55 protein-coding genes (1 of these 55 cut by a window edge) are annotated in these 57,082 nt (G+C 66.3%); 27 read left to right on the top strand and 28 right to left on the bottom strand.

Going from position 1 to position 57,082, the window contains the following annotated elements:
• Nucleotides 1–231, top strand: the 3' portion of a protein-coding gene (locus tag ACFWB0_RS14480; protein ID WP_378491140.1) for a YihY/virulence factor BrkB family protein. The gene continues 1,071 nt to the left of window position 1, outside the view; 231 of the gene's 1,302 nt are visible here — the last part of the coding sequence; the start codon falls outside the window, past its left edge; it ends in the stop codon at nt 229–231.
• On the opposite strand, the gene ACFWB0_RS14475 is transcribed toward ACFWB0_RS14480, so the two are convergent.
• Nucleotides 204–440, bottom strand: coding sequence for a DUF3039 domain-containing protein (locus ACFWB0_RS14475; protein WP_378491139.1), 237 nt, complete (start codon nt 438–440; stop codon nt 204–206). The two genes, ACFWB0_RS14480 and ACFWB0_RS14475, sit on opposite strands and share 28 nt — an antisense overlap.
• A 73-nt stretch (nt 441–513) precedes the next feature.
• Here ACFWB0_RS14475 and ACFWB0_RS14470 point away from each other — a divergent pair, with 73 nt between their 5' ends.
• The 3 genes from ACFWB0_RS14470 to ACFWB0_RS14460 all read left to right on the top strand — a co-directional run bounded on the left by ACFWB0_RS14470 (nt 514) and on the right by ACFWB0_RS14460 (nt 3,544).
• Complete coding sequence (locus ACFWB0_RS14470) at nt 514–873, top strand: DUF3099 domain-containing protein (protein WP_378491138.1); 360 nt, start codon at nt 514–516, stop codon at nt 871–873.
• Between the two features lie 51 nt (nt 874–924).
• A complete protein-coding gene (locus tag ACFWB0_RS14465; RefSeq protein WP_378491137.1) occupies nt 925–2,403 on the top strand; it encodes a methyltransferase in 1,479 nt (492 codons plus the stop codon).
• Nucleotides 2,404–2,581: 178 nt separating this feature from the next.
• A complete protein-coding gene (locus ACFWB0_RS14460; protein ID WP_378491136.1) occupies nt 2,582–3,544 on the top strand; it encodes a sigma-70 family RNA polymerase sigma factor in 963 nt (320 codons plus the stop codon).
• 82 nt (nt 3,545–3,626) lie between these two features.
• On the opposite strand, the gene ACFWB0_RS14455 is transcribed toward ACFWB0_RS14460, so the two are convergent.
• Together ACFWB0_RS14455 and ACFWB0_RS14450 are read right to left on the bottom strand one after the other, a co-directional pair.
• Nucleotides 3,627–6,374 carry a GNAT family N-acetyltransferase gene (locus ACFWB0_RS14455; RefSeq protein ID WP_378491135.1) on the bottom strand — a complete coding sequence of 916 codons (2,748 nt, stop codon included), beginning with the start codon at nt 6,372–6,374 and terminating at the stop codon, nt 3,627–3,629.
• The gene (locus ACFWB0_RS14450; protein ID WP_378491134.1) at nt 6,367–7,638 is read right to left on the bottom strand and encodes an acetoin utilization protein AcuC; all 1,272 of its coding nucleotides are present in this window, start codon (nt 7,636–7,638) and stop codon (nt 6,367–6,369) included. The genes ACFWB0_RS14455 and ACFWB0_RS14450 overlap by 8 nt, the downstream gene beginning before the upstream one ends.
• A gap of 103 nt (nt 7,639–7,741) precedes the next feature.
• Here ACFWB0_RS14450 and ACFWB0_RS14445 point away from each other — a divergent pair, with 103 nt between their 5' ends.
• Both ACFWB0_RS14445 and galE read left to right on the top strand, forming a co-directional pair.
• Nucleotides 7,742–8,428: an iron dependent repressor, metal binding and dimerization domain protein gene (locus ACFWB0_RS14445; RefSeq protein ID WP_378491133.1), complete on the top strand. Its 687-nt coding sequence runs from the start codon at nt 7,742–7,744 to the stop codon at nt 8,426–8,428.
• Nucleotides 8,429–8,481: 53 nt separating this feature from the next.
• The gene (gene galE, locus ACFWB0_RS14440) at nt 8,482–9,477 is read left to right on the top strand and encodes a UDP-glucose 4-epimerase GalE (RefSeq protein ID WP_378491132.1); all 996 of its coding nucleotides are present in this window, start codon (nt 8,482–8,484) and stop codon (nt 9,475–9,477) included.
• Here galE and ACFWB0_RS14435 read toward each other — a convergent pair whose 3' ends face one another.
• Both ACFWB0_RS14435 and ACFWB0_RS14430 read right to left on the bottom strand, forming a co-directional pair.
• On the bottom strand, nt 9,478–10,608 hold the full coding sequence (locus tag ACFWB0_RS14435) for a DUF4192 domain-containing protein (protein WP_378491131.1): 1,131 nt from the start codon (nt 10,606–10,608) through the stop codon (nt 9,478–9,480).
• A gap of 193 nt (nt 10,609–10,801) precedes the next feature.
• Complete coding sequence (locus ACFWB0_RS14430) at nt 10,802–11,404, bottom strand: DUF5642 family protein (RefSeq protein WP_378491130.1); 603 nt, start codon at nt 11,402–11,404, stop codon at nt 10,802–10,804.
• 287 nt (nt 11,405–11,691) lie between these two features.
• Between ACFWB0_RS14430 and ACFWB0_RS14425 the strand changes: the two genes are divergently transcribed.
• From ACFWB0_RS14425 to ACFWB0_RS14410, 4 genes are all read left to right on the top strand, one after another.
• A complete protein-coding gene (locus ACFWB0_RS14425) occupies nt 11,692–12,636 on the top strand; it encodes a proteasome assembly chaperone family protein (RefSeq protein ID WP_378491129.1) in 945 nt (314 codons plus the stop codon).
• Between the two features lie 239 nt (nt 12,637–12,875).
• Nucleotides 12,876–13,913 carry an alpha/beta fold hydrolase gene (locus tag ACFWB0_RS14420; protein ID WP_378491128.1) on the top strand — a complete coding sequence of 346 codons (1,038 nt, stop codon included), beginning with the start codon at nt 12,876–12,878 and terminating at the stop codon, nt 13,911–13,913.
• Between the two features lie 31 nt (nt 13,914–13,944).
• Complete coding sequence (locus ACFWB0_RS14415) at nt 13,945–16,449, top strand: DEAD/DEAH box helicase (protein WP_378491127.1); 2,505 nt, start codon at nt 13,945–13,947, stop codon at nt 16,447–16,449.
• Between the two features lie 30 nt (nt 16,450–16,479).
• Entirely contained in the window at nt 16,480–17,253 is a 774-nt protein-coding gene (locus ACFWB0_RS14410) for a LysR family substrate-binding domain-containing protein (RefSeq protein ID WP_378491126.1), read from the top strand.
• Here the strand turns inward: ACFWB0_RS14410 and ACFWB0_RS14405 are convergent, their stop codons facing one another.
• Nucleotides 17,254–18,183: a LysR substrate-binding domain-containing protein gene (locus ACFWB0_RS14405; RefSeq protein ID WP_378491125.1), complete on the bottom strand. Its 930-nt coding sequence runs from the start codon at nt 18,181–18,183 to the stop codon at nt 17,254–17,256.
• 176 nt (nt 18,184–18,359) lie between these two features.
• Here ACFWB0_RS14405 and ACFWB0_RS14400 point away from each other — a divergent pair, with 176 nt between their 5' ends.
• Together ACFWB0_RS14400 and ACFWB0_RS14395 are read left to right on the top strand one after the other, a co-directional pair.
• Nucleotides 18,360–18,950, top strand: a complete 591-nt coding sequence (locus ACFWB0_RS14400; protein ID WP_378491124.1) for a peroxiredoxin — start codon at nt 18,360–18,362, stop codon at nt 18,948–18,950.
• A complete protein-coding gene (locus ACFWB0_RS14395; RefSeq protein WP_378491123.1) occupies nt 18,947–19,486 on the top strand; it encodes a carboxymuconolactone decarboxylase family protein in 540 nt (179 codons plus the stop codon). Before ACFWB0_RS14400 ends, ACFWB0_RS14395 begins: the two co-directional genes overlap by 4 nt.
• A gap of 63 nt (nt 19,487–19,549) precedes the next feature.
• On the opposite strand, the gene ACFWB0_RS14390 is transcribed toward ACFWB0_RS14395, so the two are convergent.
• Nucleotides 19,550–20,275, bottom strand: coding sequence for a hypothetical protein (locus ACFWB0_RS14390; RefSeq protein WP_378491122.1), 726 nt, complete (start codon nt 20,273–20,275; stop codon nt 19,550–19,552).
• Between the two features lie 56 nt (nt 20,276–20,331).
• On the opposite strand from ACFWB0_RS14390, the gene ACFWB0_RS14385 reads away from it, so the two are divergent.
• A complete protein-coding gene (locus ACFWB0_RS14385) occupies nt 20,332–20,595 on the top strand; it encodes a hypothetical protein (RefSeq protein WP_378491121.1) in 264 nt (87 codons plus the stop codon).
• A gap of 24 nt (nt 20,596–20,619) precedes the next feature.
• Here the strand turns inward: ACFWB0_RS14385 and ACFWB0_RS14380 are convergent, their stop codons facing one another.
• Nucleotides 20,620–21,813, bottom strand: coding sequence for an aspartate aminotransferase family protein (locus ACFWB0_RS14380; protein ID WP_378491166.1), 1,194 nt, complete (start codon nt 21,811–21,813; stop codon nt 20,620–20,622).
• Nucleotides 21,814–22,063: 250 nt separating this feature from the next.
• Here ACFWB0_RS14380 and hrpA point away from each other — a divergent pair, with 250 nt between their 5' ends.
• On the top strand, nt 22,064–25,957 hold the full coding sequence (gene hrpA, locus ACFWB0_RS14375; protein ID WP_378491120.1) for an ATP-dependent RNA helicase HrpA: 3,894 nt from the start codon (nt 22,064–22,066) through the stop codon (nt 25,955–25,957).
• 56 nt (nt 25,958–26,013) lie between these two features.
• On the opposite strand, the gene nrdR is transcribed toward hrpA, so the two are convergent.
• Both nrdR and ACFWB0_RS14365 read right to left on the bottom strand, forming a co-directional pair.
• The gene (gene nrdR, locus ACFWB0_RS14370) at nt 26,014–26,490 is read right to left on the bottom strand and encodes a transcriptional regulator NrdR (protein WP_378491119.1); all 477 of its coding nucleotides are present in this window, start codon (nt 26,488–26,490) and stop codon (nt 26,014–26,016) included.
• Between the two features lie 190 nt (nt 26,491–26,680).
• Complete coding sequence (locus ACFWB0_RS14365; protein WP_378491118.1) at nt 26,681–27,022, bottom strand: hypothetical protein; 342 nt, start codon at nt 27,020–27,022, stop codon at nt 26,681–26,683.
• 206 nt (nt 27,023–27,228) lie between these two features.
• Between ACFWB0_RS14365 and lexA the strand changes: the two genes are divergently transcribed.
• A complete protein-coding gene (gene lexA, locus ACFWB0_RS14360; RefSeq protein ID WP_378491117.1) occupies nt 27,229–27,939 on the top strand; it encodes a transcriptional repressor LexA in 711 nt (236 codons plus the stop codon).
• A gap of 122 nt (nt 27,940–28,061) precedes the next feature.
• Here the strand turns inward: lexA and ACFWB0_RS14355 are convergent, their stop codons facing one another.
• The 3 genes from ACFWB0_RS14355 to ptsP form a co-directional block, all read right to left on the bottom strand.
• Nucleotides 28,062–29,204 carry an acyl-CoA dehydrogenase family protein gene (locus ACFWB0_RS14355; RefSeq protein WP_378491116.1) on the bottom strand — a complete coding sequence of 381 codons (1,143 nt, stop codon included), beginning with the start codon at nt 29,202–29,204 and terminating at the stop codon, nt 28,062–28,064.
• A 105-nt stretch (nt 29,205–29,309) separates the two neighbouring features.
• Nucleotides 29,310–30,599 carry a uracil-xanthine permease family protein gene (locus tag ACFWB0_RS14350; protein ID WP_378491115.1) on the bottom strand — a complete coding sequence of 430 codons (1,290 nt, stop codon included), beginning with the start codon at nt 30,597–30,599 and terminating at the stop codon, nt 29,310–29,312.
• A gap of 71 nt (nt 30,600–30,670) precedes the next feature.
• Nucleotides 30,671–32,338 carry a phosphoenolpyruvate--protein phosphotransferase gene (gene ptsP / locus ACFWB0_RS14345; protein WP_378491114.1) on the bottom strand — a complete coding sequence of 556 codons (1,668 nt, stop codon included), beginning with the start codon at nt 32,336–32,338 and terminating at the stop codon, nt 30,671–30,673.
• 111 nt (nt 32,339–32,449) lie between these two features.
• Here ptsP and ACFWB0_RS14340 point away from each other — a divergent pair, with 111 nt between their 5' ends.
• Genes ACFWB0_RS14340 through ACFWB0_RS14325 form a run of 4 tightly spaced genes read left to right on the top strand, consistent with a single transcriptional unit; the run spans nt 32,450 to nt 36,592 of the window.
• A complete protein-coding gene (locus tag ACFWB0_RS14340) occupies nt 32,450–33,217 on the top strand; it encodes a DeoR/GlpR family DNA-binding transcription regulator (RefSeq protein ID WP_378491113.1) in 768 nt (255 codons plus the stop codon).
• Nucleotides 33,214–34,224 (top strand): 1-phosphofructokinase, encoded by a 1,011-nt coding sequence (pfkB, locus tag ACFWB0_RS14335; RefSeq protein ID WP_378491112.1) that lies wholly within the window; start codon nt 33,214–33,216, stop codon nt 34,222–34,224. Before ACFWB0_RS14340 ends, pfkB begins: the two co-directional genes overlap by 4 nt.
• Nucleotides 34,224–36,308: a fructose-specific PTS transporter subunit EIIC gene (locus ACFWB0_RS14330; RefSeq protein ID WP_378491111.1), complete on the top strand. Its 2,085-nt coding sequence runs from the start codon at nt 34,224–34,226 to the stop codon at nt 36,306–36,308. The genes pfkB and ACFWB0_RS14330 overlap by 1 nt, the downstream gene beginning before the upstream one ends.
• 26 nt (nt 36,309–36,334) lie before the next feature.
• Complete coding sequence (locus ACFWB0_RS14325; protein ID WP_378491110.1) at nt 36,335–36,592, top strand: HPr family phosphocarrier protein; 258 nt, start codon at nt 36,335–36,337, stop codon at nt 36,590–36,592.
• Between the two features lie 34 nt (nt 36,593–36,626).
• On the opposite strand, the gene ACFWB0_RS14320 is transcribed toward ACFWB0_RS14325, so the two are convergent.
• From ACFWB0_RS14320 to ACFWB0_RS14300, 5 genes are all read right to left on the bottom strand, one after another.
• Nucleotides 36,627–37,679, bottom strand: a complete 1,053-nt coding sequence (locus tag ACFWB0_RS14320) for a hypothetical protein (protein WP_378491109.1) — start codon at nt 37,677–37,679, stop codon at nt 36,627–36,629.
• The gene (hflX, locus tag ACFWB0_RS14315; protein ID WP_378491108.1) at nt 37,679–39,142 is read right to left on the bottom strand and encodes a GTPase HflX; all 1,464 of its coding nucleotides are present in this window, start codon (nt 39,140–39,142) and stop codon (nt 37,679–37,681) included. Before hflX ends, ACFWB0_RS14320 begins: the two co-directional genes overlap by 1 nt.
• A 73-nt stretch (nt 39,143–39,215) precedes the next feature.
• Nucleotides 39,216–40,082 (bottom strand): diaminopimelate epimerase, encoded by an 867-nt coding sequence (gene dapF, locus ACFWB0_RS14310; RefSeq protein WP_378491107.1) that lies wholly within the window; start codon nt 40,080–40,082, stop codon nt 39,216–39,218.
• 10 nt (nt 40,083–40,092) lie between these two features.
• Complete coding sequence (miaA, locus tag ACFWB0_RS14305) at nt 40,093–41,037, bottom strand: tRNA (adenosine(37)-N6)-dimethylallyltransferase MiaA (protein ID WP_378491106.1); 945 nt, start codon at nt 41,035–41,037, stop codon at nt 40,093–40,095.
• Nucleotides 41,034–41,756 (bottom strand): hypothetical protein, encoded by a 723-nt coding sequence (locus ACFWB0_RS14300; RefSeq protein ID WP_378491165.1) that lies wholly within the window; start codon nt 41,754–41,756, stop codon nt 41,034–41,036. Before ACFWB0_RS14300 ends, miaA begins: the two co-directional genes overlap by 4 nt.
• A 149-nt stretch (nt 41,757–41,905) precedes the next feature.
• Between ACFWB0_RS14300 and ACFWB0_RS14295 the strand changes: the two genes are divergently transcribed.
• Nucleotides 41,906–43,339, top strand: coding sequence for a DUF349 domain-containing protein (locus ACFWB0_RS14295; RefSeq protein WP_378491105.1), 1,434 nt, complete (start codon nt 41,906–41,908; stop codon nt 43,337–43,339).
• An 81-nt stretch (nt 43,340–43,420) separates the two neighbouring features.
• Here the strand turns inward: ACFWB0_RS14295 and ACFWB0_RS14290 are convergent, their stop codons facing one another.
• Complete coding sequence (locus tag ACFWB0_RS14290; RefSeq protein ID WP_378491104.1) at nt 43,421–44,020, bottom strand: hypothetical protein; 600 nt, start codon at nt 44,018–44,020, stop codon at nt 43,421–43,423.
• A complete protein-coding gene (gene miaB, locus ACFWB0_RS14285; protein ID WP_378491103.1) occupies nt 44,008–45,537 on the bottom strand; it encodes a tRNA (N6-isopentenyl adenosine(37)-C2)-methylthiotransferase MiaB in 1,530 nt (509 codons plus the stop codon). Before miaB ends, ACFWB0_RS14290 begins: the two co-directional genes overlap by 13 nt.
• 252 nt (nt 45,538–45,789) lie before the next feature.
• Between miaB and ACFWB0_RS14280 the strand changes: the two genes are divergently transcribed.
• From ACFWB0_RS14280 to ACFWB0_RS14265, 4 genes are all read left to right on the top strand, one after another.
• On the top strand, nt 45,790–46,518 hold the full coding sequence (locus ACFWB0_RS14280) for an amino acid ABC transporter ATP-binding protein (protein ID WP_378491164.1): 729 nt from the start codon (nt 45,790–45,792) through the stop codon (nt 46,516–46,518).
• Between the two features lie 67 nt (nt 46,519–46,585).
• A complete protein-coding gene (locus tag ACFWB0_RS14275) occupies nt 46,586–47,419 on the top strand; it encodes a glutamate ABC transporter substrate-binding protein (RefSeq protein ID WP_378491102.1) in 834 nt (277 codons plus the stop codon).
• Nucleotides 47,420–47,523: 104 nt separating this feature from the next.
• On the top strand, nt 47,524–48,204 hold the full coding sequence (locus tag ACFWB0_RS14270) for an amino acid ABC transporter permease (protein ID WP_378491101.1): 681 nt from the start codon (nt 47,524–47,526) through the stop codon (nt 48,202–48,204).
• On the top strand, nt 48,201–49,103 hold the full coding sequence (locus ACFWB0_RS14265) for an amino acid ABC transporter permease (protein ID WP_378491100.1): 903 nt from the start codon (nt 48,201–48,203) through the stop codon (nt 49,101–49,103). The genes ACFWB0_RS14270 and ACFWB0_RS14265 overlap by 4 nt, the downstream gene beginning before the upstream one ends.
• Nucleotides 49,104–49,134: 31 nt before the next feature.
• Here ACFWB0_RS14265 and recX read toward each other — a convergent pair whose 3' ends face one another.
• The 7 genes from recX to ACFWB0_RS14230 all read right to left on the bottom strand — a co-directional run bounded on the left by recX (nt 49,135) and on the right by ACFWB0_RS14230 (nt 54,130).
• Nucleotides 49,135–49,773: a recombination regulator RecX gene (gene recX, locus ACFWB0_RS14260; protein WP_378491099.1), complete on the bottom strand. Its 639-nt coding sequence runs from the start codon at nt 49,771–49,773 to the stop codon at nt 49,135–49,137.
• Nucleotides 49,760–50,392, bottom strand: coding sequence for a GDSL-type esterase/lipase family protein (locus ACFWB0_RS14255; protein ID WP_378491098.1), 633 nt, complete (start codon nt 50,390–50,392; stop codon nt 49,760–49,762). Before ACFWB0_RS14255 ends, recX begins: the two co-directional genes overlap by 14 nt.
• Nucleotides 50,393–50,521: 129 nt before the next feature.
• Nucleotides 50,522–51,562 carry a recombinase RecA gene (gene recA / locus ACFWB0_RS14250; RefSeq protein ID WP_378491163.1) on the bottom strand — a complete coding sequence of 347 codons (1,041 nt, stop codon included), beginning with the start codon at nt 51,560–51,562 and terminating at the stop codon, nt 50,522–50,524.
• 191 nt (nt 51,563–51,753) lie between these two features.
• Entirely contained in the window at nt 51,754–51,948 is a 195-nt protein-coding gene (locus ACFWB0_RS14245; RefSeq protein WP_378491097.1) for a DUF3046 domain-containing protein, read from the bottom strand.
• Nucleotides 51,949–51,997: 49 nt separating this feature from the next.
• Nucleotides 51,998–53,143 (bottom strand): glycosyltransferase, encoded by a 1,146-nt coding sequence (locus ACFWB0_RS14240; RefSeq protein ID WP_378491162.1) that lies wholly within the window; start codon nt 53,141–53,143, stop codon nt 51,998–52,000.
• Nucleotides 53,144–53,209: 66 nt separating this feature from the next.
• A complete protein-coding gene (locus tag ACFWB0_RS14235; RefSeq protein WP_378491096.1) occupies nt 53,210–53,932 on the bottom strand; it encodes a PIG-L deacetylase family protein in 723 nt (240 codons plus the stop codon).
• A 21-nt stretch (nt 53,933–53,953) separates the two neighbouring features.
• Nucleotides 53,954–54,130 (bottom strand): hypothetical protein, encoded by a 177-nt coding sequence (locus ACFWB0_RS14230; protein WP_169688772.1) that lies wholly within the window; start codon nt 54,128–54,130, stop codon nt 53,954–53,956.
• Between the two features lie 235 nt (nt 54,131–54,365).
• Between ACFWB0_RS14230 and ACFWB0_RS14225 the strand changes: the two genes are divergently transcribed.
• The 3 genes from ACFWB0_RS14225 to ACFWB0_RS14215 are packed head-to-tail and all read left to right on the top strand — an operon-like array spanning nt 54,366 to nt 56,261.
• Nucleotides 54,366–54,962, top strand: coding sequence for a biotin transporter BioY (locus ACFWB0_RS14225; protein ID WP_378491161.1), 597 nt, complete (start codon nt 54,366–54,368; stop codon nt 54,960–54,962).
• Nucleotides 54,963–54,978: 16 nt separating this feature from the next.
• On the top strand, nt 54,979–55,659 hold the full coding sequence (locus ACFWB0_RS14220; protein ID WP_378491095.1) for an energy-coupling factor ABC transporter ATP-binding protein: 681 nt from the start codon (nt 54,979–54,981) through the stop codon (nt 55,657–55,659).
• Entirely contained in the window at nt 55,656–56,261 is a 606-nt protein-coding gene (locus ACFWB0_RS14215) for an energy-coupling factor transporter transmembrane component T family protein (RefSeq protein WP_378491094.1), read from the top strand. The genes ACFWB0_RS14220 and ACFWB0_RS14215 overlap by 4 nt, the downstream gene beginning before the upstream one ends.
• Nucleotides 56,262–56,300: 39 nt before the next feature.
• On the opposite strand, the gene ACFWB0_RS14210 is transcribed toward ACFWB0_RS14215, so the two are convergent.
• The gene (locus ACFWB0_RS14210) at nt 56,301–57,080 is read right to left on the bottom strand and encodes a hypothetical protein (protein ID WP_378491093.1); all 780 of its coding nucleotides are present in this window, start codon (nt 57,078–57,080) and stop codon (nt 56,301–56,303) included.
• Between the last annotated feature and the right edge of the window lie 2 nt (nt 57,081–57,082).

The raw sequence follows: 57,082 nt of genomic DNA, 5'->3' as shown, positions 1-57,082 counted from the left end.
CCTCCCGACGAGCGTGAGGCCGACACATGCCCGATCGACCGTCCGGACCGCTCGACCGCGCCCAGTGATCCATCGTCCCGGAATCCATCGGTGTCCGGACACGACGAAACGGCCGAGGAGGATTCGATCACCTCGGCCGACAACGGTCCGGTTTCGCCGCGAGACTCCGGATCGGAGGAGAACGCTCCTCTGACCCGACTACCTCAGTCGCCCTTGCGCAGGCCTTCGTAGACCTTCTTGCACTCGGGGCACACCGGCGAGCCCGGTTTCGGCGACATGGTCACCGGAAAGACCTCACCGCACAACGCAACAACATGGGTTCCCATAACGGCGCTCTCCGCGATCTTCTTCTTCTTCACGTAGTGGAAGAACTTGGGAGTGTCGTCGCTGGTGGTTTCGTCGGTGGTGGTATCCGGCCGTTCCTTGGTATCCGTACTCACATGTCCATAATGCCGCACCGCTGCCCCGAACCGGTATGTGCATTCGATCTACGGGCGTGGGAAAGTAGTAGATATGGCGAGAACACCTGGTTTCGGCGGATCCCACGAGAGCGGATCGCCCGATAACCCGGTCCTGATCACGGAGGCGGAGTCGTCTCTCGAAGACCAGCACCGAGCGCGGGTCCGCAAATACATGACACTGATGGCATTCCGTATCCCTGCGTTGATCCTGGCCGCCGCCTCGTACGGAATATGGGCGAACCCGTGGATCGCGATGGCGATCATCGGGCTCTCGATACCCCTCCCGTGGATCGCGGTGCTCATCGCGAACGACCGGCCACCACGCCGCAAGGACGAACCGAGTCGCTGGGACGGACGGAGCGAAGAACACGCCGCCCTCGAGGCGCACGAATACCGCGTGATCGACGGCTGACCCGACACGGGCGATGCGTCGGGTGGTGCACGGTGCTGCGAGAATAGCTTCGTGGACCGCGACCTGCTCTTGTCGATCTGCCCGCCCCTACGTAGTGCGTTGATCCGGTGTCGTTACGACATCGATACCGTGCGCGATCTTCTGGGTCCCGAAGCGCACGCCGCGCTGGGACGCAGCGAGCCCGTTCCGGCGCGACGCGCCACGCGCGACGCAGGCGATCTGGGTGTGCTCGTACGACTCTTCCTTCTGCAGGACACCTGCCCCGCCGACGAGGTCACCGTGGCACTCACACCTCTCGCCCTCGACGACGCGATCGCCGCAGGTCTGCTCGAACGCGACACGAACGGTGTACGGACCTCGCTGGATCTGCGGCCGTTGGACGCAGGCGTCGGCAACCGCTGGGTTCTGTCCGACCTCGACGGGGCCCTTCGCGCCGCATCCACCCGTCCCGACCATGTCCTGGGGGTCGGGCAGGCATCCCTGTCGCTGCTGCAGGCCACTCCCACCGATCCGGTGGGCTCCGTGCTCGATCTCGGCACTGGATGCGGCGTCCAGGCGATCCATGCGGCCGAGTACGCCGACACCGTGACCGCAACCGACATCACACCGCGGTGCCTCACACTCGCCGCCGCGTCGGCCGCGCTCAACGAACTCGACCTCGAACTGCTCGAGGGCTCGTGGTTCGAGCCCGTGGCAGGCCGCTGTTTCGACCGGATCGTCGCGAATCCCCCGTTCGTGGTGAGCAGCGGCCAGGTGGAGCACAGTTACCGTGATTCGGGTCTGGATCTCGACGGCGCGAGCAAGCTGATGATCTCGCAGGCCGTCGACCACCTGAACCCCGGAGGAACCGCGTCGATCCTCGCCTCATGGGTCCATGTCGAGGGTGAGGACTGGCGAGCACGCGTCGCGTCGTGGTTACCCGCGCACGGCGTGGACGCGTGGGTCGTGCAGCGTGATGTCGCCGATCCGTCGCTGTACATCGGGACATGGCTCAGAGACGGTGACGCAGACCAACGCGACCCGGCGGTCGCGGCGCGCGCCGAAGACTGGTTCGACCACTTCGCACGCAATGGCGTCGAGGGCGTCGGTTTCGGGTTCGTCTATCTGCGCCGCACCGACCTGCCGTCGGATGTGCTGGCCGAAGACCTCCGCCATTCGTTCACCGATGCGCTCGGTCCGGAATCGATCGACTACTTCGCACGGCTCGAGTGGCTCCGCGATCACGACGTCCTCGACTCACGATTCCGGGTGCGCACCGACACGGCGCTCGAGCGTGTCTTCCTGCCCGGCGACGACGGCTGGGCCCAGGTCGTCACCCGGGTGCATCGCGGGGGCGGGCCCGCATGGCAGCACGAAGTCGACGACCTGGCGGCGAATCTGCTCGGTGGGCTCCGTGCCGACGGCCTCCCCCTGGGCGATCTGGTCTCTCTCCTCGCCGCGGCCCACGGAGAAGACGAAGCCGAACTCACGGCCATGGCGGTGTCGCTGATGCAGGGGCTCGTCCGCCACGGCCTCGTCCAACCCGCCTGATCCGACGAGGCGGGGCGCAGTTCCCGCAGCGACGTCCTCCGCTGATCTCTCAGCAACTTCTCAGACGAGCCTCCTGGTTTGCGCAGGTCGCAGCGTTGGGGCTCAGGAACCGGTGGGAACTTTCCCGGGCCACTCGAGCGTTGAACCCTGTGAGACACCACCGATGAGGAGGCACGTCATGGCACGCCCCGCAACAACCGCTCGAGTCAATTCCGACCTCGACAACCAAAGTCCCGCCGCCGATCTTGTGCGCGTTTATCTGAACGGCATCGGAAAGACGGCTCTGCTGACCGCAGCGGACGAGGTCGAACTGGCAAAGCGGATCGAGGCCGGCCTGTACGCCAAGCAGGTGCTCGAGACGAAGAAGCGTCTCTCACCTGCCAAGAAGCGCGATCTTGCGATTGTCGTACGCGAAGGACAGGCGGCTCGTAACCACCTGCTCGAAGCGAACCTGCGCCTCGTGGTGTCGCTCGCAAAGCGCTACACCGGACGCGGCATGCCCCTGCTCGATCTGATCCAGGAAGGCAACCTCGGCCTCATCCGTGCCATGGAGAAGTTCGACTACGCCAAAGGCTTCAAGTTCTCGACCTATGCCACGTGGTGGATCCGTCAGGCCATCACCCGCGGCATGGCCGATCAGAGCCGTACCATCCGGCTCCCCGTCCATCTCGTCGAGCAGGTCAACAAGCTCGCCAGGATCAAGCGGGAACTGCACCAGCAGCTCGGTCGCGAAGCCACCGACGACGAACTGGCGGAAGAGTCCGGAATTCCGGTCGGCAAGATCGCCGATCTGCTCGACCACAGCCGCGACCCGGTGAGCCTGGATATGCCGGTCGGCAGCGATGAGGAAGCCCCGCTGGGCGACTTCATCGAGGACGCCGAGGCGACCTCTGCCGAAACCGTCGTGATCGCCGGACTCCTGCACAGCGATGTCCGTAGCGTCCTCTCGACCCTCGACGAGCGAGAACAGCAGGTCATTCGTCTCCGGTACGGGCTCGACGACGGCCAGCCGCGCACTCTCGACCAGATCGGCAAGCTGTTCGGCCTCTCTCGCGAGCGCGTGCGGCAGATCGAACGTGAAGTGATGGGCAAACTCCGCGAAGGCGAGCGTGCAAACCGCCTCCGCGCATATGCAAGCTGACCGGGCGCGTCAGCTGTAGCGATCCCCGAGAACCGGGCTGGGTTCTCGGGGATCGCGCCGTTCGGAGCCTGTTCTGTCTCGGTCACCGCAGGCGGCGAGGCCCCAGGTCGAGCGGATGTGGCGCTTCCGGACCGATCCGCAGATGTGCGTCGGTGAGCTCGGCGCCGATCGGAGAGGCCAGCACCGGTTCGCACACGAGTTCGCGAACCTCGGGCAGATCGTCGGCGAGCGCCGAGATGCGCTGCACGATATCGACGAGCGCCGCGCGATTGGCCGGCGCGGCATTACGGTAGCCCGTCAGGAGCGGCGCTGCCTTGGGCGCATCGATCAGTTCGACGGCCTCGTCTTCGGTCAGCGGCAGCACCTGATAGGCGCGGTCACCGAGCAGATCGGAGATGACGCCGGCGACACCGAAGGAGATCAACGATCCGAAGGAGGGGTCGTCCTGCACCCGGATCGCGCATCCGATCCCTTTGGTCGCCATCTTCTGCACGTGCAGCAGCGGCTCCCCCGACACCGCGGCGAGGTCGCGGTAGGCGATGCGGACCGAATCGTCGTCGACGAGGTCGAGTCGGACACCGGTCAGATCCGGCCGGTGCCGCCACTGTGCTCCGGTCGCCTTGACCGCAACGGGGAAGCCGATCTCGTGAGCTGCAGCGACCGCCTCCTCCTCGGTGGTGACCGACCGGAATGTGGCGATGTGCACGCCGTAGCACGCGAGCAGCAAGGCGGTTTCGGTGTCGGACAGGTAGCGACCGTTCGGCGTGGTGTCGAGCCAGCCGTCGACCAGGGCACGGGCACGCTCCGGGTCGATCCCGGCCGGACGCACGACCTGGGACTGCGGGCGAGACCGCCACTTGGCATACCGCCAGGCTCGGGCCAGCGCGGTCGCCGCCCGCTCCGGCCCGGGATACGAGGGCACCGATCCCCTGACCGGATTGCCGTCCTCGTCGCGGACCGCAAGAACGTCGGGGATTCCCTCCGTCGCAAGGAATGTGGTGACCACCGGCTTCTCCGCGCCCGCCACCGCATCGCGCAATGCCTGTGCGTAGGGCTCGACCGTCACCGCGACCGGAGGCACGAACACCGCGATGACCGAATCGATCTCGGCCGAACCGAGCGCCCGGGTGACGGCGTCGGCGAATTCCTCGGGTGTTGCCTGTGCACCGAGGTCCACCGCGTCGGCGGGTTTGAGACCTTGCCCTCGCGCCGCATCCACCGCCAGCACACCGAGCGCTGTGGAGTTGCCCACCACCGCGACCCGCGGCCCCGCGGGTAGCGGCTGGTAGCTGAACAGCAACGCCGAGTCGAACAGCTGCGCAATGGATTCGACCTGCACGACGCCGGCCTGCTCGAACAGATGACGCACGATCGCGTCGTCCATCTCACCGGTACGGGCCTCGAGCACCGGGGGTACCGCGTGTCGACCGGACTTGACCGCCACGATCGGTTTGCTTCGTGCGACCCGGCGTGCGATGCGGGAGAACTTTCGTGGGTTGCCGAAACTCTCGAGGTAGAGGAGCACTACCTCGGTCGCCGGGTCGGTGTCCCAGTACTGCAGTAGGTCGTTGCCCGACAGATCGGCGCGGTTGCCCGCCGAGACGAACGAGGACAGGCCCACTCCGGTCTTGGCAGCTTCGTCGAGAATAGCGATGCCCAACGCACCCGACTGGCAGAAGAACCCGACATTGCCCGCGGGCGGCAGGATCGGAGCGAGTGTGGCGTTGAGCCGGAATGCCGGATCGTTGTTGGCGACTCCGAGCGCGTTCGGCCCGATGAGCCGCATCCCGTGTGCACGTGCGGCGTGTGCGAGACGCCGCTCCGCGTCGCGCCCTTCGGGCCCGGTTTCACCGAATCCGGACGACACGACGAGCAGTGCCTTGACACCTTTCGCGAGGCAGTCGTCGAGGACCGAGTCGATCGATTCGGCAGGGACTGCGGCGATCGCGAGGTCGACCTCGTCGGGGATGTCGCGCACCGTCGGGTAGGCCCGCACGCCCCGCACCGAGCGGTGCTCGGCATTGACCGGGTATACCGGTCCGGTGAACCCGCTGCGCAGCATGTTCACCAGGACCGCGTTGCCGACCTTGCGACTGTCGGTGGACGCACCGATCACCGCGACGCTTCCCGGGCTCAGGATGTTACGGACGCTGCGGGCCTCGGCGGCGCGTTCGCGCGCGTTACGCACGGATACGAGTGCCTCGGTGGGGTCGATGTCGAACTCCAACCGCACCACACCGCCCTCGAAGCTACGGCTGACCTGATATCCGGCCTCCCGGAACACCGAGATCATGTGACGGTTTTCTGCGAGGACCTCCGCAACGAAGCGACGGAGCCCGTTCTCCGCGGCAGCTCCTGCGAGATGCTCGAGCAGGATGGGACCCAACCCGCGCCCCTGATGCGAGTCCGACACAGTGAATGCGACTTCCGCCGACAGGCCGTCTCCCTCCGCAGTCAGCCCTTCGTAGCGGCCGACCGCGATGATCTCGTCGCCGAGCATCGCCACGAACGCCACCCGTGTGTGATGGTCGACGACAGTGAAGTTGAACAGGTCGCGCTTCGAGATGGTCGGATAGGGACCGAAGTAGCGGAGATACCGCGTCCGTTCGGACAACTTTCCGTGGAATTCGACGATCTTGTCGGCATCCTCCGGCACGATCGGCCGCAGATGGACGACACCACCGTCGGAGGCAAGTACATCGGCGACCCAGTGCCGGGGATAGCCACGCGCGACGACGAGTGCGCGCTCGCGAGCTGGGTCGGCAGCCGGATCGAGCGCTCGGGTCGATGCTCCACCCGCCGGTGCCTGCGTGCTCTCCGAGTCAGTCACGTGGATCCTCCGGGTCGAGTCCGAGAAGTGGGAAGCATGCTCGGCGAGTGGCGATGATCGCGGAATCGATTCGGGTCAGCGCGCGATCCAGCGACGCAACACCGGTTTCCGGTGTGCCACCGGGGCCGTCCCACGGCAGATACGACAGGTCGGCTCCCTCCCCCATTTCGGTGGGAAGGTCGACCCCCGGCGCCATGGCCCCGACTCGCTCGCGCCAGTCGTCGGGAACCGTTGTCGTGAGGTCGATCTCGCGGTCGAGCGCCGCGGCGATCAAGTGTGTCCATGAGCGCGGCACAACCCGGACCAGACCGTATCCTCCCCCGCCCAAGGCAAGCCAGCGTCCTTCGCAGTGCCGGTCGGCGAGATCACGCATCGCGAGATACGACGCCCGCTGTCCGTCGACTGTGAGCGACAGATCGGCCAACGGATCCTCGCGGTGGCTGTCGGCGCCGCACTGGCTGATGAGAATCTGCGGACGGAACGCGGCGATCGCGCCGGGCACGACGGCGTGGAACGCACGTAACCACAACGAGTCGACGGTGCCGGGAAGCACGGGCAGATTGACGGCGGTGCCTTCGGCCGCCCCCGCCCCGACCTCACTCGACCAACCGGTGTTCGGCCACAGAGTTGCCGGATGTTGGTGAAGGGACACTGTGAGCACACGCGGGTCGTCCAGGAATGCGTGCTGCACCCCGTCGCCGTGGTGTGCGTCGACGTCGACGTATGCGATTCGGTCGTAGCCCTGATCGAGGAGCCACGAAATGGCGATCGCCGCGTCGTTGTACACACAGAATCCGGCGGCCCAGTCGGCCATCGCGTGATGCATGCCACCGCCGATGCTCACCGCCCTGCGGGTACGGCCGGACGCGATCTCGCGAGCAGCGGCCAGCGTGCCACCCGCCAGTGTGGCGCTCGCCTCATGCATCTTCGGAAAGATCGGATTGTCCTCGGTGCCCAGACCGTGCGGGGTATCGGACGACGGCTCGGACCCGACGGGCGTCGAACCCGCCCTCTTGACGGCGTCGACATACCCCGAGGTATGGATACGAAGTAGATCTGCGTCACCGGCGGGATCCGGACGCACCGTTTCGACACCCTCGAGCAGCCCGAGACTGCGCGACAGAGCCATCGTCAGGTCGAGCCGGGTCGGGTTCATCGGGTGGCTCGGCCCCCACCGATAGTCGAGGTAGTCGGGGCTCCAGACCACCACACGGTCGCCGCCCAGATGTGTCGAACCGCCTGCCGCGGTGGAGCTCGTGGTCATGAACACAGACGCTACTTGCCCGCCTCGGGTCGCGCGAGCATCGGACCTCACCCACCACCTGAACGCCACGGTTAGAATCGGGCGCAGACGAAGGGGTGTGAGAGTGAAGGACCTGGTCGATACAACGGAGATGTATCTCCGGACGATCTACGACTTGGAGGAGGAAGGTGTGGTGCCCCTGCGGGCACGCATTGCCGAACGCCTCGAACAGAGCGGTCCGACGGTCAGCCAGACCGTCGCCCGCATGGAACGCGACGGATTGCTGCGGGTCGCAGGTGATCGCCATCTGCAGCTGACGGAGAAAGGCCGGGATCTTGCCGTGTCCGTCATGCGTAAGCACCGCCTCGCAGAGCGGTTGCTCGTCGACGTGATCGGGCTCGACTGGGAGAACGTGCACGCCGAGGCGTGCCGGTGGGAACATGTGATGAGTGAGGAGGTGGAGCGTCGTCTCGTCGAGGTCCTCAACAATCCGACCACCTCGCCGTACGGCAACCCCATCCCCGGCCTCGCGGAATTGGGTCTCGAGAAGGCCACCGTGTCGGACGAGAAGCTGATTCGACTGACCGAGATCCCGAGCGGGCAACCGACCGCCGTGGTGGTCCGCAGGCTCGCCGAGTACGTCCAGTCGGATCCCGACGTGATCGCTCGGCTACGTGAGGCAGGCGTCGTTCCCGACGCACGCGTTACAGTCGAGACGCGACCGGGTTCGGTGATGATCACCGTGACCGGTCACAGCACATTCGAGCTTTCCGACGAGATGGCCCATGCCGTGCAGGTGAAGCAGGTCTGACGCCGGGCCTCTTCCACCGGCCCTGGGTGGGCCGGTGGAAGAGGAGACCCAGCGTGAAACTTCTGGTGACCGGCGGCGCCGGCTACGTGGGCAGCGTGTGCAGCACTGTGCTGCTCGAAAACGGCCACGAGGTGGTCGTCGTCGACGATCTGTCCACCGGCAACGCCGACGCCGTCCCCCCTGGCGCCGAGTTCATCCACGGTGACATCGCCGATGTTGCCGCAGACGTGCTGGGCGTCGGGGGTACGTCATCTCGATTCGACGGTGTTCTCCACTTCGGCGCGCAATCACTGGTCGGCGAGTCGGTGGAGTTCCCCGAGAAGTACTGGCAGGGCAACGTCGTCACCACGCTCGCACTCCTCGAGGCAATGCGCTTGTCGGGAACGCCACGACTGGTCTTCTCGTCCACCGCGGCCACCTACGGTGAGCCCGAGCAGGTGCCGATCACCGAGGACGCACCCACCCGTCCGACCAACCCGTACGGTGCATCCAAACTGGCGATCGATCATGCGATCTCGTCGTATGCCCATGCCCACGGACTGGCCGCGACGAGCCTGCGCTATTTCAACGTGGCCGGAGCGTACGGGGGCGCAGGCGAGAATCGCCTCGTCGAAACACACCTGATTCCACTCGTCCTGCAGGTCGCCCTGGGGCAACGCGAGCGCATTTCTGTGTTCGGGACGGATTGGCCGACCAAGGACGGCACCGCGATCCGCGACTACATCCATGTCAAGGACCTCGCCGACGCCCACCTGCTGGCACTGTCGAAGGCAGCCGCGGGATCGCATCGCATCTACAACCTGGGCAGCGGTGAGGGCTTCACCGTGCGCGAGGTCATTTCGGCGTGCGAGCGCATCACCGGACTGCCCATCGCCGCAGTCGACGCACCGCGACGCGCCGGTGATCCTGCCGTCCTGATCGCGTCGAGCACACGAGCGATCGACGATCTCGGCTGGAAACCCCAACACACCGATCTCGACGAGATCGTCGCGGATGCCTGGGAATTCATGCGGAATCTCGGTGATCGCGCGCACGCGGCGCGCCGCTGATCATTCCGACGGACCCGGCGGGGGTAGCACCACGCCGAGTCGGGCAGCGATCTCGTATCCGGTGTCGGCGAGTCCCCGAATGGCTTCGGGACGCAGTCCCGCCTGTAGCGCTTGGTCGAGGAGATCCGAGAGTCGGTGGCGCGGGTTCGATTCCAGTGCCACTCCGAGCGCAACGCCCGCGAACGGGCCGTCGCCTCGCACGTAGGCGCTGAATGCGACGAGTGCCGCAGCGTCGGCCCGTTCCGGGTCTGGCAACGCACGGGCGAGCTCGACCCACATGCGCTCGGCTGCGCGCGCTTGCACTCCTGCCGCCAACGCGAGCACCGAGTCACGCACAGTCGGATTCGCCAAGAGCACAGCCACTTCGGCGCATTCCCGGGCCCGCAGTTCGGCACCGTCACCGAAGGTAGTGAGGCGTCCGAGCAGTGCCTCGAGTTCCATGCGGTCCGCACGGTCGGCACCGCCGGCCCGCGCCGCGTGCTCGTAGGCCAGGTCGCGGGCATCGATGACGTCGTCGATGTACTGCCCCACGCGCCTGCGATGCTCCGGCGGAGCGGGAGCGAGCAGCGCCTCGAGTTCGTCACGCGACCGCCGGATCGGACTGCCTCCGAACACCCGTGTGGCGGCGACGACCGAACTCTCGGGGTCGGGAATCGTCCCGTTCACTTCCCCGTTGGGCGTGAACCACACGCGCCCGCGCGCAATTTCCGGAGTGGCGTGGATACCGGCCACCTCGACCCCGGACGCTGCGAGTTCGTCGGCGAACTCCCCGAGCAGGCGTGTTGCAGCATCGGCGGCGGGGCCGTGCGGATGGTCGAGCCTGTCGTCGACGAGCACCACCAGTACCGAGCGTGCTCCTTCACGGACGCACACTGTGCAGAACCGCTCGAATGCGGCACTCATCGGAGCAGGAATCGCCTCGTCGGCGCGGGGTAGCAGAAGATCGTGCCGCATGACGGCGCCGATTGCATCGCCTCGACCGTCGCCGTCCGGTGATCGCGGCGCGGGCGAGAGGGTCAAGACGAGGAACGAACGTGTCGGGTGGAAGCCGAGCATGGCGGGAACTGCTGCGAGGAGTTCGCCGATGTCGGACAGGTGCAGTGGCTGCGAAGAAGAAGTCGATGTGGTCATGTCCAGCACGATCCACGATGACGCCCACCGAAAACCGGTCCCGGACGCGTAATCCGGAAATCTGTGGATGGATGTGGTGGCTGTGGACAACCATCACACCGACGCCGAAATCCACGACCGGAACCTCCCGCGTGTCGGAGTCACGCGTTATGGAACGCCGTCTCGGCCTCGAACAGGGTCGTGGAAGCCGGAATCAGCCCCCGAACGCGTACACCACGGCGTCGTGGAATGCGATGTCGAGCGCGTCCCGGTCGATCCCGCTGTCGTCGAAGGTCATGTAGGTCACCAGGATCCTGGCGTCTCCGAGTTGGGCACCGCGGGATTCCATGGACTGGGTCAGCTCGTGGCCCGGTTGACCGGATGTGACTGTGCGGGTGTAGGCCACGGTACGTACGCCGCCCATCGGCGGGAGCGGTTCCGGTGCGGCGACGGTGGTGACGGTGGAGGTCACTCCCCTATGGGTGGCGTCGACCTCGCCGCACTCTCCGAGGTGATTCTTCAGCTCGGCAAGTTCCGGCGCCGGGACGACGACTTCGACGCTGATGGTGGCCCTGCCGTCGACGGATGTCCCGACGGCCATCGCGGTCCCCTCGGGGCCGTAGTTCTGCGGGAGCGGGAGGCATCCGGGCGGTTCGACCTTCGCTCCGACCGGAATCCCGGCCAGATCGGGAGCGGCCTGTGCGACTGCCGACGGGGGCAGTATCACTGCCGGGTAGGAGGCGGGAAACAGAGCGGGAGGTAGCAGAAGCGCGGTGGGCAATGGCCGGTCGAGAGTGGGATCGGATACCCCTGTCACCGGAACGGTCCTCGATGTGAATTCGGGCATCGCGGTGCCTTCGACCGTGGTCGAGCACCCGGACGCAGTAACGATCAGTGCCGCGCAGATGACCGCACGGCCGACGTGTCGATGGTGTTGCCGACGAGCTGGATACACGGCCACCCGAACCTCCGCTGTTCTCGGCCACCGGGGCGGAACACCCCGTCGAGCGCTGTTTTCGGTTCAATTAGACTCGAACACCACCATGCCACGCCGGTACGCCACCGGGCAGAAGGCTACGACGACGTGATCGGAGTGGTTCGGATATGGACGAGCAGTCCCGGATGTACGAGCTGGAGTTTCCCGCTCCTCGACTGACAGCGGCCGACGGGCAGGGCCCTGTGCTCGTGCACGGGCTGGAAGGGTTCTCCGATGCAGGGCATGCCGTGCGTCTGGCCACCACACATCTGCGAGAGCAACTGGAGACGGAGGTCGTGGCGTCCTTCGCAGTGGACGAACTGGTCGACTACCGCTCTCGTCGGCCGATGATGACGTTCGAGTCGGATCACTTCTCGGAGTACGCCGCGCCCGAGCTGAATCTGTACGCGCTCGTCGACAACGCGGGTACCCCGTTCCTGCTGCTCGCCGGAACAGAACCCGACCTGAGGTGGGAGCGTTTCATCACGGCGGTACGCCTGCTGGCGGAGCAATTCGGGGTCCGGCGCACGATCGGCCTGAACTCGATCCCGATGGCGATTCCGCACACCCGCCCGTTGGGAGTCACGGCACATTCGACCAACAAAGATCTGATTTCGGATCATCACCGCTGGTCCGGGCAACTTCAGGTCCCGGCAGGCGCGTCGTCGTTGCTCGAGTTCCGGATGGCGCAGCACGGACACGAAGCCGTCGGGTTCTCGGTCCACGTCCCGCACTACCTCGCGCAGACCGACTACCCGGCGGCCTCCGAGTCGTTGCTGATCAATGTCGCCGAGGTCGGGAATCTCGATCTTCCGCTCGAGGCGCTCGGCGAGGCTGCCGCACGTGTCCGCGAGCAGGTCGACGAGCACATCGAGGGTAACGAGGAAGTGCTGTCCGTCGTCAACGCGCTCGAACGGCAGTACGACAGTTACGTAGCGGCGCAGGAACAGCAGTCCACTCCTCTGCCGACCGATGAAAGCCTGCCCAGTGGAGACGAGCTCGGAGCCGAGTTCGAACGATTCCTCGCCGAATACGAGCGCCGGGACGACGGCGGCACGGATCCCGAATCCTGACGACCGGGGTCCGGCTCTGTTCGGCCGATCAGGTACGGCTCGGTAAGGCCACGGGTGCATTACATACCGGCGACGATCGTTGTTGCCGACCTCACATACAGGAAGTATGCTCGCCCGGCATGCAAGGGTGAACCAGCGACGATCACCTCCCGAGCTCGATCGGAGACCCCGACCGGAGAACACCGACCCGAGAACACCGACAGGTCGACTGCAGCCCGTGGACACGGCAGGAGAGACTGATGGCTACATCGCGAGCGCGCACGTTGCGTCCGGTTCCCGACGCCGAACCTCGGATGGTGTTCCGGACCATCCACGGATACCGGCGCGCCTTCCGTCTTGCGGGCAGCGGTCCGGTGCTGGTGTTGATCCACGGCATCGGCGACAACTCGTCCACCTGGGCCGAGATCATTCCGCACCTCGCGAAGAAGTACACCGTCATCGCCCCCGACCTGCTCGGCCACGGCCGTTCCGACAAGCCTCGCGCCGACTATTCCGTCGCCGCCTACGCGAACGGGGTGCGCGACCTGCTGTCGGTACTCGGTGTCGAGCGGGCCACTGTCATCGGCCACTCACTCGGTGGCGGGGTGGCGATGCAGTTCGGCTATCAGTTCCCTGCGATGGTCGAGCGACTCGTGCTCGTGTCTTCCGGTGGTGTCACCAAGGATGTCCATCCGGCCCTGCGGCTGGCGTCCCTCCCCGGGGTGAGCGACGTGCTCAAGCTCCTCAGGCTGCCCGGGGCGGTACCTGTGGTGAAGCTCGCGGGCACCGTTCTCGGCCACCTCCACGGCTCGCCGCTCCGACCTGGGACGTTGCTCCAGGATACGAGCGATCTCGTCCGGATCCTCGCCGGCCTTCCCGACCCGACCGCATACGAGGCCTACCTGCGCACCCTGCGGGCGGTCGTCGACTGGCGTGGTCAGGTGGTGACGATGCTCGATCGTTGCTATCTCACCGAAGACGTCCCGGTCCAATTGATCTGGGGCGATCAGGACAGTGTGATCCCGGTCGGGCACGCGCACCTCGCACATTCGGCCATGCCCGGGTCTCGACTCGAGGTCTTCCACGGGTCGGGGCACTTCCCGTTCCGGGACGACCCGATCCGTTTCCTGCGGGTGGTCGAGGATTTCCTCGACTCCACCACGCCGCTGAGGTTCGACGAGGAGCGGTGGCGTCAGCTGCTGCTCACCGGTGTGAGCGAATCCCGGATCACCGGCGGCCCGGCCACACGCACGGCGGTCCTGGGCGCGATGGGATCGGACGAACGCAGCGCGACGTAGGGCCGGCCGCTGTTCCGACTAGCCTGGAGCGGTGCTGCTTCCGGATCTGATACCCGACACTGTCGACGACGACGCTCTGTTCGACGCGTTCACCTCCTGGACGACGGACCGGGGCATCACGCTCTACCCGGCGCAGGAGGAGGCGTTGATGGAGCTCGTCTCCGGCGCCAACGTGGTTCTTGCGACGCCGACCGGTTCGGGTAAGTCGATGGTCGCCCTCGGCGCCCATTTCCACGCGCTGGCCACCGGAAGACGTACCTTCTACACCGCACCGATCAAGGCGCTCGTGAGTGAGAAGTTCTTCGCGCTGTGCGACGTGTTCGGAGCCGACCAGGTCGGAATGATGACCGGTGACGCCTCCGTCAATGCGGGGGCTCCGATCATCTGCGCGACAGCCGAGATCGTTGCGAACCTGGCGTTGCGCGAGGGCGCGGACTCCGATATCGGTCAGGTCGTGATGGACGAATTCCATTTCTATTCGGAGCCCGAACGCGGCTGGGCGTGGCAGGTGCCGATCGTCGAACTTCCCCACGCGCAGTTCCTGCTCATGTCGGCGACACTCGGCGACGTCACCTTCCTGAAGAACGATCTCACGCGGCGAACCGGCCGGCCCACCGTCGAGGTATCAGGCTCGGAACGACCCGTTCCCCTGACGTTCTCGTACTCGCAGGTTCCGATCGGCGAGGCCATCGAAGAACTCGTCACCACCCATCAGGCCCCGGTCTACGTCGTCCACTTCACGCAGGCCGCGGCGCTCGAGCGGGCGCAGGCCCTCACGAGTGTCAACATGTGTTCCAAGGAGGAGAAGGCGGCCATCGCCGACGCTCTGGGCGGCTTCCGGTTCACGACCGGATTCGGCAAGACTCTCTCGCGACTGGTCCGGCACGGAATCGGCGTCCACCACGCCGGCATGCTGCCCAAGTACCGGCGCCTGATCGAGAAGCTCGCGCAGGAAGGGCTTCTCAAGGTCATCTGCGGCACGGACACGCTCGGTGTGGGTATCAACGTGCCGATCCGCACGGTGTTGCTCACGGGGCTGACCAAGTACGACGGCACCCGCACGCGGCAGCTCAAGGCGCGTGAGTTCCACCAGATCGCAGGGCGGGCGGGGCGCGCAGGCTACGACACGATGGGAAGCGTCGTCGTGCAGGCACCGGAGCACGAGATCGAGAACATCCGCGCACTCGCCAAGGCCGGTGAGGATCCCAAGAAGCGACGCAAGGTCCAACGCAAGAAGGCTCCTGAAGGATTTGTCTCCTGGGGGCAGGCCACTTTCGACAAGCTCATCGTCGCGTCGCCGGAGTCGCTGCAGTCCCGTTTCGCTGTGAGCAATTCGATGCTTCTCAACGTCATTGCGCGGCCCGGGAATTGCTTCGACGCGATGCGTCACCTTCTCGAGGACAATCACGAACAGCGGCCCGCACAGCGCAAGCACATCCTCAAGGCGATTTCGCTGTACCGCGGTCTGCTGCAGGCGGGGATCGTGCAGCAGCTCGACGAACCCGACGAGGACGGACGTATGGCACGTCTGACCGTCGATCTGCAGCGTGACTTCGCTCTGAATCAGCCTCTGTCCCCGTTCGCGTTGGCCGCGATCGAGCTGCTCGACGTGGAGTCGACCACGTACGCGCTGGACGTGGTGTCGGTGATCGAATCGACCCTCGACAATCCTCGTCAGATCCTCATGGCGCAGCAGCACGCGGCGCGTGGCGAAGCGGTCGCCGAGATGAAAGCCGACGGTATCGAGTACGACGAGCGGATGGAACTGCTCGAAGAGGTCACCTGGCCCAAGCCGCTCGTGGAGCTTCTCGAGCCCGCATTCGAGACCTACCGTGGCGGGCACCCGTGGGTGTCCGAGTTCCCGCTGGCGCCGAAGTCCGTCGTGCGCGACATGATCGAGCGTGCGATGACGTTCGCCGAGCAGGTGAGCCACTACGGACTGGCGCGATCGGAAGGCCTGGTGCTGCGGTATCTCGCCGATGCGTACCGGGCGCTGCGTCAAACAGTTCCGGACGCCGCGCGTACTGAGGAACTCGAGGACATCACGGAGTGGCTCGGCGAGCTGATCCGACAGGTCGACTCGTCTCTGCTCGACGAGTGGGAGTCGCTCACCAACCCGGGTGCCGAAGCCGACGATCAGCAGATCGCCTTCGGCGCCGATACACCGCGACCGCTCTCTGCGAACATCCGCGCGTTCCGGGTGATGGTGCGCAACGCGATGTTCAAACGTGTCGAACTCGCGTCACGTCGACGCTGGAACGACCTCGCCGAACTCGGTGACGGGCTCGACGCGGAGGACTGGTCGGATCTGCTGGAGCTCTACTTCGACGAGTACGACGAGATCGGTACCGGGCCCGATGCACGAGGCCCGCTGTTGTTCTCGGCCGAGATGGACTCGGACGTGTGGCGGGTGCGTCAGACCCTTGCAGATCCCGCGGGCGATCACGGTTGGGCGCTGCTCGGGGAGGTCAACCTCGCCGAGTCGGATGCGGCCGGGGAGGTCGTCTTCGACGAGTTCGAGATCGTCGAGGGCTGAGCTCCGGACAGGACCGGTACCCTGGTTCCGGTGAACGATGAGTCCGCTGCGGCGTTTCGCCTGTCCTACGTCCCCGGCGTAACCCCGGCCAAGTGGGTTCGGGTGTGGAAGGAACGGCATCCGGGCGTACCGATCGAGCTGGTTCCGGTGGATTCGGCCTCGGGAGCCGAGTGTGTGAGGGACGGCAGGGCAGATATCGCGCTGTTGAGGTTGCCACTCGAGCGTGACGGGCTGTCGGTGATCACCCTCTACACGGAGGCCTCGGTGGTGGTCGTACCGAAGGAACATGCGATTGCGGTGGTCGACGAGGTGTCGGTGGCGGACCTCGCGGACGAGACCGTGTTGCACCCCCTCGATGATGTGCTCGATTGGGTGAGTCTGCCCGGCGAGGGCGCGTTCGAACGGCCCGCGACCACAGAGGACGCGATCTCGCATGTCGCGTCCGAGGTGGGGGTGCTCGTGACTCCGCACTCACTCGCCCGTCTGCATCATCGCAAGGATCTGACGTATCGGCCGGTCATCGATGCTCCGCAGTCGCAGGTGGGCCTCGTATGGCTCACCGACCACACCACCGATCATGTCGACGAGTTCGTCGGCATCGTGCGAGGCCGGACTGCGAACAGTTCCCGTGGCAGGCAGGATCACACCGGAACCGAGGCTTCATCGAGCTCCACGGGCAAACGTCGGGGCGAGCGTCAGGGTTCGCAACCGAAGAAGGTCGTCGGCGACAAAAAACCGAAGTCGCGTCGGGCAACGACCAGCCGCGGGAAACACTCCGGGCGTTCCCGCCGCGGACGCGGCTGATCAGCTGATCGTTCTGGATTGCGGCGGTGCCTGTGACCGCAACACGTCCGCCAGCGCGCGGTAGTCGTCGGCGCGTGCACTCGAAGCCCGGAAGACCAGCCCGATGGTGCGCCCCGGCTCCGGTGCAGCGAAGTGTGCCACGGCCAGGTCGCCACCGGCCGTTTCCACCGGCACTGCCGACGCGGGTACGAGTGTGACGCCGAGACCACCTGCGACGCATCGCACGACGGTGGCCAGCGAGGTTGCGCGTGTGTCGCCCGCATCGGGTCGGGCGTCCACCGATCGGCACAGGTCCAGGGTCTGGTCGCGGAGGCAGTGGCCTTCGTCGAGGAGCAGGAGCGGGAGTTCGTCGAGGAGCGTCAGTGGTAGATCTCGTTTGCCTGCGAGACGATGATCCATGGGGACGACGAGGATGAAATCTTCGGTGTAGAGCGGGATCTCCACGACACCTGCGACGTCGGACGGCAGGGCGAGTACGGCGACGTCGAGGGTGCCGGAACGGAGCGCACCGAGAAGTCGGGCCGTCTGGTCTTCGATTACGTGCACGGCGAGATTCGGCATGCGCGTGCGTAGTTCGGGGAGCAGGCCGGGAAGGAAGTAGGGCGCTACGGTGGGGATCAGACCGATTTTCAGCGGGCCCGAGAATCCGTCGGAGACGCCGGCTGCGGCGGCGACGAACCCGTCTGTGGCGTCGAGGATCGCTTTGGCCTGGGCGAGGAGTCGCGCGCCGGCCGGGGTGACGAGCACACGGCGGGTACTCCTCTCGATCAATTGCACGCCGAGCCCGTTCTCGAGCGACGCAAGCCCCTGCGACAGTGTGGGTTGGCTCACACTCAATCGTGCTGCGGCCGTTCCGAAGTGCTTGTACGTGGCGACCGCCACGAACGCACGCAGCTGTGACAGGGTCGGGTGATAAGTCTGATCGGACACGCCTATCAGTATAGTGCGAGTAATCACCTTTACCTTTTGAAAATTTTCCGGCAGGATGAATCTCATACCGGAGAACGGACCGCAAGGATCGTCCGGTAACGCACAGCCCCACGTCAACGTGCGTGGCGTGCGCGATCGACTCGCTTGTTCACGAGACACCCACGAGAGGACCGAAAATGGCATTGCTGACCATCGGCGATCAGTTCCCCGCTTTCAACCTGAAGGCCCTCATCGGCGGCGACCTGTCGCAGGTCGACGCTGCACAGCCCGACGACTACTTCACCACCATCACCAGCGACGACTATGCAGGTAAGTGGAAGGTCGTCTTCTTCTGGCCGAAGGACTTCACCTTCATCTGCCCCACCGAGATCGCTGCATTCGGCAAGCTGAACGAGGAGTTCGCAGACCGCGACACGCAGGTCCTCGGCGCGTCCGTCGACAACGAGTTCGTGCACTTCCAGTGGCGTGCCCAGCACGAAGAGCTCAAGACTCTCCCCTTCCCGATGCTGTCGGACCTCAACCGTGAGCTCGTCTCGGCAACCGGTGTCCTGAACGCCGACGGCGTCGCCGATCGCGCCACCTTCATCATCGACCCGAACAACGAGATCCAGTTCGTCTCCGTCACCGCCGGTTCCGTGGGCCGCAACGTCGACGAGGTCCTCCGCGTCCTCGACGCTCTGCAGTCCGACGAGCTGTGCGCATGCAACTGGAAGAAGAACGACCCGACCCTCAACGCGGGTGAGCTCGTCAAGGCGGCGCTGCAGTGAGTGTCGACAACCTGAAGAACGCCCTCCCCGAGTACGCGAAGGATCTCAAGCTCAACCTGAGCTCGCTCGCTCGCTCGACCGAGCTCAACGAGCAGCAGCTGTGGGGCACGTTCCTCGCCGCCGCGGCCGCCACCAGGTCGGCGACCGTGCTCAAGGAGATCTCCGAGGAAGCCGCTGACGTCCTGTCGGCGGAGGCGTACAACGCCGCACTCGGCGCAGCGTCGATCATGGGCATGAACAATGTCGCCTACCGGGCCAAGAGCTTCCTCGGTGACGAGTACGCACAGGTCCGTATGGGCCTGCGGATGAACATCATCGGCAGCCCCGGCGTCGAGAAGGCCGACTTCGAGCTGTGGTCGCTGGCAGTGTCCACGATCAACGGCTGCCACGACTGCACCGCCGCGCACGACAACGTCGTTCGCAAGGAAGGCCTCACCAAGGAGCAGGTCTGGGAGGCCGTCAAGGTCGCCGCGACCCTCCAGGGCGTAGCCCAGGCGATCACTGCCGGCGAGGTTCTCGCCGGCACCAACGCCTGATCTCCGGCGCCTGATCTACTGCATCACCGAGAAAGGGACCTCTCCTCGGAGGGGTCCCTTTCCTCATGTCGGCCAAGTGCTCGCGGTCGTCGGCTTCCCGCCGAGCGCCTCACCCGCCGCGATGTCACTCGCTTCGAGAACCACTTCGATCTCACCACCGAGTGCAATGCCGGGCGCCAATGGCAATCTGTCGCCACTCCAGAAACGCCCCGGGTCGTACCAACTGCTCCCGCGACGTCGCTGTTCGAGCAGACCCATCGCCTCCATCGTCAACCCGACGACCTCTGCGCAATACGCACTTTCGAGGCCGGACTCACGTCGTTTCAGGCGCGGGAGCCGACCGGCAAACCAGCGTCCGGTGAGCTTCGCCGTGGACGGGAACGGCGTTCCGTCCAGACGAGCGATGGTGCGCAGCAGCTGATCTTCCTGTTCCGCGGTGACGGGGACCGAGAGTTGACGAAGCCACCCGCGTTGTCCGTAGCGAGCACCCCACACCTGCACTGCGCTGCGCAGGTCGTGCAGCTGCACACCGCGCTGATGCCTGCCGGTCCACATGTCCGGCAGGCTGCGTCCCAGCTCCGCATGCCACATCAGCGGAGGTAGATCCGCGAACGCCAGCGACATCCCGACGTGGTTGACAGGGGCATTGGTCAGGGTCTGGATCGCCCTGTCCGCTCCGCTCGTCCCGCGGAAGATCCAGATGTCCCCCGTCCGTGTGAGATCCACCGCCTCGCCGAGGGTGACTCGTGACGGCGTCGGAGCAGGTGGGATGGCGCCTCCGTGTTGCATGAGCACAACACTGTCACGAACGGTTGACAAGACCTATAGCCAGCTAGGGTCAGTGCATGGCCCCTCGTACCAGCACGATGTGGAAGCTGCTCGGACTCGCCGGCGTCGTCGGTGTGGCGGCGACCGGTGCGATCACGCTGCGCAACGAGCGCAAGCGCCGCGACTACAGCCCCGACGAAATCCGCTCGGTACTGCACGAACGGTACGCACGAGCGGTCGCAGCGCAGGACGGCACCGGAGAAGTACCCCTCACCGCGGTTCGAATGAGCGCGCAGACCCGGATCCGCCGTCTGCTACGGCGGATCCGGTCCGGGGCCTGAGCGATTCGGTCTGCCCCGAGGACGTCAGCCCAGGGCGGCAGCGAAGCCGTCGGCGAGAGCCTGCACCTGGTCGTCCGTCATCACGAACGACGGTGAGATCTGCATCGCGCCCTGACCGGCAGCGCGGCCTGAGATGCCGTGCTCCCGCAGGGTTTTGACGAAGCCCATGGCCTCCCCTGGATCGACGAGCTGCACAGCCGCCACCGCACCGATACCGCTACGGACCTCCGCAACCCGTGGATGATCCGCGAGCGGGGCGAGCTTCTCGTGGAGCGTCTTCTCGAGGCGCGCCGACTCGTCGAGCAGGTTCTCGCGTTCGAGGATGTCGAGATTGGCATGCGCGGCCGCGGCTGCCGCCGCATGACCGCCGTAGGTGTAGCCGTGACGCCACCAGACGCCACCGGCGAAGAACGGCTCGGCGACGCGTGGCGCCACGAACACCGCTCCCATCGGCAGATATCCCGAGGTCAGACCCTTTGCTGCGGTCACGATGTCCGGCTGCAGATCGAACTTCGTCGACGCGAACCACGAACCGCCGATCCGGCCGAACCCGGTCACGACCTCGTCGACGACGAACAGGATGTCGTGGTCGCGGCAGATGTCGCGGATCTCCGTGAGATAGCCGTTCGGCGGCAGGTACACGCCCCCGGCGCCGAGGATCGGTTCACAGAAGAACGCAGCGATGTTGTCGGCCCCGACCTTCTCGATGAGCTCGAGCAGAGCTTTCGCGTCGTCCCAGGGCACGGTGGCGGTGTCGGTCCACAGTGGGCCGTAGCCCTCTGCGTTGACGGGGATCCCCGCCATCGACGTACCGCCGACGTGCATACCGTGGTAGGCCTTCTCCCGGCTGACGATCAGCGTCTTGCTCGACCGTCCACTCTCCTGCCAGTAGCGGCGAGCGAGCTTCGCTGCGGTGTCGATCGAGTCGGATCCACCCGAGGTGAAGAAGATCTTGCTGCCGACGATCGGCGCGATGGCCGAGAGCCTCTCGGCGAGGGCGATCGTGGGCTCGGCAGCGAAATCACCGAAGTTCGAGAAGTGCGCGACCTTCGAGAGCTGCGCAGCAACGGCCTCACCGATCTCCGTACGACCGTGTCCGACGTTGGCGAACCACAGGCCTGCCGTCGCGTCGAGATAGCGGGTACCGGCATCATCCCAGATGTATGCGCCCTCTCCACGGGCCACGACGAAGGCCCCGTCCCGTTCGACCGCACCCATATCGGCGAATCCGTGCCACAACGCACCCACAGTCAGCTCCTGTCCACGGCTCTCGGTTCTCCGCCATCGTATGGGTTCGTATCGAACGCGGGGCCCCTACCCGCCCGGGTGCACCTTCGCCCGCGCCTGCCGGCTTTCCGCGGCTGCGAATCGCGCGCTCGGCAAGCCGGTTCGATCGCGCGAGCGCCCACACGTCGACGGCGCCTGTGTCGCCGCACGGCATCGACACTCGCTAAGCTGTATCACCAGCATGTCCATCTCTCCTGCCCCGAGCCGTCGCGACCTTCGCGAAGCCCTGACCGAGGTGTCGCTCAGCGACGAGCATCGGTTCCGTCGGCGCATCGATCGAGCCCGCGGCGACGACGCGCTCACCAAGATCGCCGGCGACATCGACACCGCGCGCGGTCGCCTCGCGCGACGTGCCGAGTCCGTCCCCGCCATCCGCTACCCGGAAGACCTACCGGTCTCCCAGCGCAAGGACGACATCGCGGCCGCCATCCGCGACCACCAGGTCGTCGTGGTCGCCGGTGAGACCGGGTCCGGCAAGACCACTCAGATCCCGAAGATCTGCCTCGAACTCGGGCGCGGAGTGCGCGGTCTCATCGGGCACACACAGCCCCGCCGCATCGCGGCGCGTGCAGTGGCCGAGCGACTGTCCGAAGAACTCGATTCCGAACTCGGCGACACCGTCGGCTACACGGTGCGCTTCACCGACCAGGTGTCCGACCACACCTTGGTCAAGCTGATGACCGACGGCATTCTCCTCGCCGAGATCCAGCGCGACCGGATGCTGCGACGCTACGACACCCTGATCATCGACGAGGCACACGAACGCAGCCTCAACATCGACTTCCTTCTCGGGTACCTCGCGCAGCTACTCCCCCTCAGACCCGACCTCAAGGTGATCATCACCTCGGCGACGATCGACCCCGAACGGTTCGCGCAGCACTTCGCCGACGCCGACGGCAGATCTGCCCCGATCGTCGAGGTCTCCGGGCGCACCTATCCGGTGGAGGTACGGTATCGACCGCTGACCGTCGAGAGGGGCGACGAACTCGTCGACCGCGATCCCGTCGATGCCGTGTGCGAGGCGGTCGAAGAGCTGCAGTCGGCCGGCGACGGCGACATCCTCGTGTTCCTGTCGGGCGAGCGCGAGATCCGCGACACCGCCGATGCACTACGCGATCGCAAGCTACGCAATACCGAAATCCTCCCCCTCTACGGCCGATTGTCGGCCGCCGAGCAACACCGCGTCTTCACCTCCCACACCGGGCGACGAGTCGTGCTGTCGACGAACGTCGCCGAAACTTCGCTCACCGTGCCCGGTATCCGGTACGTCGTCGATCCTGGTACGGCCCGCATCTCGCGGTACTCGGTACGGACGAAAGTGCAGAGACTGCCCATCGAGGAGATCTCGCAGGCCTCTGCTCGACAGCGCTCCGGTCGTTGTGGTCGTGTCGCCGACGGCATCTGTATCCGCCTGTATTCGGAGGACGACTTCGAGTCGCGCCCCGAGTTCACCGAGCCAGAGATCCTGCGCACCAACCTCGCTTCGGTCGTGCTGCAGATGACAGCGCTCGGTCTCGGTGATATCGCGGCGTTCCCGTTCGTCGAGCCGCCGGACCCGCGCGCGATCCGCGACGGTATCGCACTGCTCCACGAACTCGGTGCGATCGAACCCACAGGCAAGGACGAGACCCCCCGTTTGACCGGTACCGGCCGGGAACTCGCACGGCTGCCTGTCGATCCACGCATGGCGCGCATGATCGTCGAAGGGCATCGCAACGGGTGTCTGCGCGAGGTCCTGATCATCGTGTCGGCTCTGTCGATCCAGGATGTACGCGAACGTCCCACCGAGCACCAACAGGCGGCCGACGAGAAACACTCCCGGTTCAACGTCGATGGATCGGATTTCCTCGCCTTCCTGCGCCTGTGGGAATACCTCAAGGACCAGCGGAAAGAGTTGTCGTCCAACCAGTTCCGCAAGTTGTGCCGCACCGAGTTCCTGCACTGGATGCGCATCCGGGAGTGGCAGGATCTACAAGGGCAGCTTCGTCAGATCACGCTGAGCCTCGGCTGGGAGACCGCGCACCAGGAGGTCGGCGACGACGCGATCCACCAGTCGCTGCTCGCCGGTCTGCTGTCGCATGTCGGGCTCCGCGAGGGCGACAAGCGCGATTTCCTCGGGGCACGCGGGGCGCACTTCGCGATCTTCCCCGGCTCGTCCCTGTTCAAGAAGCCGCCGCGGTGGGTGATGGCGGGTGAACTGGTCGAGACGTCGCGGCTGTGGGGCCGGATGGCCGCACGGATCGAACCCGAATGGGCGGAGAAGCTGGCTCCGCACCTGGTCAAGCGGACCTATTCGGAACCTCACTGGTCGACGAAGCAGCAAGCGGCGATGGCGTACGAACGCGTCACGCTCTACGGCATCCCACTCGTCGCGCAGCGCCGGGTGCAGTACGGACGGATCGAGCCCGAAGTCTCGCGCGAGCTGTTCATCCGGCACGCACTCGTGCTCGGCGAGTGGCAGACCCGCCACAAGTTCTTCCACGAGAACCGGGCGTTGCTCAACGACGTCGAAGAGCTCGAGCATCGCGCGCGGCGGCGCGACCTGGTCGTCGGCGACGAGACTCTGTTCGAGTTCTACGACCGGCGTGTCGGCCCAGAAGTCGTCTCGGCGAAGCATTTCGATACCTGGTGGAAGAAGACCCGGCAGCAGCAGCCGAATCTGCTGACCTTCACACCCGAGACGGTGGTCAACCAGGACGCGGCCACGGTTCTGGAAGGCGACTATCCCGACGCATGGCGTCAGGGCGAACTGCAGTTCCCGCTGACCTACCAGTTCGAGCCCGGCACCGAGGACGACGGGGTCACCGCAAGGATCCCCTTGGCGCTGCTCGCGGGAGTCCGGCCCGTCGGATTCGACTGGCTGGTCCCGGGACTGCGGCACGAACTCGTCACCGCCATGATCAAGGGCCTGCCGAAACAGATTCGACGTCAGGTGGTTCCGGCACCCGATTTCGCGAAGGCCGCCCTCGCCTCGGTGACCGCGCGCAGCGAACCTCTCGTCAACGCGCTCGCCCGCGAGTTGTCGCGGTTGGGCAACTGCAGGATCGAACCGGGCGACTTCGCACCGTCGGCACTGCCCGACCACCTGAAGATGACGTTCGCGGCGGTCGACGAGAACGACAAGGTCCTGGGACGCAGCAAGAGCCTCGCCGCGCTGCGGAAGCAATTGTCGACGCGAGTCGACGCCGAGGTCGCGCGCGCTGCGGCGGGTACCGAACGCGCGCCGGCAGTGGTGTGGACCGCCGACACCCTCGGCACTCTCCCCCAGACCGTCACACGCGATGTCGGTGGCCAGCAGGTGACCGGCTATCCCGCCCTGGTGCCCGAGGGCGAGGGGGTCGCGGTACGGGTTTTGAGCACGCCGCAGGCGCAACGTGCCGCCACCCGAACAGGGTTGCGCGCGCTCCTTCTTGCCGCTGCGCCCACCAAGGCGAAGGTCGCGACCTCCGGTTTGACGAATCCGGAGCGACTGGCGCTCGGCCGCAACCCGGACGGTTCGTTCGACGCTCTCGTCGAGGACTGCCGGGCGTGCGCGGTCGACGAGATGATCGCTGCGCACGGCAAGCAGGTTCGCACTCCTGACGAATTCGACGCGCTCGTCAGGGTCGTGCGCAGCGAACTCCCCGGGAGAGTCGCGCATCTGCTGAAGTCTGTGGTGCCGGTGTTGAGCAGAGCCCATCAGGTGGGCGTGCTCCTGGATTCTGTTCGCGGCGAAGCCGCGGACGACGTACGAGAGCAGCTGTCTTCGTTGCTCTTCGCCGGGTTCGTCACCGACCTGGGCACTCGTCGTCTGGCCGACCTTCCGCGTTACCTCGCTGCTGCAGCTCAGCGCCTCGAAGCGCTGCCTGCAAGCGCAAATCGCGATGCCCAGGCGATGGATGTGCTCGATCGGGTATACGCGGCCTACGACAAACTGCTCGCGCGGTTGACCGAAGAACGCCGAGCCACACGCGACGTGGTGGACATCTACTGGATGATCGAGGAACTACGCGTGAGCTTGTTCGCGCAGGGAATGGGCACGCGCGCTCCGGTGTCGGAGAAGCGCGTACTCAAGGCCATCGATTCGGTCCGCTGACGCCCGGCGCTGACACCCCCGGCCGCTGACACCGGCCTGTCTCGGGCGTGGCCTGATCAGTCCGCGTCGGCGGACACATCGCGGGTCCGTTGATGTTCGCGCAGCTCAGTGATCTCACGTTCGAAATCCTCAGCGGAGCTGAACGAACGGTACACCGAGGCGAAGCGGAGGTAGGCGACCTCGTCGAGGTCGCGCAGCGGTCCGAGGATCGCAAGCCCCACCTCATGACTGGGAATCTCCGGTGCACCCTTGGCCCGCACCGCGTCTTCCACCTGTTGCGCAAGCTTGTTCAGGGCGTCGTTGTCGACATGGCGTCCTTGGCAGGCTCGCGCGACACCGCGCACGACCTTCTCGCGACTGAAGGGCTCGGTGACGCCGCTGCGCTTGACGACGGACAGCACGGCGGCCTCGACCGTGGTGAATCGGCGACCGCACTCCGGACATGCCCGACGGCGGCGAATCGCGGCGCCCTCGTCGGCTTCACGCGAGTCGACGACCCTGGAGTCGGGGTGCCGGCAATACGGGCAATACATGTCGATTCCTTCGTCGCTGCCGTAGTGGCCGCGACGTCGCCGACGAAACGATGCCGTGTTCGAAGAATCGATCTCGCCCGGGGGCGAGGTCGTCCCGACGCGACCACACGGGGTGGTGTGACTGACAGATTCAGACAATACCCGCACGTGTGCTGCACTCCTGAAGTCCGGGTTGGTCGACACGGCACCGTCATCTCCCACCGGTGGCCGCACCCCTCGTCCAGGCCGGAGACGGTGCGTCGGTGGCAGCCGGTATCGAGCGGGCGGAGTCCGCTGCAACCTCGCTCGCGCGAAGGTGCGCAATGCACAGGATCGCAGTGACCGCGACCGCCGTGAACAACACCGTTGCGAGAACCTGCAGCAGTGGACGCCCGAGCCCGATGCGGATACCTGGCGGGCGAGCGCAGGATCTCCCGTACCCGCCCGGGTACTGATCACCGTGCGCCACCCACGGTGACGCTTCGGCCAGCGGAACCGCAATGGTTCCGGTCGGAGCGGCAATCCGGAATTCCGTCAACAGTACTGTGCCCATCGGATCCTCCGTGGCAGTCGGGGTCAGTAGCTTCGCCCACGCATTCGAACGAATGCCTGTTCGAAATTTCTACCATGACCACCGCAACCCTGTCGCCGGTTTGTTCGAAAGAATCTCGAACAGATGTTTGATATAAGGCTCGGATCCGGTTAGATTCGATAGATCACACACAACACATCAGAAACTCGACGCACGGAGGTCACGACATGACGGACGCCAACTCCGCGACCAGCCGGCCGAAGAAGCCGTCCGGCACCGACGGCACCGCGCTCACCGAGCGTCAACGCCGCGTCCTCGAGGTGATTCGCAACTCGGTCGCCGAGCGGGGCTACCCGCCCAGCATCCGCGAAATCGGAGACGCTGTGGGCCTCAACAGCACGTCCTCGGTCGCACACCAACTCCGCACTCTCGAGCGCAAAGGCATGCTGCGCCGCGACCCCAACCGCCCCCGCGCGGTCGACGTACGCGGATTCGACGACCCTCGAGTCGCGCCCGACGGCGACGGCGAGGTAATTCCGGCTCTCTCCTCCGACGACATCCCGTCGGCCGCACTCGTTCCCGTGGTGGGGCGAATCGCGGCGGGCGGACCGATCCTCGCCGAGGAGTCGATCGAAGCCGTCTTCCCTCTTCCTCGTGAGGTCGTGGGCCAGGGGTCGCTGTTCCTACTGAAGGTCGTCGGCGAATCGATGATCAACGCAGCGATCTGCGACGGCGACTGGGTCGTGGTCCGTCAGCAGAACGTGGCCGAGAGCGGCGATATCGTCGCAGCCATGCTCGACGGCGAGGCGACGGTCAAGACGTTCAAGCGGGTGAAGAACGACATCTGGCTCATGCCGCACAACCCGATGTTCGAGCCGATCCCGGGTAACGACGCCGTCGTGCTCGGCAAGGTTGTCACGGTCATCCGCAAGCTCTGACCTCGCACACCATATCGGCCACACATACACGTCCCCGACACGCAGAGGCCGGTGTGGCTCCATCTCAGTGGAGCCACACCGGCCTCGTGCAATGGGCGCGTCGGCAATCAGCAGCGCAGCGATCAGATATTCAGACCGCGGCCGATGACCTCCTTCATGATCTCGTTCGTACCGCCGTAGATCTTCTGGACCCGAGAATCGAGGTACGCCTTCGCAATCGGGTACTCACGCATGTAGCCGTAGCCGCCGTGCAGCTGGAGACAGCGATCGATGAGCTCGACCTGCTTGTCCGTGGTCCAGTACTTGGCCATCGCAGCCTCCTGAACGGTGAGGGCACCGGCATTGAGCAGTTCGATGCACTTGTCCACGAACACCCGAGCGAGCAGGGTCTCCGTGGACAGCTCAGCGAGCTCGAATCGGCTGTTCTGGAACTTCCCGATCGGCTTTCCGAACGCCTTGCGATCACGGCAGTACTGGATCGTGTCCTCGAGTACCCGCTCCATCGCGGCGGCCGCGACCACAGCGATCGAGAGCCGCTCCTGAGGCAAGTTCTGCATCAGATAGATGAAGCCGAGACCTTCCTCGCCGAGCAGGTTGGTGGCCGGGACGCGCACATCGGTGAAGTTGAGCTCGGCAGTGTCCTGCGCATCGAGCCCGATCTTGTCGAGATTGCGGCCGCGCTCGAAGCCCGGCATTCCGCGCTCGACGACGAGCAGGGAGAAGCCCTGCGCGCCCTTCTCCGGGTCGGTACAGGCGACAACGATCACCAGGTCGGCGTTGATCCCGTTGGTGATGAACGTCTTGGATCCGTTGAGGATCCAGTCGTCACCGTCGCGCACCGCGCGGGTCTTGATGCTTTGGAGGTCGCTGCCGGTGCCGGGCTCGGTCATCGCGATGGCAGTGATGATCTCGCCGGTGCAGAATCCGGGGAGCCACCGCTTCTTCTGCTCCTCGTTCGAGAGGTTGAGCAGGTACGGCGCCACCACATCGTTGTGCAGCATGAAACCGACGCCGCTGTATCCACCGCGGGTGGTCTCCTCCGTCAGGACCACGTTGTAGCGGAAGTCGTCGACACCTCCGCCCCCGAACTCCTCGGGTACCGCCATGCCGAGAAAGCCCTGCGCGCCGGCCTTCTTCCACACTTCGCGGTCGACGATCTTGTCCTTCTCCCACTGCTCATGGAATGGGGCCACCTCCTGTTCGAGGAACTTCCGGTACGACTCACGGAAAAGGTCGTGTTCGGGCTCGAAAAGGGTGCGTTCCATCTGTGCTCCTGCCAGTGATGACGTGGACACATTCACGGTATGCACACGAATGCACGGTGACGCTGACAGGAGCGAGCAGATTTTGTGACCGGGACAACCGCCATCTCAGCGGCGCAGATCGGCCAAACGACGCAGCAGCGGGTAGGCGACGAGGATTCCCGTCGAGCCCCATGCGATTCCGCCGAGCTCGATCGATCCGATCGACAGCGTCAGATCCCCGATACCTGCGACGAGCGCGGCCGCAACGACGGTGAGGTTCACCGGATCGGTGAAGTCGATCTTCGCGTCCATCCAGATCCGCACGCCCAGGAGACCGATCAACCCGTAGAGGACGAGCGTGGCCCCACCGAGGACACCGTCGGGCACCGTGAACACGAGTGCTCCGAACTTCGGGGAGAACGCCAGGACCACTGCGGTCAGCGCCGCGACCCAGTACGCAGCCGTCGAGTACACGCGGGTCGCCGCCATCACCCCGATGTTCTCGGCGTACGTGGTGGTACCGGATCCGCCGCCGCAACCCGCGAGTGTGGTGGCGAGCCCGTCGGCGAACAGTGCATCGCCCGCGACATCGTCGAGGTTGCGGCCCGTCATCGCGGCCACCGCCTTGACGTGGCCTACGTTCTCGGCGACCAGGACGATGACCACGGGCAGCGCCAGTAACACGACAGACAGTTCGAAGGTCGGCGCGCGCAGCTCCGGCAGGCCGAACCACGCCGCGGCTTTCAGTGCGTCGACCCGATCGGGCGCAAGCCCCCCGGTGACCCATGCGAAGACCCATCCGACGACCACGCCCACGAGAATGCCGAGCCTGCCGAGAAGACCGCGTCCCAGCACCGTGACCACGAGGATCGAGAAGAGGGTCACGGCACCGATCAGCGGTTGCGCCTCGAACGATCCGGCTGCGGTCGGTGCGAGATTGAGTCCGATCAGCGCGACCACCGCACCCGTGACGACCGGAGGCATCACGGCGTCGATCACGCGCGATCCGAGTGCCTTGACGATCAGACCGATGACGGCGAGCACGACGCCGGCCGCGACGATGCCGCCGAGCTGCGCGGCAGGACCGCTCCCGGCAGAAGCCGACAGGGGCGCGATGAACGCGAACGAGGATCCGAGATAGCTCGGTACGCGCCCTCGGGTGATGAGCAGGAACAGCACGGTGCCGATGCCCGAGAACAGCAACGTGGTGGTCACCGGGAATCCGGTGATGGTGGGCACCAGCAACGTGGCGCCGAACATGGCGATCACGTGTTGCATCCCGATGCCGACAGTGCGCGGCCACGACAGTCGCTCGTCGGGAGCGACGACCGCACCGGCGTTGATCTGCTTCCCGTCGCCGTGCAGTTCCCAACCGAATACCTTGTTGCGGCTCTGCGGCCGCACGCGTTCACTCACGACGGGAATCGTAGACCGCCGATGCTGCAGGCAGCATCGGCGGAGAAGTCGGCGCCGTGCGCTGTCCCTCGTCAGCCGAGGATGCTCGTTGCCGCAGCACGCGCCGCCACGGGATCATCGACCGCCAGGACTGCATGTGCGGCCTCCTGGCACTGCTGCACGGTGACCGACGACAGTCGCGCACCGACGGCGGCGACGGCCGATGCTGCACAGGACAGTGATGTCACACCCATTCCGGCGAGAACGCAGGCGAGCAGTGGATCGGCCGCGGCTTCTCCGCACACTCCCACCGGCTTTCCCGCGGCCGCGCCCGCTTCCGATGTGCGTGCGACCAGGGTCAGGACTGCCGGCTGCCAGGCATCGGTCAGCGCCGCCAATTGCGGCGACATTCGGTCTGCCGCCATTGTGTACTGCGCGAGGTCGTTCGTTCCGATCGACAGGAAGTCGACGTGAGCGAGCATCCTGTCTGCGAGCAGCGCCGCGGAGGGCACTTCGATCATCACTCCGGGCACCAGGTTCCTGGCTCGGACCTGCTCGGCGAACGCCGCGGCCTCCGCCACCGTGGCAATCATCGGTGCCATCACCCACGGTGTCGCACCGGTGCGCGCCGCGGCCGCGGCGACGGCATCGAGTTGTCTTTCGAGAATTCCGGGTGCAGCTGCAGCAATGCGGATACCGCGCATACCCAGGGCGGGGTTGTGTTCATCCGGATGGTCGGCGAACCGCAGCGGTTTGTCGGACCCCGCATCGAGGGTCCGGAGCACCACCTTCCGGCCCTGATAGGCGTCGAAGACCTCCGCGTAGATGTCGGTCTGCTCGTCGACCGTCGGTTCTGCGTCGCGATCGAGGAAGCACAATTCGGTGCGGAACAGGCCGATACCTTCGGCCTGGGTCGAGCGGGCGGCGCGTGCACCCGAACCGTCCTGGATGTTCGCGAGGATCGCGATCGGCTGTCCGTCGGATGTTGCTCCGGGGCCGGTCCACGCGTCCATGCGGGCACGGTCGGCGTGATCCCGCGCCACGGCCGCGTCGGCTTCGTCGCGGTCGGGTGCGACGACGATACGTCCGGTTGCGCCGTCGACCAGCACGGCGGTTCCGGGATCGATCCCGTCGAGTCCCGCTGCGGCGACGATGCATGGGATGCCGAGTTGGCGCGCGATGATAGCGGTGTGGCTGGTCGGTCCGCCGAGCGTCGTGACAATTCCGACGATGCGGGTGGGGTCGAGAGCGGCCGTGTCTGCGGGTGCGAGGTCATCGGCCAGAAGAATCGAGGGAACGTCGGGTAGTTCGATACCCGGTTCGGGGTCGCCGTTCAGTTCGGCAAGAACACGGTCGCGGATATCGAGCAGATCGGTGACCCGCTCCGCCTGCAGTCCACCGATCTTCTCGAAGAGCGTGACGAACTGTCCCGTTGCGCCGGCGGCGGCGGCCGGTGCATCGGATCCGGACCGGATCAGTGCGTCGGCGGCCGCGCGCCACGCGCGGTCCTCTGCGAGTACCGCGTTGGCCTGCAGCACTTCCGCGGCAGCCCCCGATGCATGCATGGCTCGTGCCCTCAATCGGTCCGCCACCACGGCAGCAGCGGTCTCGAACCGAGCGCACTCCGCTTCGCGCGCGGTATCCGGAACGATCTGTGTCGACGGAGCGATCTGCGGACGCGGCGCCGGACGGATGACCGGCCCATACCCGACCCCGGGCACCACCGGCGTTCCCTGCAGAACTGGAGCCTCGTTCATCATTCCTTCTCCTCACCACCGGGCAACTGTGATCCAGATTACTCATAGGTATTGACATGTCAACACATACGGGCGTAAAACAACATTATCCAACATTCATTCCAAGGGGTTCGGGTGTACGCAGAAGAACGCCAGCAGGCGATTGCGGATCTGGTCGCACGTCACGGACGCGTGTCCGTGACCGACGTCGCCGAACGCTACGACGTCACGGCGGAGACCGTGCGGCGCGACCTCGCGCTACTCGAGCGGCTCGGACACGTCCGGCGCGTCCACGGCGGAGCTGTTCCCGCCACGGCGCTCACGATGTCCGAGCCCGGCCTGGCCGAACGAGAGAACACCCGCGCGGGTCACAAAGACCGGATCGCAGCGGCAGCAGCGAACTTCCTACCCGGCGCGGGAGGCAGCATCATCCTCGATGCGGGCACCACCACGAGCAGAATCGCCGCCATCCTGCCGAGCGAGACCGACGTCACCGTCGCTACCAATTCGGTTCCTATCGCAGCGCGCCTGGCAGGTATCGGGTCGATACACCTGCACCTGATCGGCGGCCGTGTCCGCGGCACAACCCAGGCCGCTGTCGGGCCCGAGGCCCTCCGGTTCCTGGACATCCTCAATGTGGATGTGGCGTTCATCGGCACCAACGCCCTCACGATCGAGCACGGTCTGTCCACCCCGGATGCAGACGAAGCGGCCGTCAAGCGCGCGATGGTGCAGCGCGCCGATCGGGTGGTGGTGGTCGCGGATTCGTCGAAGATCGGACGGCGGCACCTGCTGAGCTTCGCACCGCTCGAGGCCGTCGATGTCCTGGTCACCGACACCGATCTGGCCGACACCGACCGAGAGCGCCTGACAGAACACGGTATCGAGGTGGTGACAGCATGATCGTCACCCTGACAGCCAATCCCAGCCTGGACCGCACTGTCGATCTGGACGGACCACTCGTGCGCGGCGCCGTGCACCGCGCAGGCGCGGCATCCGTCGATCCCGGCGGCAAGGGCATCAATGTCGCGCGGGTCCTGCATCGGACGGGTCACGACGTTCTGGCCGTGCTACCCGGCAACCCCCGGGACCCACTGCTCGCGGCCCTGGACGAACGCGGAATCCGGTATCACGCCGTACCCACGTCCGGGCACGCTCGCACCAATATCACCATCGCCGAATCCGACGGCACCACGACGAAACTCAACGAGCCCGGCGCCCCGTGTTCTGCTGCCACCCGAACGGAACTTCTCGCCGCAGTGGTCGCCAACGCCGCGGCCGACGGATGGGTGGTGCTGTCCGGCTCGCTTCCCCCCGGTGTTCCCGATGCGTTCTACGCCGATGTCGTGCGCGCACTCCGGCCCACCGGGTGTCGCGTGGCAGTCGACACGTCGGATTCTCCGTTGCTGGCGCTGGCAGCTGCCTTCCCGAATGCCGCACCCGACCTCATCAAACCGAACTCCGACGAGCTCGCGCAGCTCACAGGATCGGACGCGAAGACACTCGAGCACGATGCGGCGCTCGGCAACGTCGGGCCCGTCGCGAAGGCGGGACGGATGCTCCTCACACAGGGCGTAGGAGCAGTGCTGGCCACACTCGGGCGTGCCGGCGCCGTGTTGATCACGCCCGACGGAGCGTGGCGGGCCACTCCCCCACCGGTCGTCACACGAAGCACCGTCGGCGCGGGGGATTCGTCACTCGCCGGCTATCTCATCGCCGAGCGCGCAGGCGCCGCTCCGGCCGATCGACTTCGCTGCGCCGTGGCCTACGGCAGCGCCGCAGTCGCCCTACCCGGTACCCGCATTCCCGGACCCGATTCCGTCGAGCCCTCCGCGGTGTCGATCGAACCGATACCGGACGACCCGCTCCCATCGCACACCGCCCACTCCCCCCTCCCTAAGGACATGTGATGCCAGACATCGCTTCCCGCCCCGGCCCAGTTCCGGCGGTCATCACCTCGGAGCTCATCACGCTCGACTCCGACCTCGGTGTCGACAAGGACTCGGTGATCGCGGCGCTCGCGGGCAGACTGACGGACGCAGGTCGCGCTACGGACAGCGACGCCCTCACCACCGCCGTGCTCGAGCGCGAGGCCAAGTCGGCGACCGGGTTGCCCGGAGGGATCGCGATCCCCCACTGCCGCCACTCCGCGATCACCACCCCCTCGCTCGGATTCGCCCGGCTGTCACCGAAAGTCGACTTCGGCGCCCCCGACGGCCCTGCCGACCTGGTGTTCCTCATCGCAGCCCCCGAGGCCGCCGGCCAAGACCACATGAGGCTTCTCACCGCCCTGGCTCGCGCACTCGTCCGACCCGAATTCGTGGCGTCGCTTCGCGACGCGCCCACCACCGACGCGGTCGTCGCTCTCGTCGAGGGGGTTCTCCCTGCTCCCGCCGAGGCTGCTGCTCCCACGGAGAACACTGCTCCCGCCGAGACCGCACCGGCCGCCACCGCACAACCCGTCGCTGCGGATGCGGAACCCGACACGACCGCACCGTCCGAACACACGGTGGTCGCGGTCACCGCGTGCCCGACCGGAATCGCCCACACGTACATGGCAGCCGATGCGCTCACCGCCGCTGCCGATCGCGCCGGCGTCACCCTGCGGGTCGAGACGCAGGGTTCCAGTGGAAGCACACCGATTCCGCCGTCCGTCATCGCAGCCGCCGATGCCGTGATCTTCGCAACCGACGTCGGGGTCAAGGGCAAGGAACGGTTTGCAGGTAAACCGGTGATCGCCTCGGGTGTCAAGCGGGCGATCAACGAACCCGATGCGATGGTGGCCGAAGCCGTGCGTGCGGCGACCGACCCGACGGCCTCGCGCGTCGAAGCAGGTACGGCGCACACCACCGCGGACACCGATGCCGTAGAGCTCGGATGGGGCACACGGCTGCGGCAGATCCTGCTCACCGGCGTCAGCTACATGATTCCGTTCGTCGCGGCCGGCGGTCTGCTCATCGCTCTCGGGTTCCTGCTCGGCGGCTACGACATCTCCGAATCCGCCGCCACCATCGTCGTGGACAATTCGCTGACGAACCTGCCCGGCGGCGGGCTGGCAATGTACCTCGGCGCCGTGCTCTACCAGATCGGTTCGCTCGCTTTCTCGTTCCTCGTACCCGCACTTGCCGGGTACATCGCCTACGCCATTGCCGACCGACCCGGACTCGCCCCCGGATTCACAGCGGGCGCGGTCGCGGTGTTCGTCGGGGCCGGGTTCATCGGCGGTCTGGTCGGCGGCATCATCGCCGGCTTCGCGGCACTGTGGGTCGGTCGCATCCCCTTGCCCACCTGGGCGCGTGGCCTGATGCCTGTGGTGATCATTCCTCTACTCGCGAGTCTGATCGTCGGTGCCGCGATGTTCCTCGTGCTCGGCCGACCGCTCGCCGCGATCACCACCGGACTGACGGACTGGCTCAACGGCCTGTCCGGCGGTTCCGCCGTCGCACTCGGCGTCATTCTCGGCCTCATGATGTGCTTCGACCTCGGAGGGCCTGTCAACAAGGCCGCATACGCATTCGCCGTGGCAGGCCTCGATGTGAGCAACCACGCCTCATTGCAGATCATGGCAGCCGTGATGGCGGCCGGCATGGTGCCGCCGCTTGCGATGGCACTGTCGTCACTCGTGCGTCCACGTCTCTACAGCACCGCAGAACGCGAGAACGGCAAGGCAGCATGGCTGCTCGGTGCGTCGTTCATCTCCGAAGGCGCGATTCCCTTCGCGGCGGCCGACCCGTTCCGGGTGATCCCGTCGATGATGGTCGGCGGCGCTGTCACCGGAGGAATCATCATGGCCACCGACGTGACGTTGAGCGCACCGCACGGCGGCGTCTTCGTGATCTTTGCGATGGACCGCGTGGTGTGGTTCTTCATCGCGCTCGCCGTGGGAACCGTGCTCGCTGCGCTCTGCGTCACCCTTGCCAAGGCGTTCACCCGTCCCGATTCCAGCCCCACGACAACGGCGACCGGAACACAACCGACCATCGCCGGATCCTGATTCACCCACCAACAGAAGGAGTTCTGATGCCCGTCAACACCGTCGAGGTCGGGTCGTCCATCGGCCTGCACGCGCGTCCCGCCGGGATCATCGCCGAAGCTGTCGTCGCCGCGGGAGTGCCGGTCACGCTGTCGGTCGACGGAGGCGAACCCGTCGATGCGGGTTCTGCATTGATGATCATGACGCTCGGAGCCTCACAGGGAGTCGCGGTCACCGTCAGTTGCGACGACGAAAATGTTCTCTCGCAGGTCAGTGACCTCATCGCGGCCGATCTCGACGCCTGAGTCGGCGCGACGGCGGTGGTCCGTGTGGCGCGTCTCAGGTACGCCGGATCCGCCACCACAGAGCCACCGCCGCAGCCGCCACCACGACCGTTCCTACCGCGAGCGCGACCGGTCCGGCCTCGAACGATCCCGGAGTCAACTCTGCGTCCGCTCCGGACTCCGCCGCGAAGTGGTCGGTCACTCCCTTCCACATCCGGATCGGGGGGCGCTCGCCGGTGACCGTGCCACCCTGGACGGTCGCCTCTGAACCGGTCAGCAGGTCGCCGGATTCGGTGAATGCCACCGCCTCCCCCTGCGGTTCGTCCGGAACCGGCACGCGGAGCACGGGCCCCCTATCCAACGCGCTCGCGATATCTGCATCGGGTGCATGGAACAGAAAGACATCGGTGTAGGTGCGCACCGCCGCGACCGTCCCGTCGGCACTGACCGCACCGCCGGTGATCAACGTCGACGATGCCCCGGGAAGCGGACCGCCGGGGGTATCGGTAGGTCCTAAGGAAAGGGAACCGACCTTCTCCAGCGGTACCGGGCCCGGTGTCTCCAATTGCTCGACCGTGCGACCGCGCGCCGGCCGGTAGATGCCACTCGCACCGAACAGCGACTTGGTGATGATCAACGGTTCACCGCTCGCAGACACCAGTACGGCCTCCGCATCGCGCGGGCCGTCCGGGTAGCTCAGACGGTGCAGGTCGCCCGCTCCGCTGTCCGGATCGAGTGAGATCAGCGCCACTGTCTGTCGGGCCGAGGTGTTGTCGCCGATGTCCGCGAGCCACAGCCTGCCGTCGGGACCGGCCGCGAGATCCTCGATGTCGTAGGGATCTACGGGTACCGGGAGCCGTTGAACGACTCCGCACTCCGCGTCCAGTTCGACCACCGACTCGTCGACACCCGCGTCGGGTGTCGCGAACAACCGCCCGCCGACCTGGACGAGACCCGACAGTTCGTCGAGGGCCGGATCGTCCGGTGTGCACAGGGCTTCCGACGGAAAGTCCGCGACCGGGACTTCTGCGGTATCCGCCGCGGCGTGCTGCGCACTCGGTACGGCGACCGCGAGCGCGACGGCACCGACGGCACGCAGCGAACGCATCAGGCGGCGTACTCGTCCAACGCGGAGGCGAGTGCCCGCGGAACCTTGGCGTGCACACGCGTGCCGTCCGCCTCGTGCGCGGACTGGAGGATCTGCCCGTCCGAATGGATCCGAGAAAGCAGATCTCCTCGGGTGTACGGCACGAGGACCTTGATCTCCACGTCCGGGTCCTCGAGCAGGCGCCCGAGCCGTTCGTGGAGCTCCTCGATGCCCTCACCGGTGTGCGCCGACACGAACACCGAGTCGGTCAGGAGCCCGCGCAGCTGGGTCAGAGTGACCGGGTCGGCCGCATCGATCTTGTTGACGACCATCAATTCGGGTGGCGGGGGGCCGTCGGACTCGCGCAGAACATCGGTCAGGACCTCGCGGACCGCCTTGATCTGCTCGGTCGGCAGAGGATCGGATCCGTCGACCACGTGCAACAGCACGTCGGCGTCGGCCACCTCTTCGAGCGTGGACCGGAATGCCTCCACCAGCTGAGTGGGCAGGTGACGCACGAATCCGACCGTGTCGGTCAGGACGAATTCCCGGCCGTCGGGCAATGTCGCGCGCCGTGTCGTGGGATCCAGCGTGGCGAACAGCGCGTTCTCCACCAGGACACCCGAACCGGTGAGCAGGTTGAGCAGGCTCGACTTGCCTGCGTTGGTGTAGCCGACGATCGCGACGGACGGGATCCTGTTGCGCAGGCGGCGGGTCCGCTTCGTGTCGCGGGCGGCTTTCATCCCCTTGATCTCGCGGCGCAGCTTCGCCATCCGTTCCCGGATACGGCGCCGGTCGGTTTCGATCTTGGTTTCACCGGGACCGCGGAGACCCACGCCACCGTTGCTCCCGGCACGACCGCCCGCCTGACGCGACATCGACTCGCCCCAGCCTCGCAGTCGCGGCAGCATGTACTCCATCTGCGCGAGCGAGACCTGGGCCTTACCCTCACGTGATGTCGCGTGCTGGGCGAAGATGTCGAGGATGAGCGCCGTCCGGTCGATGACCTTGACCTTGACGACCTTCTCCAGGGCGGTGAGCTGTGCGGGAGTGAGTTCACCGTCACAGATCACCGTGTCGGCGCCGGTGGCGAGCACGACCTCGCGCAGCTCCTCTGCCTTGCCCGAACCGATGTAGGTGGCGGCGTCCGGTTTGTCGCGACGCTGCACCATCCCTTCGAGCACTTCGGAGCCGGCGGTTTCGGCAAGTGCTGCAAGTTCGGCGAGGCTCGCGTCGGCCTGGGCGGCGCTACCGCCCGTCCATACACCGACCAGCACGACCCTTTCGAGCCGGAGCTGCCGGTATTCGACCTCGGTGACGTCTTCGAGTTCGGTGGACAGACCCGCCACGCGCCGTAGCGCGCTGCGGTCTTCGAGCTGCATCTCGCCCACCGACGGATCGTCGTGAGCCCAGCCATCCGGACCGTCGTACCCGGTGCGATCGGTGTCGTCTGTCGTGTTGCGAGTGCGCGATGTGTTCGTCATACAACTTCCATCGTCCCACGAAGCCCGATTCGGTGCATTCGAGTTTTTTCGGACGTTCCCACATGGTGCGTGCTCATGCGAGCGCCGACCACCAGTCGTCGCTGATCGTGCCCTGCGCGACCAGCACCGACGGCCCCCTCAACCATGCGTGCTCGTCCTCGATCCGCACCTCGACGGTGCCCCCGGGAATCCGTACTCGCACGACACCGCCGGAGGCGCCGTCGTACCTCAGGGCTGCTGCGGCAGCCGCGACCGTGCCGGTGCCGCACGAGCGGGTCTCGCCGACCCCGCGCTCGTGCACACGCATGTCGACGGCACCCGACTCGATCGGGGTCAGAAATTCGATATTGACACCCTGCGGGAAGAACCCGGGATCGTATCCGGGCGAGGTGAGGTCGAGGGCGGCGAGGCTCTCGCGGGTCAGATGCGGATCGACGCAGGCCAGGTGCGGGTTGCCGACGTCGATCCCGATTCCGGCGTAGACACGGCCGTCCAGGGTGGCGGACGACTCGCCCAGTTGCCCGACGAGGCCCATCTCCACGGTGACCTCGCCCGCGACCGGTCCGGTCGAGTGGACCCGCACCGGCTTACCCCCGGCCCTCGACCCGACGACGAAGCTCTCCCGGTTCTCGAGTCCCCGGGCCGTGAGATAGTGCGCGAACACCCGTACCCCGTTACCGCACATCTCGGCGATCGATCCGTCGGCGTTGCGGTAGTCCATGAACCAGTCGTCGGCGCTCGCACCCTCCGGAGCCGCGTCGAGCAGACCGGATTCCACCAGCGCTCCGGTACGCGCGACACGCAGCACACCATCGGCTCCGAGTCCGCGACGTCGATCGCACAGTGCTGTGATCCGATCGGGTGTGAGAGTCAGCCGGGCATCGGGATCCGGGAGGATGACAAAATCGTTCTCGGTGCCGTGGCCTTTGCTGAACTCCATGCCGTCAACCTTAGCGAGGGCGCCGCTCTCCGTCGGTGCAGGACTCGACGACCCGCAGCGCTTCTGCGGTCAGGTTCCGGTCGGCTCCGTCGAGCCAGTGGATCCGGTGGTCGCGGCGGAACCACGACCGCTGCCGCCGGACGTACCGCCTGGTTCCGATGAACGTTCGTTCGCGGGCGTCGTCGAGGTCGTACTCGCCCTCCAGATACGCGAGGACCTGTGCGTATCCGATCGCGCGGGGCGCCGTCACGCCCTCGCGCAGTCCGCGGTCGACCAGTGCGTGCACCTCGTCGACGAGTCCGAGTTCGAACATGAGATCGGTGCGCTTCGCGATGCGCTCGTCGAGGGCCGTCGTGTCGCGGTCGACGCCGAGGATGGTCGTGCCCCATCGTGGGTCGCCGACGGTCGGTTGCGACGCCGCGAACGGAAGACCGGTCAGTTCGACGACTTCCAGCGCGCGGACGATGCGTCGCCCGTCGGTCGGCAGGATCGTCTCGGCCGCCGCGGGGTCGGCCCTGCGTAGCGCTTCGTGCACAGCGGCCAGTCCCCCGTCCGCGAGAACGGCTTCCCATTTCGCGCGGACCTCGGGGTCGGTCGCGGGAAACTGCCACTCATCGAGCAGGGACTGCACGTACATCATCGACCCACCGACGACGATCGGCACCCTGCCACTCGCGAGGATGCGTTCGACGTCGGCGGTGGCAGCCTCCTGGTAGCGCGCGACGGTCGCGGTCTCCGTTACATCGAGAACATCCAACTGGTGATGCGGGATGCCGCGCCGCTCGTCGATCGGCAGTTTCGCGGTGCCGATGTTCATGTCGCGGTACTGCTGCATCGCGTCGATGTTGACGATCTCGCCGTCGAATGCTTCCGCGAGGTCCAGACCGAGATCCGACTTTCCGGTGGCGGTCGGGCCCACCACAGCGATCGGGCGGGGGTGTCCCGGCGTGCTCACGGGCGCCAGAACCCCACGTGATATCCCACACCGTACGGTGCAGCGCTGTACTCGATCGTCGCTTCGGACGGGGGCTCGGTGAACGCCCCGGCGAGGACCTGCCACGCGGCGCGTCCCCCGAGTGCGATCTCCTCGCACACTCTGCCCTCGAGAGCGGCCAGACCGTGCGGATCTCCTGCGGCGAGGGCTGCGCCCAGACTCTCCTCGACCGCGGCGGACCTCTCGTCGAATGCGCCGGGTGCCTTCGCTGTCAGTGTTGCGGCGCCGTCCGCGACGACGAGCAACCCGCGTCGCGTCGCGTCGGCGTCGAGGCGTGCTCGAAGCGTCTTCCCCAACTGCGCGCACTCGGCCGGATCCGTGTCGTGAGCGAGGACATGCACGTCGGCACGTACTCCGGTCGCTGTGCGCTCGCGAAGCCATCCGGCGATCAGTGCGGTGAGCGGCAGCCGCACGTCGGGTGTTCCGGTGGCAGCATCCCCTGCCGGTGCGAGGGCAACCCGGACATCGGCACCGAATCCGCGAAAGGTGCCGATGGCGTCGGACGGGACGTCCGCCGCTTCTGCTCCCGTGCCCACGACGATCCATTCGTCGGCGTCACCGATCCGGCGCGCCGCGTCGAGTACAGCGTGTCGTAGGTCGTCGGTCTCGGAAGCCGCGAGTCCGACCAATTCGGGCACGAGAAGAGGCGGGGAAGGCACGAACACCGCAGCGATCAACACATCGGCCACGGTAGTCGACCGGACCCGGAGCCCCGCAGCCGCGCGACCTGTTTCAATAGGGGGCGGACGTGATCACGGATGCCCGTGACCGGACCTGCGGTAAGCGATGCGATCAGGCAGCCGTGCCGCGCGGCAGAGATGAGGTAGCGATGACCGACCCGAACGCACAGGACCCGACACCCCAGCAGGTGTCCGGCACACCGCCGCGTCCGGCTCCCCCGAAGCCCGGAGCCCCGCGTCCGGGAGCGCCGAAACCCGCACCGGCCGAGCATGTGGCCGACGCGGAGCATGCCGATTCGGAGCACGCCCAGCCCAAGCCGCATCCGGTCCCGGGTCAGACGCATCCGCACGCTCCCGCAGTTCCGGCGAGCGATCCGAGCAAGTTCGGGCGAGTCGACGACGACGGCACCGCATGGGTTCTGACCGCCGACGGTGAGCGGTGCATCGGTTCGTGGCAGGCAGGCAACGCCGCCGAGGGCCTCGAGCACTTCGGTCGGCGCTACGACGATCTCGCTACCGAGGTCGCGCTGTTGGAGACGCGTCTTGCGTCGGGCTCCGGTGATGCCAAGAAGACCCGTGTGGCGGCCGAGGCGCTCATCGAGTCGTTGCCGACTGTCGCGGTGATCGGTGACCTGGACGCTCTCGCGACACGATTGGCAGGGGTGATCGAGGAGTCCGAGAAGGCCGCGGTCGCCCAGAAACAGGAGAAGGAACAGCACCGCGCGGAGGCCACCGCCCGCAAGGAAGCGCTCGCGGCCGAAGCCGAGGAGATCGGCGCCGACTCGACGCATTGGAAGGCCGCGGGCGACCGCCTGCGCGAGATCCTCGATGAGTGGAAGTCGATCCGCGGTGTAGACCGCAAGACCGACGATGTGCTGTGGCGCCGGTATTCGAAGGCGCGAGAGGCCTTCAACCGTCGCCGCGGAGCTCACTTCGCCGAGCTCGATCGTGAACGGGCCTCGTCGAAGACCAAGAAGGAAGAACTCGTCGTGCGCGCCGAGGCGCTGCAGGGTTCGACGGACTGGGGCGCAACCGCCGCAGCCTTCCGGGATCTACTTGCCGAGTGGAAGGCGTCGGGACGCGCCCCACGCGAAGCCGACGACCAACTGTGGAAGCGGTTCAAGGGCGCGCAGGACGTCTTCTTCGCCGCGCGCAATGCCGCGTCCGCCGAACGCGACGCCGAGTTCGAGGACAATGCCCGCGCGAAGGAGGCTCTGCTCGAGTCGGCGGCGACCATCGATCCGGCGGCGGGCCTGGAGGCGGCTCGTACCCGACTGCGCGAACTGCAGGAGCGGTGGGAGGCGATCGGCAAGGTTCCGCGCGACCGGATGCAGGATCTCGAGGGCCGCTTGCGCGCGATCGAGAAGCGCGTCCGCGAAGCGTCCGACACCGAGTGGCGGCGTACCGATCCGGAAGCGCTGGCCCGTGCCGCGCAGTTCCGCGAACGAGTCCAGCAGTTCGAGGAGCAGGCGGAGAAGGCCCGGGCGAAGGGCCGCACCAAGGATGCCGATGCGGCGCTCGCGCAGGCCGCACAGTGGCGGGAGTGGGCGGAAGCCGCGGAAGGCGCCGTCGGCGAACGCTGACCACGTCCTCACACCAGAGCGAGCCCCGTTCGTGCCGGCAGGAAGCCGGGGCGAACGGGGCTCGTCTCGTCTGTGAGTGGCCTACTTCAGGTGTCCGCCGAACATTCCCCGACGGTCGTCCTCTTCGGCGACACGCCGCAGCTCGGCCTCGGCCTCGAGCTGCGCGGAGGTGCGGGACCAGGCCACCTTGACCCAGTGGAAGGTCAGGACCATCACGGCGAGCCAGCCGATGAACACGCCGATTCCGGGTCCGGACGCGCCGGAATCGACCGGGAGTGTCTGACGAGACCACACCGTGAGCAACCCGAAGATGATCGACACCGCGGAGCCGGCTGCCGCGGCCCATGCGAGGAACCATTTGCGGGTCACGAGCGCGAGGATCGAGGCGACCGCTCCGAAGACGAGAGTGAGCCACAGGAAGATGCGGGACGGAAGCGCGATCGACTCTGCCGCCGCGTCGGAGGCGAACGAGAGTACCTCCCATCCGTTGGCGGCGCCGGCGTGCGGGAGGCTGAACGAGCCGAGCAGTACGAGCACCGCAACCGCGACGAACATCGCTCGGGCGCCGGGATCGATCTCATTCGCGATCCTGCGTTCGGCCGCTTCCAGATCGGCGCGGGCCTCCCTGAGCCCGTGGTCGCTCATCCGGCCACTGTTGTCACCCGTGGTCATGCGTTGCATCCCATCTGTGTCGGTAGGGGTTCGGGGGCACCGATACTCGGCAGGCCGAGTCCCACGCCGATCGGTTTCGTCTTGGGCAGGCGCCCCTGTTCGAAGTGGTCGCCGGCGCGTGTGCGGCGGTGGGTGAGGATCGGGGTGTCGGCGACGAGATGGTGCGGTGCTGCGGCGCTGACGACGATCGTGACGATATCGCCGGGCCGGACCGCGGTGTCGATGTTCCCTTCCGGCCGGAAGTGCACGAGTCGCCCGTCGCGTGCGCGACCGCTCATCCGGGCGGTTGCCGCGTTCTTGCGCCCTTCACCCGCCGCGACGAGGAGTTCGACCTCGGTGCCTACGAGTGTGCGGTTCTCCTCCAGGGTGATGCGCTCCTGCAGCGCGATCAACCGCTCATACCGCTCTTGGACGACTGCCTTCGGGAGCTGTTCTTCCATGTCTGCGGCGGGTGTGCCGGGGCGCTTGGAGTACTGGAAGGTGTAGGCACTGGTGAAGCGTGCCTTCTCGACGACGTCGAGGGTGTCCTGGAAGTCTTCCTCGGTTTCACCGGGGAATCCGACGATGATGTCGGTGGTGATGGCCGCGTGCGGCATGACCGCACGGACACGCTCGATGATGCCGAGGAACTTCTCCTTGCGGTACGACCGGCGCATTGCGCGCAGGACCCTGTCGCTGCCGGACTGCAGCGGCATGTGTAACTGGGGGCAGACGTTGGGCGTCGACGCCATTGCTTCGATGACGTCGTCGGTGAACTCGGCGGGGTGCGGCGAAGTGAACCGCACACGTTCGAGACCGTCGATGTCGCCGCACGCACGGAGCAACGACGCGAACGCGCCGCGGTCGCGGGGTTGCTCGGGGTCGGCGAAGGAACGCCCGTACGAGTTGACGTTCTGTCCGAGCAAGGTCACTTCGAGAACGCCCTCGTCGACGAGGGCCTGCACCTCGGCGAGAATGTCGCCGGGACGCCGGTCGACTTCCTTGCCGCGCAGTGCGGGGACGATGCAGAAGGTGCACGTGTTGTTGCAGCCGACGGAGATCGACACCCATCCTGCGTAGGGCGACTCGCGCTTCGCCGGGAGCGTCGAGGGGAACGCTTCGAGCGAGTCGAGGATCTCGACTTCGGCCTTCCGGTTGTGGCGTGCGCGGTCGAGGAGCGCCGGGAGATTTCCGATGTTGTGGGTACCGAACACCACATCGACCCACGGTGCCTTCTTCACGACGGTGGCGCGGTCTTTCTGCGCGAGACAACCTCCGACTGCGATCTGCATGTTCGGGTTCTCGTCCTTGACCGGCCGGAGATGGCTCAGGTTGCCGTACAGCTTGTTGTCGGCGTTTTCACGAACCGCGCAGGTGTTGAAGACCACCAGGTCGGGCGACGCGCCGAGCTCGGCGCGAATGAATCCGGCGTCTTCCAACAGGCCGGACAAACGCTCCGAATCGTGCACGTTCATCTGGCAGCCGTAGGTGCGGACCTCGTAGGTCCGGGCACCTGTGTTCGGGGCAACATCGTCGATCAATGACACATCTCAGGGTAGCTCACGAGAATAACCGACCGTGCCGGCGGTGACCGGGTGCGCCACGCCACTTCGATGCCCGGACAGAGACGTTCTGGTCTCGCGACCCCGACGCTGTAAAAGTTGTATGTCGATGGGACGAAATGTGGAGGTTCCGGACAGTGACCGCATAGGGTCTTGATCATGACACCAGCGGAAGCGGGTTCGGCTCAGCCTTCGGGGGAATCGGGGCCTTCGGGGGAATCGGGCAGCACAACCCCGATGATCACGATGACGAACGTCAATAAACACTTCGGTGCTCTGCATGTCCTCCAGGACATCGACATCGAGGTTCCGTCCGGCCAGGTGGTCATCGTGGTGGGCCCGTCGGGATCAGGGAAGTCCACGCTGTGCCGGACGATCAATCGGCTCGAACCGATCGACTCCGGCGAGATCAGGGTCGACGGTAAGGCCCTCCCGGCCGAAGGCAAGGCTTTGGCGGCGCTGCGCGCCGATGTCGGCATGGTGTTCCAATCGTTCAATCTCTTCGCGCACAAGACCATCCTCGAGAACGTGATGCTGGGACCACTCAAGGTCCGCAAGCAGAAGAAGGACGTGGCACAGGAGAACGCCCTGAGGTTGCTCGACCGCGTAGGAATCGCAAATCAGGCCGACAAATACCCCGCACAACTCTCCGGCGGTCAGCAGCAACGTGTCGCGATCGCCCGCGCGCTGGCCATGGACCCGAAGGTGATGCTGTTCGACGAGCCCACCTCCGCGCTCGACCCGGAGATGGTCCAGGAGGTTCTCGACGTGATGACCTCGCTCGCCAAGGAAGGCATGACGATGGTCGTCGTCACGCACGAGATGGGCTTCGCCCGCAAGGCCGGCGACCGCGTCTTGTTCATGGCCGACGGCCGCATCGTCGAGGACACCGATCCCACCGAGTTCTTCACCGCTCCCAAATCCGATCGAGCCAAGGATTTCCTCGGCAAGATCCTCAGCCACTGAGCGCCACGGCACACCTGAGCACCACGGCACGACAGCCCGCACCGCACACCACAACCGGAGGTTCTCGATGAAAATGTCCCGTTCGATCCGCGTCGGCATCGGCGTCATTGCCGTTGCTCTCGCTGCCACGGCGTGTGGTGGCGACGAAACCCGCAGTGTCACGAGCTCGGCGGAAAACGGCAACCTCGTGGTCGGAATCAAATTCGATCAGCCCGGGCTCGGCCTCCGCAACCCCGACGGCACGTTCAGTGGATTCGATGTCGAGGTCGCGAAGTACGTGGCCGGGCAGCTCGGAGTCTCCGAGGAGAACATCGAGTTCAAGGAGTCTCCGTCGGCTCAGCGCGAGACGCTGATCCAGAACGGCGAGGTCGACTACATCGTCGCGACCTACTCGATCACCGACGCCCGCAAGGAGAAGGTCGACTTCGCCGGACCGTATTTCATCGCCGGCCAGTCGCTGCTGGTGCGCGCCGACGAGGCCGAGATCACCGGCCCGGAGTCGCTCAGCGGCGGCAAGCGTCTGTGCTCGGTGACAGGGTCCACCCCGGCTCAGAACGTCAAGGACACCTACGCGCAGGACGTGCAGTTGCAGGAGTTCGACACCTACTCCGCATGTGTCGAAGCCTTGCGCAACGGAGCGGTCGATGCGGTGACCACCGACGACATCATCCTCGCGGGCTACGCAGCGCAGAGCCCCGGCGACTTCAAGGTGGTCGGTGAGCCGTTCACCGAGGAGCTGTACGGCATCGGGCTGGCCCAGGGCGACGAAGCTTCGCGGACCGCCATCAACGATGCAATCGAGGAAATGATCGACAGCGGAGCATGGGCGCAGGCCTTCGAGGCAACTGTCGGTGCGTCGGGCTACCCGCTTCCTGAGCCGCCGACCGTCGATCGGTACTGATCCGACGCCGCATCGCGAGGTGCGTCCGGCCGGTTCGTGACGAGATCACGGACCGGCCGCCTCACCCCCATACTCTCCTGTCCCCTCGATCCCGGAGTTGACCTGTGGATCTGCTGAGCAAGTACGGCAGTCAGCTACTCGAAGCATTCTGGACGACAATCCAGCTGACGGTGTTGTCCGCGATCGGGTCGCTGATACTCGGAACGATCCTCGCCGCGATGCGTGTGTCACCGATTCCAGTTGCCCGGGCCGTCGGCACGGCGTACGTGACGATCTTCCGTAACACACCACTGACCCTGATCATCATCTTCTGCCTGTTCGGGCTGTCGCAGACCCTCCAGATCCATCTGGCTCCGCAGTCGTCGCCGACATTCTTGGTGGACAACAATTTCCGCCTCGCGGTTCTCGGTTTGACCGTCTACACCGCCGCATTCGTGTGTGAGTCGCTACGCTCCGGCATCAATACCGTCCACCTCGGGCAGTCCGAGGCCGGCCGGTCGCTCGGGCTGACATTCGGCCAGAATCTCGGGTTCATCGTGCTGCCGCAGGCATTCCGCGCGGTCATTGCACCGCTCGGTTCCGTGCTCATCGCCCTCACCAAGAATTCGACCATCGCGTCGGTGATCGGTGTGGCCGAGGCGTCGCTGCTGATGAAGACCATGATCGAGAACGAGGCGGCCATCTTCGTCATCGGCGGAATCTTCGCCTTGGGCTTCGTGATCCTGACCCTCCCGACCGGCCTGCTGTTCGGCTGGCTCAGCAAGCGATTCGAGGTGGCCCGATGAGTTCGGAAGGCACTGTTCTCTACGATGCTCCCGGCCCCAAGGCACGTGCGCTGTACCGCGTGCTGTCCGTCGTCGTCGCTGTCGTTCTCGTGGTCATCGCGTACGTCGTGTATCGCGCGCTGGCTGATCAGGGCCAGCTCACTGCAGAGAAGTGGGAGCCGTTTCTCGAGTCGTCGAGTTGGACGACCTATCTGATCCCCGGCATCAGAGGCACGCTCATCGCCGCTGCCCTGTCGATCGTGCTGGCGTTGATCCTGGGCGCGGTCCTGGGCATCGGCCGCATGTCCGAACACCGCTCCATCCGGATGGTGTCCGGGTTCATCGTCGAACTGTTCCGCGCGATCCCCGTGCTGATCCTGATGATCTTCGCGTACCAGGTGTTCGCCGAGTATCGGCTGTTCAAGTCCGACTACCTTGCGCTCGCCGCGGTGGTGACCGGTCTGACTCTCTACAACGGATCGGTGATCGCCGAGATCGTGCGCGCAGGCATCAACTCGCTCCCCAAGGGGCAGACCGAAGCGGCCTCGGCCATCGGCCTGCGCAAGGGCCAGACCATGCGTCTGATCCTGCTGCCCCAGGCTGTGACGGTGATGTTGCCGGCGATCGTCTCGCAGATGGTGATCGCGCTCAAGGACTCCGCACTCGGCTACCTCATCGGTTACGTCGAAGTGGTGCGGTCGGGACAGCAACTCGGCGCCTACTTCCAGAACTACCTGCCTTCCTTGCTCGTGGTGGCCGCGATCATGATCATCCTGAACAGCGCCCTGACCCGCTTCGCGACGTGGCTGGAGAAGCGGTTGCGGTCAAGTCGACGCAGGGGCGATGCCGGCGGCGGTGTACCCGATGCACCGGTCCCCGTGGCCGCCGTACCGGGGATGGACATCACCGGGCCTCGGTGAGACCCGAGGCGAGATTCGTCCGTCTGCGGGTTCAGTCCGAGATGTCGTTCGCGTCGGCCACGAACGCCCCCAGTTCGTCGCGGACGACGTCGAAAGCCATACTCTGCGCGTAGCCGCGCCGGGCAAGCATCCCGACGAGGCGTCGTACCAGCTTGTCTCGTTCGGCTGCTCTCTCGCGTCGATCACCCTCGGTGGGCAACGGCGCCTGGGTTCGCAACTTCTTTCGCACCAACTCGACGGCGCGTTCCCGTTCGGACGTACTGTCGATCGTGTCGAGGGCATCGGCCGCATCCTGCTGGTCGATGCCCTTACGGCGCAGCTCAAGCGCGATCGCACGCTTGCCTTTCCCCGAGTACAGGTGCCGCGAACGCACCCACTGCTGAGCGAAGTCCGCGTCGTCGATCAACCCGACCTCGGTGAGGCGGTCAAGGGTGCGCTCGGCAATCTCGGCCGTAAAGCCCTTCTGCTCGAGTTTGGTGGCGAGTTCGGCGCGGCTCCGGGCCCTATCGGTGAGGAGCCTCAGACACACATCCTTGGCCTGCGCTTCGGTACCACCGGCCGGTTCGGGGCGGGCCCGACGCCGACGACCACCGGGTGCCGTGGCCGCGTCGTTCTCGGATGGTCCGACATCTTCGGGATCGTCCATGATGAGAACCCTAGACGCGGCCACCGACCGATTCCGCCGGTGTCCCGAGCCAGGCGGCGATGTCCGCGCGCACGAGTTCGGCGAGATCTGAATAGCCCTGCGCGGACGGATGCGCACCATCGCGCTGCGCTGCTTCCCTCATCCACGACGTCGCGCCGGCAAGGTGCGAGAACGTGTGGAGGTAGGGCACCGTGAGGCCCTGACACAGCGCAGCCAGCCGCTCGTCGAGCGCCGCTGTGCGGGTGTTCTGCTGCTCGTCTGCTATCGGCGGCGGCCCGACAACCAGCGTGGGCCACCCGTGGGACGCAGCATCCTCGAGGATCGCGGCGAGAGTGGATTCGGTCTCCGCGGGCTCGACGCGAAGTGAGCCGTCCTGCAGAGTCGTGTCGTTCACACCGAACGACATGATTACCCGGTTGTCGCACTCGCGGGGAAACCGGGCGAGCGCTTCGCTCTGCCAACGCGCCCGCACATCGGAGGACGTGTCGCGCCTGATCCCGAGGTTGTAGACCGTGAGGTCGATGGGCAACTCGCCGAGCGCATGCTCGGTAACTCGACCCACCCATCCGCGATGCGCGGGGTCTCCGACACCTGCGACGAAGGAATCACCGAAGACACACAACCGTAGGGGACGCACTGTCATCCCACAGATGCTGCCACACGACCCGGCCGGGCTCTCAGTCGTCGCAGCTGCCCGGCCACACTTCATGTCGGATACGAACGGAGGCACAGACCGTGCAGTCCGTGCCTCCGTCGATGTTCGAGTCTTCGACTAGAAGTCGACTTCCGCGTCGGCTTCGGGATCGGTCTGGACTGCACCGATACCGAGCTTCTCCTTGATTTTCTTCTCGACCTCGTCGCGGATGTCGGTGTTCTCGAGCAGGAACTTACGGGCGTTCTCCTTGCCCTGACCGAGCTGATCACCTTCGTATGTGTACCAGGAACCGGACTTACGGATGAAGCCCTGATCGACGCCCACGTCGATCAGCGAGCCTTCCTTGCTGATGCCCTGCCCGTACAGGATGTCGAATTCTGCCTGCTTGAACGGTGGGGCAACCTTGTTCTTGACGACTTTGACGCGGGTGCGGTTGCCTACAGCGTCGCCGCCGTCCTTGAGCGTCTCGATGCGCCGGACGTCCAGTCGCACGGAGGCGTAGAACTTCAAAGCCTTTCCGCCCGTGGTCGTTTCAGGAGAGCCGAACATGACTCCGATCTTTTCACGCAGCTGGTTGATGAAGATCGCGGTGGTGCCGGAGTTGCTGAGCGCACCCGTCATCTTACGCAGCGCCTGGCTCATCAAACGGGCCTGCAGGCCGACGTGACTGTCGCCCATCTCGCCCTCGATCTCGGCGCGCGGCACGAGGGCTGCGACCGAGTCGATGACGAGGATGTCGAGAGCGCCGGAGCGAATCAGCATGTCGGCGATCTCGAGCGCCTGCTCACCCGTATCGGGCTGCGACACGAGCAGGGCGTCGGTATCGACGCCGAGCTTGCGTGCATATTCCGGATCGAGGGCATGCTCGGCATCGATGAACGCGGCGATACCGCCGGCGGCCTGAGCGCTGGCCACCGCATGGAGCGCCACCGTGGTCTTACCCGAGGACTCCGGGCCATAGATCTCGACGACACGGCCACGGGGCAGACCACCGATACCGAGCGCCACATCGAGGGCGATCGACCCGGTCGGGATCACGGCAATCGGAGCGCGCGCCTCCTCCCCCAGGCGCATCACGGAGCCCTTGCCGAAGTTCTTGTCGATCTGCGCCAGTGCGAGCTCGAGCGCCTTCTCGCGATCGTGTGCCTGTGCTGCCATCTTGGTCCCCTTCATCGTGTCCCGTCCTATTGTCGACGACGCTATATCCGGGCACCGACACATTTCGCTGCCACGACCGCGGACCCGCCGAACCTGTGGATGAAAACGGCGCCTGTGGACAGACGCACTTCACCGTCGAGCACCTTCAGCATAGGGGAACATCTGTTCGAATTCACCCAGAATGTGTTCGATCAACGACGTACTGCGGGTACGTCGAACTCCTCACACAGCGCCCTCCACACCGCACGAGGCTCCTGACCTGCTTCGATCGCCTGCACAGCGGTGAGACCACCCAACTCGAGCAGTATGTGGTCACGCAACAGGGCATCGCCGTACAGCTGCCCGAACTCGTCTCGGATCATCTCGTGGAACTCCGTCAATCGCACGCCACCACCGTAACGGCCCGACCGAACCGTCCGCAGCGACGTTCATACGTCAGCGAACTGTGTCCAGGCACACCGCGACCGGATCCTGCACGTCCGTCGCGGTGGCGGCAGCACGACGAGCCGCCACAGCGAACCTCGGTTCCGCCAGTATCGTTTCGACCGCGTTCCGGACCGCCACAGCATCGAGCGGCCGGACCACCACTGCACTCCCCTGCCGCGCGGCCCGATTCGCAAGTTCCCACTGATCGCCTTCGCCCGGCACGATCACCGCAGGCACCCCGGCGCTCAATGCCTTCGCGAGCATCCCGTGCCCGCCACCGCACACCACGACATCCGCATCACGAAGCAGGACGTCCTGACGACCCTGCCCTGCTACCGCCCATTCGGGCAGCGCCTGCCCGGATGGGTCGAGCATCGTGGCCACGACACGCATCCCCAGCCCGTCGAGTCCCTCGCACACCGCGTCGAGCATCCCGACGACTCCGGTGGAGGCCGTCGACGGCGCGACCATCACGAGTGGCCCGTCCCCCGGAGGTGGTTCGAGAACGGTGTCGGTCGGCTCCCAGTGCAGGGGCCCCACGACGTGGGCATTCGTCGGCCAATCGGGTCGCGGCACCTCGAGCGCGGGCACGGTCGCGATGAGCCTCGCGTTCGGTCCCGGATCCTGGGCCTGCAGACCGATCCCGACGCGGGCAACAGAGCGTTCCCGTTCTCCCTGCCGCAACGACCGCGCCGTGAGTCCGCGCAGCACCACGTCGCGCGCCCGGCCACGCAGCCCCGTCCCCACCTCGAGTCCGCTGCCGATCGGCGGCAGACCACGCGACGGCAGGTACAGCGGATGCGGAGACAACTCGACCCACGGGATCCCGAGCCGCTCCGCAGCCATTCCCCCACCCGCAGTGATGACGTCGGAGACGACAAGGTCCGGAAGAAGCGCACTGAGATCGGGTAGCAGCAGGCTCGCGATATGCGCGGCCCGCTCGTGGATCTTCGAGCCCGCATCGCCGTCGTCGTCCTGCGGCCGCGGCGTCAGCCCTTCGAGGGGTGCCACGGTCACGCCGGGCACGTCGATGTCGAACCAGCGCTCACCGGTGAAGAGCACCGCCTCGTGACCGGATTCGGCGAACCGTTTGCTCAGCGCAATGGCCGGAATCGCATGTCCTGCATCGGGCCCGGCCACCAACGCCACTCGCATCTGCTCAGCGTGCCACACGAGCGCGGTCACGCGGTCACGCGGTCACGCGACGAGCCGACGGCAGGTCTAGCCTGCGAAGGTGTAGAGATCGAATCCCACTGCGTGGGGCGCAGGGAATCCGGGTAGCGGCGCGGACGCCATCTCGACCTGCGCCCGGGCCTGCTCCACCACATCGGTATCGGCGAGCGCCTCGAGGTACCGCCGGTGCGCGGCGAGCGACTCCACCGCAACCTCGACGGTGTCGGTGACATCGACTGCGTGCGTCGCGCCGGGGGTGTTGACCGCCGCCCACCGCACTCCCTGCCACGGCGCGAGCCCCTGTTCCACGGTGAGCTCCGGGAAGATCCATTCGTTGGCGGCATCGGATACCGCGTCGAGGACACTGAGGCCCAACGCCCGATGATCGGCGCTGTTCAGCGCTCCCGGGAACCAGGTGAGTCCGAAGTTCGCGGTCACGACCATCTCGGGCCGATGCCGTCGGATCGCCGCTGCCAGGTCTCGCCGCAGTTCCGGTCCGGCAACGAGTCGCCCGTCCGGATGACCGAGGAAGTCGACGGTCTCGACTCCGACGATCGCCGCCGATGCCCGCTCCTCTTCCTCCCGGAGCGGACCGCACTCCGCGGGCGGCAGGCCCGCTATCCCCGCCTCGCCGCTGGTGGCGAGGACGTACCGGATGTCCTTGCCCTGCCGAGTCCACCGGGCCACCGCGGCAGCCGCTCCGTACTCGATGTCGTCGGGATGAGCGACGACGACAATTCCCCTGGTCCAGTCCTCCGGCACATGTTCCATGCGTCCACTATGCGGTCTCGGTCAGACTCTCGTGATGTCGTCGCGCCGATTTCCCCCGGAGATGGCCTTGTACAGCATGTAGCCACCGAACGCGATCGCACCCAATACCAGGATCCCGAACAGGTGGTCGAACACGGCACCGATCACCGCAAGTCCGATCCACACGAGCACCACTACTCCGACAATTTTCCAGAACATCGTCTTCTCCCACCTCGTGCCTGAGCACGTTCTGTGTCGTACTCACACGATCCTGACACGTTGTTGACGGGAAAACAGCAGCTCAAAGCATAGATCAGGGAAAGATCAGGGGATACCCGCAGAACCCTGGAGTACCTCTCGGGGTCGGCGTTTCCCCAGGGTGGTGGTGCGGATCTCGCCGCCCACGCCTACGCTCTACGGGTTTGGTCCTCCTCTTGTCGGAAGCTGAGTGAACGTGTCCCCGAGCCCCCGCACCTCCGCCCGCGACCTGGCACAGATCGCGGTGTTCGCCGCCCTCATCATCGCTCTCGGTCTGCCTGGCCAGATATCGATCGGGTCCTCGGGTGTACCCATCACCCTGCAGACCCTCGGGGTGATGCTCGCCGGCGCACTGCTCGGTGCGCGCAAGGGCGTGCTGTCGGTGTCGACTGTGATCCTGCTCGGTCTTGCGTTGCCGGTACTCGCAGGTGGACGGACGACACTCACCTCTCTTGCCGGTCCCACTGCAGGTTTCCTGATCGGCTGGATCCCTGCGGTCTTGGTGATCGGCTGGCTCAGCGCCCGCATGCTCCCCCGCTACCGCGTTCTACCCGGTATCGCGGTGAACGTGCTCGGCGGCATCGTGGTGCTGTACGTGTTCGGAATCGCCGGCATGGTGCTACGAACCGATCTGACCGTGTGGGCCGCGGCCGCAGCCAACGTCACGTTCCTCCCGGGCGACCTCGTCAAGGCCGTCGTGGCCGCCGGCGTCGCCGCCCAGGTGCACCGGGCCTACCCGGCCCTGCTCATGTCCCCGGTCAGGTCTGCCCCCACAGCCGATCCCGCACACTGATCGCCGCAGCCACCCGATGAGTGAGATTCGATTCCAGCAGGTCCGCCACGCCTACGGCGAGCGCGCGGTCCTCGACGACGTGAACGTCACCCTCACCGAACAGCGCATCGGTATCGTCGGCGCGAACGGCAGCGGGAAGTCGACGCTCGCGCGGATGATCAACGGGTTGGTCGTCCCCACCTCCGGCTCCGTGTCCGTCGACGGACTCGACACCGACCGTAAAGGGCGCGAGGTGCGCAAGCAGGTGGGGTTCGTCTTCACCGATCCGGATCACCAGATCGTGATGCCGACGGTCTCGGAGGACGTCGCGTTCTCTCTGCGACGTAGCTCGCTCGGCAAGGCCGAGCGCAACGAGCGGGTCCGGCAGGTGCTCGACGACTTCGGCCTCGCCGCGCATCACGATCACCCGAGTCATCTCCTGTCGGGCGGCCAGAAACAGTTGCTCGCTCTCGCAGCGATCATGGTCACCGACCCCCAGGTCCTGGTCGCGGACGAACCGACCACCCTCCTCGACCTGCGCAACACCAAACTGATCGCTCGGACCTTCGCGAGCCTCGAACAGCAACTGGTGGTCGTGACCCACCACCTCGACCTACTGAGCGACTTCGACCGGGTCCTCGTCGTCGACTCCGGCCGCATCGTCGCCGACGATGCACCGGGTCCGGCGATCACGTACTACCGGGACCTCATCGGGTGAGCATCGTCGGGCTGCACCATCCCGGAACCTCGCTGCTGCATCGCACATCAGCGGGGGTCAAGCTCATCGTCATCGCGCTCGTGATCGTGGCCCTGACCCTGTGGATCCGGCAACCGTGGCAGGTGCTTCCCTGCGCAGTCGTCGTCGCGGGTATGTACGCGTTCGCCCGCATCCCGGTACGTCTTGCCGTGACGCAGTTGCGACCGCTGCTGTGGATGCTCGGGATCATCGCGGTGTTCCAAGTGATCGTGGCGGGGTGGGAACGTGCCGTGGTGATCTGCGGGTCGTTGTTCCTGGCGATTGCTCTCGCGCTGCTGGTCACGCTGACCACCCGTATGACGGACATGCTCGACGCGATCGTCGCGGGCGTGCGGCCGCTCCGTCGGCTGGGTGTGGATCCGGATCGCGTCGGTCTCGTCCTCGTGATGACGATCCGCTGTATTCCGCTCCTCGGTTCGATGGTCGCCCGCGTCACCGAGGCGCGCAAAGCACGTGGGCTGGGCTTCTCGTTGCGGGCTCTGGTGGTACCCGTCGTGGTGGGTGCACTCATGACCGCAGAGGCCATGGGAGAGGCCCTCGCGGCACGTGGTGTCGACGACTGACCGGTTCGAATGCCCGAGGGCACGGAACGGAACGGCAGTTCAGTGCCGGTGGCGCTGCTGGATCTGCTCGATCTCCCGCCAGGACTGTGCCCAGCTCTCGAGGCGATCCGAGGCGTCGATGAGTTCGTAGCGATGTCGGTCGAGTAGCTCCATCGACCGGGTTCGTTCGGGCGCTGCGGCGAGTTTCGCGGCAGCGGACACGAGCTGTTCGTACTGATCGACGCCCGAGTCGAGCCGCTCGCCTGCCGTCGAGATGGCGGGACCGAGATGAGCTCCTGCAGCCGCACTGGAGCGGGCTGCCGATTCGAGGGCCACGACGTCGTCGGCCACGCTGTCGAGCGCTGCGGACGCCGACCGTGCCGCCACCCCGATCTCCTCGAGATCGTCGCCTGCCACCGCACCCGACTTCGACACCACAGCGAGCAGCCGCGCAAGACTCTGCTCGTCGTTCGACAACCGTTCCATAGCCGCTCGGGCCACCGACCCCACGGGCGGCAACGACCTGCGACCCGGAAGCGAGGGCGGCATCGGCACCGAGTCGAGACGGCGGAACCGGCGCACCGCGAACGCCGCGGGAACCGCAAACACCGCGGTCGCGCCACCAGTGGCCACGATCGTCCAGTCGGGGGCCGACGCCGCCAGCAGAGTCGCTGTGCCGACCCCCCACGTGCCGGCGGCCGCGCCGAAGAATCCGGCACGCCGACGCGCGCGGCGCCTCTGGCGCCGCAGCTTCGCTGCTGGATCCCGCCATCGACGTGCGGCCTCGACTGCAGCATCTGTGGCGTCTCTGAGCGCGGCAACGGCCGGACCGGGAGTCACTC

Source organism: Rhodococcus sp. NPDC060086, assembly GCF_042730275.1.
GTDB lineage: Bacteria > Actinomycetota > Actinomycetes > Mycobacteriales > Mycobacteriaceae > Rhodococcus.
This window is presented reverse-complemented; position numbering and strand designations above follow the sequence as displayed.

Coding starts and splice junctions, on each gene's coding strand:
- ACFWB0_RS14470 (WP_378491138.1), top strand. CDS start 514: ATGGCGAGAACACCTGGTTTCGGCGGATCCCACGAGAGCGGATCGCCC.
- ACFWB0_RS14460 (WP_378491136.1), top strand. CDS start 2,582: ATGGCACGCCCCGCAACAACCGCTCGAGTCAATTCCGACCTCGACAAC.
- ACFWB0_RS14450 (WP_378491134.1), bottom strand. CDS start 7,638: ATGACCACGAGCTCCACCGCGGCAGGCGGTTCGACACATCTGGGCGGC.
- ACFWB0_RS14435 (WP_378491131.1), bottom strand. CDS start 10,608: ATGACCACATCGACTTCTTCTTCGCAGCCACTGCACCTGTCCGACATC.
- ACFWB0_RS14425 (WP_378491129.1), top strand. CDS start 11,692: ATGGACGAGCAGTCCCGGATGTACGAGCTGGAGTTTCCCGCTCCTCGA.
- ACFWB0_RS14420 (WP_378491128.1), top strand. CDS start 12,876: ATGGCTACATCGCGAGCGCGCACGTTGCGTCCGGTTCCCGACGCCGAA.
- ACFWB0_RS14400 (WP_378491124.1), top strand. CDS start 18,360: ATGGCATTGCTGACCATCGGCGATCAGTTCCCCGCTTTCAACCTGAAG.
- ACFWB0_RS14390 (WP_378491122.1), bottom strand. CDS start 20,275: ATGCAACACGGAGGCGCCATCCCACCTGCTCCGACGCCGTCACGAGTC.
- ACFWB0_RS14385 (WP_378491121.1), top strand. CDS start 20,332: ATGGCCCCTCGTACCAGCACGATGTGGAAGCTGCTCGGACTCGCCGGC.
- ACFWB0_RS14380 (WP_378491166.1), bottom strand. CDS start 21,813: ATGGGTGCGGTCGAACGGGACGGGGCCTTCGTCGTGGCCCGTGGAGAG.
- hrpA (WP_378491120.1), top strand. CDS start 22,064: ATGTCCATCTCTCCTGCCCCGAGCCGTCGCGACCTTCGCGAAGCCCTG.
- nrdR (WP_378491119.1), bottom strand. CDS start 26,490: ATGTATTGCCCGTATTGCCGGCACCCCGACTCCAGGGTCGTCGACTCG.
- ACFWB0_RS14365 (WP_378491118.1), bottom strand. CDS start 27,022: ATGGGCACAGTACTGTTGACGGAATTCCGGATTGCCGCTCCGACCGGA.
- lexA (WP_378491117.1), top strand. CDS start 27,229: ATGACGGACGCCAACTCCGCGACCAGCCGGCCGAAGAAGCCGTCCGGC.
- ACFWB0_RS14355 (WP_378491116.1), bottom strand. CDS start 29,204: ATGGAACGCACCCTTTTCGAGCCCGAACACGACCTTTTCCGTGAGTCG.
- ptsP (WP_378491114.1), bottom strand. CDS start 32,338: ATGATGAACGAGGCTCCAGTTCTGCAGGGAACGCCGGTGGTGCCCGGG.
- pfkB (WP_378491112.1), top strand. CDS start 33,214: ATGATCGTCACCCTGACAGCCAATCCCAGCCTGGACCGCACTGTCGAT.
- ACFWB0_RS14330 (WP_378491111.1), top strand. CDS start 34,224: ATGCCAGACATCGCTTCCCGCCCCGGCCCAGTTCCGGCGGTCATCACC.
- ACFWB0_RS14325 (WP_378491110.1), top strand. CDS start 36,335: ATGCCCGTCAACACCGTCGAGGTCGGGTCGTCCATCGGCCTGCACGCG.
- ACFWB0_RS14320 (WP_378491109.1), bottom strand. CDS start 37,679: ATGCGTTCGCTGCGTGCCGTCGGTGCCGTCGCGCTCGCGGTCGCCGTA.
- hflX (WP_378491108.1), bottom strand. CDS start 39,142: ATGACGAACACATCGCGCACTCGCAACACGACAGACGACACCGATCGC.
- dapF (WP_378491107.1), bottom strand. CDS start 40,082: ATGGAGTTCAGCAAAGGCCACGGCACCGAGAACGATTTTGTCATCCTC.
- ACFWB0_RS14295 (WP_378491105.1), top strand. CDS start 41,906: ATGACCGACCCGAACGCACAGGACCCGACACCCCAGCAGGTGTCCGGC.
- ACFWB0_RS14290 (WP_378491104.1), bottom strand. CDS start 44,020: ATGCAACGCATGACCACGGGTGACAACAGTGGCCGGATGAGCGACCAC.
- ACFWB0_RS14280 (WP_378491164.1), top strand. CDS start 45,790: ATGATCACGATGACGAACGTCAATAAACACTTCGGTGCTCTGCATGTC.
- ACFWB0_RS14275 (WP_378491102.1), top strand. CDS start 46,586: ATGAAAATGTCCCGTTCGATCCGCGTCGGCATCGGCGTCATTGCCGTT.
- ACFWB0_RS14265 (WP_378491100.1), top strand. CDS start 48,201: ATGAGTTCGGAAGGCACTGTTCTCTACGATGCTCCCGGCCCCAAGGCA.
- ACFWB0_RS14255 (WP_378491098.1), bottom strand. CDS start 50,392: ATGACAGTGCGTCCCCTACGGTTGTGTGTCTTCGGTGATTCCTTCGTC.
- recA (WP_378491163.1), bottom strand. CDS start 51,562: ATGGCAGCACAGGCACACGATCGCGAGAAGGCGCTCGAGCTCGCACTG.
- ACFWB0_RS14240 (WP_378491162.1), bottom strand. CDS start 53,143: ATGCGAGTGGCGTTGGTGGCCGGGCCCGATGCAGGACATGCGATTCCG.
- ACFWB0_RS14235 (WP_378491096.1), bottom strand. CDS start 53,932: ATGGAACATGTGCCGGAGGACTGGACCAGGGGAATTGTCGTCGTCGCT.
- ACFWB0_RS14230 (WP_169688772.1), bottom strand. CDS start 54,130: ATGTTCTGGAAAATTGTCGGAGTAGTGGTGCTCGTGTGGATCGGACTT.
- ACFWB0_RS14220 (WP_378491095.1), top strand. CDS start 54,979: ATGAGTGAGATTCGATTCCAGCAGGTCCGCCACGCCTACGGCGAGCGC.